The organism is Cupriavidus ulmosensis (assembly GCF_977008105.1).
In genome coordinates, this window is the sequence record NZ_CDRMWP010000002.1 from 1,642,972 (window position 1) to 1,699,246 (window position 56,275).

52 protein-coding genes and 4 pseudogenes (2 of these 56 running past the window's edge) are annotated in these 56,275 nt (G+C 67.2%); 23 read left to right on the forward strand and 33 right to left on the reverse strand.

Annotated features, from left to right (window positions below):
- Positions 1-91, forward strand: partial view of a UDP-N-acetylglucosamine 1-carboxyvinyltransferase gene (locus ACWTPI_RS26970; protein WP_020202536.1) — the final stretch only. 1,211 nt of this gene lie to the left of the window's left edge; only the last 91 of its 1,302 coding nucleotides appear in the window; its start codon lies beyond the left edge, outside the window; it ends in the stop codon at positions 89-91.
- A 15-nt stretch (positions 92-106) separates the two neighbouring features.
- Here ACWTPI_RS26970 and ACWTPI_RS26975 read toward each other — a convergent pair whose 3' ends face one another.
- The 6 genes from ACWTPI_RS26975 to ACWTPI_RS27000 form a co-directional block, all read right to left on the reverse strand.
- The gene (locus ACWTPI_RS26975; protein ID WP_029043501.1) at positions 107-1,744 is read right to left on the reverse strand and encodes a histidine kinase N-terminal 7TM domain-containing protein; all 1,638 of its coding nucleotides are present in this window, start codon (positions 1,742-1,744) and stop codon (positions 107-109) included.
- Between the two features lie 75 nt (positions 1,745-1,819).
- Positions 1,820-3,124, reverse strand: a complete 1,305-nt coding sequence (locus tag ACWTPI_RS26980) for a HipA domain-containing protein (RefSeq protein ID WP_454733250.1) — start codon at positions 3,122-3,124, stop codon at positions 1,820-1,822.
- The gene (locus ACWTPI_RS26985) at positions 3,121-3,393 is read right to left on the reverse strand and encodes a helix-turn-helix domain-containing protein (protein WP_020202539.1); all 273 of its coding nucleotides are present in this window, start codon (positions 3,391-3,393) and stop codon (positions 3,121-3,123) included. The genes ACWTPI_RS26980 and ACWTPI_RS26985 overlap by 4 nt, the downstream gene beginning before the upstream one ends.
- Before the next feature lie 170 nt (positions 3,394-3,563).
- Positions 3,564-4,739: an acyl-CoA dehydrogenase family protein gene (locus ACWTPI_RS26990; protein ID WP_454733251.1), complete on the reverse strand. Its 1,176-nt coding sequence runs from the start codon at positions 4,737-4,739 to the stop codon at positions 3,564-3,566.
- A 100-nt stretch (positions 4,740-4,839) separates the two neighbouring features.
- Positions 4,840-6,177 carry a type II toxin-antitoxin system HipA family toxin gene (locus tag ACWTPI_RS26995; protein WP_454733252.1) on the reverse strand — a complete coding sequence of 446 codons (1,338 nt, stop codon included), beginning with the start codon at positions 6,175-6,177 and terminating at the stop codon, positions 4,840-4,842.
- Positions 6,178-6,179: 2 nt separating this feature from the next.
- Positions 6,180-6,431, reverse strand: coding sequence for a helix-turn-helix domain-containing protein (locus tag ACWTPI_RS27000; protein ID WP_020202542.1), 252 nt, complete (start codon positions 6,429-6,431; stop codon positions 6,180-6,182).
- Positions 6,432-6,667: 236 nt separating this feature from the next.
- Here ACWTPI_RS27000 and ACWTPI_RS27005 point away from each other — a divergent pair, with 236 nt between their 5' ends.
- On the forward strand, positions 6,668-8,257 hold the full coding sequence (locus ACWTPI_RS27005; RefSeq protein WP_454733253.1) for a class I adenylate-forming enzyme family protein: 1,590 nt from the start codon (positions 6,668-6,670) through the stop codon (positions 8,255-8,257).
- A gap of 42 nt (positions 8,258-8,299) precedes the next feature.
- Here ACWTPI_RS27005 and ACWTPI_RS27010 read toward each other — a convergent pair whose 3' ends face one another.
- The 8 genes from ACWTPI_RS27010 to ACWTPI_RS27045 form a co-directional block, all read right to left on the reverse strand.
- Positions 8,300-9,064: a helix-turn-helix domain-containing protein gene (locus ACWTPI_RS27010; protein ID WP_156173792.1), complete on the reverse strand. Its 765-nt coding sequence runs from the start codon at positions 9,062-9,064 to the stop codon at positions 8,300-8,302.
- Between the two features lie 363 nt (positions 9,065-9,427).
- A complete protein-coding gene (locus ACWTPI_RS27015) occupies positions 9,428-10,597 on the reverse strand; it encodes an ABC transporter substrate-binding protein (RefSeq protein ID WP_454733254.1) in 1,170 nt (389 codons plus the stop codon).
- 62 nt (positions 10,598-10,659) lie between these two features.
- On the reverse strand, positions 10,660-12,204 hold the full coding sequence (locus ACWTPI_RS27020) for a 3-hydroxyacyl-CoA dehydrogenase NAD-binding domain-containing protein (protein ID WP_454733255.1): 1,545 nt from the start codon (positions 12,202-12,204) through the stop codon (positions 10,660-10,662).
- 33 nt (positions 12,205-12,237) lie between these two features.
- Positions 12,238-14,091, reverse strand: coding sequence for an AMP-dependent synthetase/ligase (locus tag ACWTPI_RS27025; RefSeq protein WP_020205456.1), 1,854 nt, complete (start codon positions 14,089-14,091; stop codon positions 12,238-12,240).
- Between the two features lie 49 nt (positions 14,092-14,140).
- A complete protein-coding gene (locus ACWTPI_RS27030) occupies positions 14,141-14,959 on the reverse strand; it encodes an ABC transporter ATP-binding protein (protein WP_454733256.1) in 819 nt (272 codons plus the stop codon).
- A complete protein-coding gene (locus tag ACWTPI_RS27035; protein ID WP_454733257.1) occupies positions 14,956-15,765 on the reverse strand; it encodes an ABC transporter ATP-binding protein in 810 nt (269 codons plus the stop codon). Before ACWTPI_RS27035 ends, ACWTPI_RS27030 begins: the two co-directional genes overlap by 4 nt.
- 12 nt (positions 15,766-15,777) lie before the next feature.
- Positions 15,778-16,854, reverse strand: coding sequence for a branched-chain amino acid ABC transporter permease (locus ACWTPI_RS27040; RefSeq protein WP_454733258.1), 1,077 nt, complete (start codon positions 16,852-16,854; stop codon positions 15,778-15,780).
- A gap of 7 nt (positions 16,855-16,861) precedes the next feature.
- Positions 16,862-17,734 carry a branched-chain amino acid ABC transporter permease gene (locus ACWTPI_RS27045; RefSeq protein WP_454733259.1) on the reverse strand — a complete coding sequence of 291 codons (873 nt, stop codon included), beginning with the start codon at positions 17,732-17,734 and terminating at the stop codon, positions 16,862-16,864.
- Between the two features lie 333 nt (positions 17,735-18,067).
- Between ACWTPI_RS27045 and ACWTPI_RS27050 the strand changes: the two genes are divergently transcribed.
- Both ACWTPI_RS27050 and ACWTPI_RS27055 read left to right on the forward strand, forming a co-directional pair.
- Positions 18,068-19,114, forward strand: a complete 1,047-nt coding sequence (locus tag ACWTPI_RS27050) for a GGDEF domain-containing protein (RefSeq protein WP_454734024.1) — start codon at positions 18,068-18,070, stop codon at positions 19,112-19,114.
- Between the two features lie 114 nt (positions 19,115-19,228).
- Positions 19,229-19,639: an NINE protein gene (locus ACWTPI_RS27055; protein ID WP_020205462.1), complete on the forward strand. Its 411-nt coding sequence runs from the start codon at positions 19,229-19,231 to the stop codon at positions 19,637-19,639.
- Positions 19,640-19,680: 41 nt separating this feature from the next.
- Here ACWTPI_RS27055 and gcvA read toward each other — a convergent pair whose 3' ends face one another.
- Positions 19,681-20,616, reverse strand: coding sequence for a transcriptional regulator GcvA (gcvA, locus tag ACWTPI_RS27060; RefSeq protein WP_454733260.1), 936 nt, complete (start codon positions 20,614-20,616; stop codon positions 19,681-19,683).
- A gap of 273 nt (positions 20,617-20,889) precedes the next feature.
- Here gcvA and ACWTPI_RS27065 point away from each other — a divergent pair, with 273 nt between their 5' ends.
- The 3 genes from ACWTPI_RS27065 to ACWTPI_RS27075 all read left to right on the forward strand — a co-directional run bounded on the left by ACWTPI_RS27065 (position 20,890) and on the right by ACWTPI_RS27075 (position 23,282).
- Positions 20,890-21,783, forward strand: coding sequence for an alpha/beta fold hydrolase (locus ACWTPI_RS27065; protein ID WP_454733261.1), 894 nt, complete (start codon positions 20,890-20,892; stop codon positions 21,781-21,783).
- A 163-nt stretch (positions 21,784-21,946) separates the two neighbouring features.
- Complete coding sequence (locus ACWTPI_RS27070; protein ID WP_454733262.1) at positions 21,947-22,720, forward strand: glucose 1-dehydrogenase; 774 nt, start codon at positions 21,947-21,949, stop codon at positions 22,718-22,720.
- An 82-nt stretch (positions 22,721-22,802) separates the two neighbouring features.
- Positions 22,803-23,282, forward strand: a complete 480-nt coding sequence (locus ACWTPI_RS27075; RefSeq protein ID WP_454733263.1) for a VOC family protein — start codon at positions 22,803-22,805, stop codon at positions 23,280-23,282.
- 64 nt (positions 23,283-23,346) lie between these two features.
- Here the strand turns inward: ACWTPI_RS27075 and ACWTPI_RS27080 are convergent, their stop codons facing one another.
- On the reverse strand, positions 23,347-24,408 hold the full coding sequence (locus ACWTPI_RS27080) for a VWA domain-containing protein (protein WP_020205467.1): 1,062 nt from the start codon (positions 24,406-24,408) through the stop codon (positions 23,347-23,349).
- 69 nt (positions 24,409-24,477) lie between these two features.
- Between ACWTPI_RS27080 and ACWTPI_RS27085 the strand changes: the two genes are divergently transcribed.
- The 4 genes from ACWTPI_RS27085 to ACWTPI_RS27100 are packed head-to-tail and all read left to right on the forward strand — an operon-like array spanning position 24,478 to position 28,585.
- Positions 24,478-25,455, forward strand: a complete 978-nt coding sequence (locus tag ACWTPI_RS27085; protein WP_454733264.1) for a S1C family serine protease — start codon at positions 24,478-24,480, stop codon at positions 25,453-25,455.
- Between the two features lie 16 nt (positions 25,456-25,471).
- Complete coding sequence (locus tag ACWTPI_RS27090) at positions 25,472-26,485, forward strand: AAA family ATPase (protein WP_454733265.1); 1,014 nt, start codon at positions 25,472-25,474, stop codon at positions 26,483-26,485.
- Complete coding sequence (locus ACWTPI_RS27095; RefSeq protein WP_454733266.1) at positions 26,463-27,491, forward strand: DUF58 domain-containing protein; 1,029 nt, start codon at positions 26,463-26,465, stop codon at positions 27,489-27,491. The genes ACWTPI_RS27090 and ACWTPI_RS27095 overlap by 23 nt, the downstream gene beginning before the upstream one ends.
- A complete protein-coding gene (locus ACWTPI_RS27100) occupies positions 27,488-28,585 on the forward strand; it encodes a VWA domain-containing protein (protein WP_454733267.1) in 1,098 nt (365 codons plus the stop codon). Before ACWTPI_RS27095 ends, ACWTPI_RS27100 begins: the two co-directional genes overlap by 4 nt.
- Positions 28,586-28,608: 23 nt before the next feature.
- Here the strand turns inward: ACWTPI_RS27100 and ACWTPI_RS27105 are convergent, their stop codons facing one another.
- The 3 genes and pseudogenes from ACWTPI_RS27105 to ACWTPI_RS27115 form a co-directional block, all read right to left on the reverse strand.
- On the reverse strand, positions 28,609-28,914 hold the full coding sequence (locus ACWTPI_RS27105; RefSeq protein ID WP_454733268.1) for a DUF1484 family protein: 306 nt from the start codon (positions 28,912-28,914) through the stop codon (positions 28,609-28,611).
- Between the two features lie 566 nt (positions 28,915-29,480).
- Positions 29,481-30,062: an AlbA family DNA-binding domain-containing protein gene (locus ACWTPI_RS27110; protein ID WP_454733269.1), complete on the reverse strand. Its 582-nt coding sequence runs from the start codon at positions 30,060-30,062 to the stop codon at positions 29,481-29,483.
- A 158-nt stretch (positions 30,063-30,220) separates the two neighbouring features.
- Positions 30,221-30,604, reverse strand: a pseudogene (locus ACWTPI_RS27115) (transposase); the annotation flags it as partial.
- Between the two features lie 153 nt (positions 30,605-30,757).
- Between ACWTPI_RS27115 and ACWTPI_RS27120 the strand changes: the two are divergent.
- Positions 30,758-33,757 (forward strand): Tn3 family transposase, encoded by a 3,000-nt coding sequence (locus ACWTPI_RS27120; RefSeq protein WP_454731549.1) that lies wholly within the window; start codon positions 30,758-30,760, stop codon positions 33,755-33,757.
- Positions 33,750-34,094 carry a Tn3 family transposase post-transcriptional regulator TnpC gene (gene tnpC, locus ACWTPI_RS27125; protein ID WP_454731550.1) on the forward strand — a complete coding sequence of 115 codons (345 nt, stop codon included), beginning with the start codon at positions 33,750-33,752 and terminating at the stop codon, positions 34,092-34,094. The genes ACWTPI_RS27120 and tnpC overlap by 8 nt, the downstream gene beginning before the upstream one ends.
- 104 nt (positions 34,095-34,198) lie before the next feature.
- Here the strand turns inward: tnpC and merR are convergent, their stop codons facing one another.
- Complete coding sequence (merR, locus tag ACWTPI_RS27130; protein WP_454731551.1) at positions 34,199-34,624, reverse strand: Hg(II)-responsive transcriptional regulator; 426 nt, start codon at positions 34,622-34,624, stop codon at positions 34,199-34,201.
- A 72-nt stretch (positions 34,625-34,696) separates the two neighbouring features.
- On the opposite strand from merR, the gene merT reads away from it, so the two are divergent.
- From merT to merA, 4 genes are read left to right on the forward strand one after another with little or no spacing between them, the layout of a single operon-like run.
- Positions 34,697-35,047, forward strand: coding sequence for a mercuric ion transporter MerT (gene merT, locus ACWTPI_RS27135; protein ID WP_454731552.1), 351 nt, complete (start codon positions 34,697-34,699; stop codon positions 35,045-35,047).
- Positions 35,048-35,060: 13 nt separating this feature from the next.
- Positions 35,061-35,336 carry a mercury resistance system periplasmic binding protein MerP gene (gene merP / locus ACWTPI_RS27140; protein ID WP_454731553.1) on the forward strand — a complete coding sequence of 92 codons (276 nt, stop codon included), beginning with the start codon at positions 35,061-35,063 and terminating at the stop codon, positions 35,334-35,336.
- A gap of 25 nt (positions 35,337-35,361) precedes the next feature.
- Positions 35,362-35,781: an organomercurial transporter MerC gene (gene merC / locus ACWTPI_RS27145; protein WP_454731554.1), complete on the forward strand. Its 420-nt coding sequence runs from the start codon at positions 35,362-35,364 to the stop codon at positions 35,779-35,781.
- A gap of 32 nt (positions 35,782-35,813) precedes the next feature.
- Positions 35,814-37,499, forward strand: coding sequence for a mercury(II) reductase (gene merA, locus ACWTPI_RS27150; protein ID WP_454731555.1), 1,686 nt, complete (start codon positions 35,814-35,816; stop codon positions 37,497-37,499).
- A 64-nt stretch (positions 37,500-37,563) separates the two neighbouring features.
- On the opposite strand, the gene ACWTPI_RS27155 is transcribed toward merA, so the two are convergent.
- The 8 genes from ACWTPI_RS27155 to ACWTPI_RS27190 all read right to left on the reverse strand — a co-directional run bounded on the left by ACWTPI_RS27155 (position 37,564) and on the right by ACWTPI_RS27190 (position 45,983).
- Entirely contained in the window at positions 37,564-37,728 is a 165-nt protein-coding gene (locus ACWTPI_RS27155; RefSeq protein WP_454731556.1) for a hypothetical protein, read from the reverse strand.
- A 423-nt stretch (positions 37,729-38,151) separates the two neighbouring features.
- Positions 38,152-38,499, reverse strand: coding sequence for a copper-binding protein (locus tag ACWTPI_RS27160; RefSeq protein WP_454731557.1), 348 nt, complete (start codon positions 38,497-38,499; stop codon positions 38,152-38,154).
- Entirely contained in the window at positions 38,496-41,666 is a 3,171-nt protein-coding gene (locus tag ACWTPI_RS27165) for an efflux RND transporter permease subunit (protein ID WP_454733270.1), read from the reverse strand. The genes ACWTPI_RS27160 and ACWTPI_RS27165 overlap by 4 nt, the downstream gene beginning before the upstream one ends.
- Positions 41,663-43,231 carry an efflux RND transporter periplasmic adaptor subunit gene (locus ACWTPI_RS27170; protein WP_454731559.1) on the reverse strand — a complete coding sequence of 523 codons (1,569 nt, stop codon included), beginning with the start codon at positions 43,229-43,231 and terminating at the stop codon, positions 41,663-41,665. The genes ACWTPI_RS27165 and ACWTPI_RS27170 overlap by 4 nt, the downstream gene beginning before the upstream one ends.
- Complete coding sequence (locus ACWTPI_RS27175; RefSeq protein ID WP_454731560.1) at positions 43,228-44,535, reverse strand: TolC family protein; 1,308 nt, start codon at positions 44,533-44,535, stop codon at positions 43,228-43,230. The genes ACWTPI_RS27170 and ACWTPI_RS27175 overlap by 4 nt, the downstream gene beginning before the upstream one ends.
- Positions 44,536-44,607: 72 nt before the next feature.
- Positions 44,608-45,006 (reverse strand): copper resistance protein, encoded by a 399-nt coding sequence (locus ACWTPI_RS27180; RefSeq protein WP_454731561.1) that lies wholly within the window; start codon positions 45,004-45,006, stop codon positions 44,608-44,610.
- 152 nt (positions 45,007-45,158) lie between these two features.
- Positions 45,159-45,377, reverse strand: coding sequence for a hypothetical protein (locus ACWTPI_RS27185; RefSeq protein ID WP_454731562.1), 219 nt, complete (start codon positions 45,375-45,377; stop codon positions 45,159-45,161).
- A gap of 141 nt (positions 45,378-45,518) precedes the next feature.
- The gene (locus ACWTPI_RS27190; RefSeq protein WP_454731563.1) at positions 45,519-45,983 is read right to left on the reverse strand and encodes a hypothetical protein; all 465 of its coding nucleotides are present in this window, start codon (positions 45,981-45,983) and stop codon (positions 45,519-45,521) included.
- A 140-nt stretch (positions 45,984-46,123) separates the two neighbouring features.
- Between ACWTPI_RS27190 and ACWTPI_RS27195 the strand changes: the two are divergent.
- Positions 46,124-47,366: pseudogene (locus ACWTPI_RS27195) on the forward strand (type II restriction endonuclease).
- A 258-nt stretch (positions 47,367-47,624) separates the two neighbouring features.
- On the opposite strand, the gene ACWTPI_RS27200 reads toward ACWTPI_RS27195, so the two are convergent.
- The 5 genes from ACWTPI_RS27200 to ACWTPI_RS27220 form a co-directional block, all read right to left on the reverse strand.
- The gene (locus tag ACWTPI_RS27200; protein ID WP_454733279.1) at positions 47,625-47,900 is read right to left on the reverse strand and encodes a hypothetical protein; all 276 of its coding nucleotides are present in this window, start codon (positions 47,898-47,900) and stop codon (positions 47,625-47,627) included.
- 97 nt (positions 47,901-47,997) lie between these two features.
- A complete protein-coding gene (locus ACWTPI_RS27205; protein ID WP_454740811.1) occupies positions 47,998-48,321 on the reverse strand; it encodes a CzcE family metal-binding protein in 324 nt (107 codons plus the stop codon).
- Positions 48,322-48,878: 557 nt separating this feature from the next.
- Positions 48,879-49,145 (reverse strand): hypothetical protein, encoded by a 267-nt coding sequence (locus tag ACWTPI_RS27210; RefSeq protein WP_454740812.1) that lies wholly within the window; start codon positions 49,143-49,145, stop codon positions 48,879-48,881.
- 78 nt (positions 49,146-49,223) lie between these two features.
- A complete protein-coding gene (locus tag ACWTPI_RS27215) occupies positions 49,224-49,520 on the reverse strand; it encodes a class I SAM-dependent methyltransferase (RefSeq protein ID WP_454740813.1) in 297 nt (98 codons plus the stop codon).
- Positions 49,521-49,964: 444 nt separating this feature from the next.
- Positions 49,965-50,273, reverse strand: coding sequence for a hypothetical protein (locus ACWTPI_RS27220; RefSeq protein WP_454740814.1), 309 nt, complete (start codon positions 50,271-50,273; stop codon positions 49,965-49,967).
- 1,441 nt (positions 50,274-51,714) lie between these two features.
- Here ACWTPI_RS27220 and ACWTPI_RS27225 point away from each other — a divergent pair.
- From ACWTPI_RS27225 to ACWTPI_RS27245, 5 genes and pseudogenes are all read left to right on the forward strand, one after another.
- Positions 51,715-51,930, forward strand: coding sequence for a hypothetical protein (locus ACWTPI_RS27225; protein ID WP_454740815.1), 216 nt, complete (start codon positions 51,715-51,717; stop codon positions 51,928-51,930).
- Between the two features lie 1,126 nt (positions 51,931-53,056).
- Complete coding sequence (locus ACWTPI_RS27230; protein WP_454740816.1) at positions 53,057-53,299, forward strand: hypothetical protein; 243 nt, start codon at positions 53,057-53,059, stop codon at positions 53,297-53,299.
- Positions 53,300-53,371: 72 nt separating this feature from the next.
- Positions 53,372-54,673 (forward strand): annotated as a pseudogene (locus ACWTPI_RS27235) (TolC family protein).
- Positions 54,674-55,183: 510 nt separating this feature from the next.
- Positions 55,184-56,239, forward strand: a complete 1,056-nt coding sequence (locus tag ACWTPI_RS27240) for an efflux RND transporter periplasmic adaptor subunit (RefSeq protein WP_454740819.1) — start codon at positions 55,184-55,186, stop codon at positions 56,237-56,239.
- Positions 56,236-56,275: pseudogene (locus tag ACWTPI_RS27245) on the forward strand (efflux RND transporter permease subunit); it runs 3,124 nt beyond the window's last position. The gene ACWTPI_RS27240 and the pseudogene ACWTPI_RS27245 overlap by 4 nt, the downstream one beginning before the upstream one ends.

Here is a 56,275-nt window from a genome sequence, read left to right on the forward strand (position 1 = left end):
CAACGCCACGCCGATCCGCCGCGCCCATCCGCGCTTCGTGGAAAACCTGCGCAGCCTGGGCGTGCAGGTGGAGTGGACCAGCGAGGAATAACCGGGTCCGTCCGGCTCAGGGACAGGTGGCCAGCATTGCCTGGTCGCGCATGACGAAGCGGTCGCGGCCGTTGCGCTTGGCCTCGTACATGGCGGCGTCGGCCTGTTCCAGCAGCGCCTCCAGCCGCGGCGAGGCCGGTATCTCGCACACCGCGCCCACGCTGATGGTCACGTAAGGGTGCTCGGGCCAGCCGCCGTGCGGCAGGCGCAGCGCGCGCACCGCCTCCAGCAGGCGCAGGCCGGCGGCGCGCGTGTCCGGCGCCGCCGCCGATGGCAGCACCACCACGAATTCCTCGCCGCCCACGCGCGCGCAGAAGCCGCCGGCGCCACCGGGACTGCCGAGGCCATCGCGCAGCGCGCCGCCGATGGCGCCCGCCACGCGGCGCAGGCATTCGTCGCCATGCACGTGGCCGTGCAGGTCGTTGTACTGCTTGAAGTAATCCACGTCGATCAGCAGGAAGCCCACCGGCAGGCCGCGCTCGCACGCCGCGGCCACCACCGCGGCCGCCTCGCGCTCGAAGAAGCGCCGGTTGTAGGCGCCGGTCAGCGCATCGCGGTACAGGTCCGCCTCGATGCGCGAGAGCTTTTCCTCGGTCTCGCCCAGCCGCTCCGCCAGGCTGGAGTTCTCCACCGTCAGCGCCTGCTCGCGCGAGCGGAAGCGCGTCACGTCGCGCAGGAACACGATGATGCCCACCGCCCGCCCGTTCAGGTTGCGCACGGACTCCACCGTCAGCTCGTAGTCCACCCGCTCCTCGGAAATCAGATGGGACCCGCCGCCATGCGCGCCCGCGCGGCTGGCCTCGACGGCATGCCGCCACGCGCGCGGCACCGGCTGGCCGCGCGTCATGTCGGCCAGCAGGCGCCGCGCCGCCGGGTTGGAGTCCACGATGACATCGTTGGCGTCGGCGATCACGCAGCCTTCGTGCAGCGAATCGAACACCCGCAGCCGGGCGTAGTGCCCCACGTCTTCCAGATGGCCGCGCAGCGCGCAGAACCACACCAGCACCGTCATCACCGAGAACGTGGCCGGCGTCAGGTCGCCGCCCAGCGGCCCCGTGTGCCGCGTCAGGTAGGCCACGTTGGCCAGCAGCGGCAGCACCAGCCCGCCGGCCAGCACGGCACGGCCGCCGCGCGTCAGGCTGCTGCCCGGCACGGGCGCCGTCGCCAGGAAATAGAGGCTGACGAACAGCAGCAGGTAGGTGTACGCCGCCAGCGCGGCATAGGCCGGCCCGTGGGTGAAGACCGCGCCCGGCGGCGCCCCGCCCGGCACCAGCGCGATCGCCGACCAGATCAGCCGGTGCTGCTCGTTGGTGAAGACCAGGCCCAGCGTCACCACGCTGACCACGGCGTGCATCGACAGCAGCCAGCGCGGGACGGCGAGCTTCGGCCGGCTCAGTTGCAGCATGGCGCAGAACCAGCCGATCGGCACCGCCAGGATGCCGACGTACTGCAGCTGGGCCCACAGCACGCGCGCTTCCAGCTCGGCCGAACTCAGCTCCAGCAGGCGGCCCCCGCTCCACAGCGCCGTGCCGCCGGCTAGCACCAGGAAGGCCTTGACGGTGGGATCGTCGCGCCGGGTCCAGGCCAGCAGGGCCATCGTCAGGCTGCCGACGACCGCGAAGGTCAGACAGAGAACTAAGGGGTACGAAGGCATTCGGCCGGTTCCAGGGTACCCGCCCGGCGGCAGCGCCGGCGGGGGACGCCGCCGATTATATAAGGCGGCATGCCGCTATATTCCGCCCGGCATGCGCAGGCGTTCGGACATTTCCTTGACCGGCATGGCCAGGATCGCATTCAGGATCCGGCTTTCCCCGCCATCCGGCATGGCCTCGGCCTCCACCTCCGCCCGGACGGGATTCGCGTGCTCCGTGACGGCGGCGATCACGGCATCGAGTTCGAAGGCGGCGGCGGCCCGGCTCAGGCCCAGTTCCTGGCCGGCCTGGATCACGTCCACGCGCCGGAGGTCGCGGTAGTGCCGGGTCGCGCCGATCTGCATCGACAACTCCGAATCCGGCCAGTACGGCGCGTTGTCGCGGTGGTTCCTGGTGTCGTAGACCACGGTGCTGACGATGTCGTAGAACGGGGCCAGGCTGTAGCCGTCCGGGTCGGCGAAGAACGACAGGTTCTTCATGTGCGCGTCGCCGTTGCCCACCAGCAGGTTGAACACCACCCAGCGGTAGATGCCGAGGCGCGCGGCCGCGCGGGTCCGGGTCAGATCGATCAGCGCGCGCAAGGTCTGCGTGGATGCGTGCGTGTACTTGAGCGTCCGGCTCCTGCCGCGCAACTGCATGCCGTCGATCACATGCCGCCGCCGTACCGCGTCGCCGCTCGCGTCGCGGTCGAAACGCGCGATGGCGAAGACCGGCGCGGGCACGCGCAGGAATTCGGTGGCCGGCACCGGCAGGCCCGCGCGCGCCGCCAGCCGCATGCAGAACAACTCGTTGATGGCGGCATGGGGCCACGCGGTGCCTTTGGCTTCCGGCTTGAGAATGTGGGTGGACGGTTCGGCGCCGACCGGTTCCAGCAACTGGCGGGCGCCTGGCTTGCCCACCAGGATGGCCGCCAGCTTGTGCTGCGCGCCGCCGACCGACATATGCTTGGGCGCCCTGGCGTCGAGCGGCCGGCCCGGCAAGTCCTGGATGCGCTGATGCAAGTCCGCGAAGGACAGCGGCACCCGGCTGCGGGCGGGTTCCTGCTGGCCCGGCGCGAGCAGCGTGATCGCGCCCGCCGACTCGGCGCCGTAGAACGCCAGCATGCCCCACGCGTCTTCGATGTCGAGCCGGGCCGCGCCGGCCAGCAAGGCGCGCTGCCCTTCTTCGGGCAGGAGGTTGTCGAAGAAATACTGCACCGGCCGGTCGGTGCTGCTGTCGACCAATGCCTGCGGGCCGAGCGGCAGGCTCGGGCAGAGCGCGAAACGGCCCGGCTCGCGCAGCCAGCCGGCGTCGTAGGCAAAGCGCCAGACGCCGTTGCTGTCGGTGACTTCGCCGATCTTGATGCCGTTCGCGTAGGCGGCAAGCGTGCGGTCCTCGCTCATTTGCGCACCCGCCGGCGGGCAAGCCCGCCCTGTTCGGCCATCAACGCCTGCACGTCCGGTGCTTCGCCGTACAGCCGCACGCCGAGCTCCTGCAGCAGCAGCAGCACCTTGCCGACCTGCGCGGTTTCCTTGCCCCGCTCCACCGCGGAGATGAAGGCGGGAGACAGGCCGGTGGCGCGCGCGAGCTCGTCGCGCGTGAGCTTTTGCGCCATGCGCGCGGCGCGGGCGAGTTGCCCGAGATTCGCGGGTGCCGAGATGGGATGCTGCATCGGTGACGGGAAGGAAATAACGTATGCGGACGAAGACAGTATAGTGCCTCCCAGTCTTGCAAGGCATATACCGTCTTCAATCGGATACGTTACCGGGCGGCCACCTTGTTTCGCCTCATAAAAGTCACGAACGAATACGCTATTGCCGTTCCTGCCTCAAAACTCCTGCCTCAAAACCCGAGCTGCCGCGCCGCCAGGTCCTTCATGATCTCCTCCGACCCGCCGCCGATCATCATCACCTTGACCTCGCGGTAGACGCGCTCGCTCAGGGTGCCGCGCATGAAGCCCATGCCGCCGAGGATCTGCACGGCCTGGTCGGCGCAGAACTGCATGGCCTGGGTGGCCTGGATCTTGGCCATGCAGGTGCGCGCGACCAGTTGCGCGGGGTCGCCGGCTTCGTGCTGGACGCGGTAGGCCAGGTCATAGACGAGGTTGCGCGCGGCCTCGATGCGCAGCGCCATGTCCACCAGCTTGTGGCGGATCACCTGCCGCGCCACCAGCGGCTGGCCGAAGGTGTGGCGCTGGCGCGCCCAGTCGAGCGCTTCGCGCAGGCAGGCTTCGCCGTAAGCGTAGGCGCTGGCGCTCATGCCGAGCCGCTCCGCGTTGAAGTTGCGCATGATGAGCGGGAAGCCGCGGTTTTCCTCGCCGATCAGGTTGGCGGCGGGGATGCGGCAGTTGTCGAAGCGCAGGTGGGCGGTATCGGAGGCGAGCCAGCCCATCTTGCGCAGCTCGGTGCGCGCCAGGCCGGGCGGGTTGCCCTCCACCAGCAGCAGCGAAATGCCGCCCGCGCCCTTGTTGGCGGGGTCGGTGCGCACGGCGGTGGTGATGAAGTCGGCGCGCATGCCGGAGGTGATGAAGGTCTTCTCGCCGTTGACGACGTAGTGGTCGCCGTCGCGCACGGCGGTGGTGCGCAGGCTGGCCACGTCGGAGCCGCCGCCGGGCTCGGTGATGGCCAGCGCGGCGATCTTCTCGCCGGCGATCACCGGCGGCAGCACGCGCTGCTGCAGCGCCGGGCTGCCGGCCGCGACGATGGGCGGCAGGCCGATGGTGTGCGAGTTGAGCGAGGCGTTGACGCCGCCCGAGCCGCTGCGGGCGAATTCCTCGGCCTGGACGATGTGGTAGAAGAGGTCGCCCGGCGTGCCGCCGAACGCCTCCGGGTAGCCCAGCCCCAGCAGGCCGATCTCGGCGGCGCGGCGGTAGAGCGCGCGCGGGAAGGTGCCGGCCTCGTCCCACGCGCCGGCGAACGGCGTGATCTCGCGCGCGACGAACGCGCGCAGCGTGCCGCGGAACTGTTCGTGCTCGGCGGTGAAGTAGTGCGGCAGTGGCGGCAGGGTCGGGAGGGGCATGCGCAATCCGGTCTGTGGCGGGTGGCTGGGAGTCCCGAACATAGGCCGCGCCGCCGCGGTTCGTCTTGCGCTAAGTGGTCGGCGCCGCCGCCCGCCTCCCCTACCGCGCCGGCATGTCCGCCAGCAGCCGCGCCGACGCCGCCAGCCCGCCCAGGATGCTGTCCGCCACCTTCTGCGGAAAGCCCGCCGGCAGCGCCGCGTTCACCTGCGCGATCACGGCCGGGGTCCGCGCGACCAGCCGGCCGATGATGGCCTCGGCGTCCGGCCCGTGGAAGCACTTCGCCGCCATCGCGTTGAAATGCCGGCGCTGCACGTCCTTGAACAGGTAGTGCCGGTTCTTGCCGGCCACCGCCATCGCCAGCTTGGCCTTGTGCCAGGACCACTGGTTGGCGCCGTTGCCCACCACCGGCCAGATCGACATCACGTCGTACAGCGGCGTCATGCGGAAGCGCCCGCCCGGCAGCAGGCGGATGCTGAAGTTCTTGGCGTGCCCGTCGGGCGCCGCCAGCATCCAGAACAGGACCTGCGTGGCGAGGAAGGTTTCCAGGTCGGCGTCCGCGTCGACGGACTGGCGCAGGATCTGCGCGATGTCGCGCATGCCGGGGCCGCCGTCGGCCTCGTACTTGAGGTGCGGCGGCACGCCCAGCACCTGGCAGAAATCCTCCTGCGGCAGCCGCAGGATCCAGTTGCCCGACGAATGCATCTGGCGGTCGAAGCGCTGCACGGCCAGCACCTTCTGCCCGTCGAACGCGTGGATCTCGCCGCGCGCGGCCGGCAGCCCGTAGGCGGCCAGGATGGCCAGGCACAGCCATTCGTTCTCGACCGAGGTGCCGAGGTCGGCGCGCTTGTTGCCGACCAGCCCGAGCGGCAGCTTGAGGATGTGCGTGGTCGGCGTGGCGCCGTGCGGCTTCAGCCAGCGCCCGCCGTGCCACAGCAGCGCGGTCTTCTCCTGCGCGCCGGCCAGCGAGATGCGGAAATCGTCGTCGTCGCGCGCGCCGGGCGCGGCCGGGCCGACGGTCTGCCGCAGCAAGGCGGCGATGTCCGCATCCGACAGCGGCGTGCCGTCGATGCGGTCGTGGCCGGCCGGCTGCGCGTGCTCCGCCAGCAGTTGCACGGCGCCCACGCAGTCGCGGCCGATGGCTTCGAGCAGGTCGAAGGCGTCCGTGCCGGCGGTCTGGAAGCGCGTGGCCAGCCGCTTGCGGATGGTGTCGCTGTCGGGCAGCAGGTTGTCGAAATAGTTGCGCACCCGCTCGCCCCGCAGCGGCGCGGCGTCCACGCCGAACGGCAGCGACAGGGACAGCGGCCGCCCGGCCGGCGAGGCCATCCACGCCGGGTCGTACAGCAGCTCCATCTCGCCGCGCGCGGGGATGCGCCACGTCCCCACGCGCTCGCCGTTGGCCCATAGCGACAACGCGCGCGCGTGCGACCTGCGGCCCATCGCTACCACTCCACCGCGGGCGCCGCGGCGTCCGCCGCGCCGCGGTCCTGCACCACCAGTTCCAGCCCCAGCACGCTCACCAGCGCCAGCAGCTGGCCGGCGCTGATGGTGCCGGGGTTCAGTTCCATGTGGGAGATGCGGCTCTGGCTGACGGCGAGGCGCGCGGCGAGGTCGGACTGCGACAGCCCGGCGGCCCGCCGTGCGGATAGCAGCACCTGGCCTAGCTGCGTGGCGGTGGAAAGCTGTTGTTTCATGGTCTTGCCTACGACATGGGTAATGTCACTTTACAAACAATATGGGTATTTTGCAAATACCAATGAAGTGGGTATTTATCATTTACGCATGTCATTCGTAAATGGCGGCGCAGCCCCGCACGCCGCCGGAGGCCCGGCCAGCCACTTTCCGCAAGCCTTGCGCCGCCGCGTTGGCTACGCTCCTGTGCTCAAGCTGCCGCACAAGCGCATTTCCCTTCCCCCAACGGAGAATCCGCATGGTCCCGACCCAGCCGCCCGCCACCATCGGCGCCGCCCTGCAGCAAGCCAGCGAGCGCTGGGACAAGCGCACCGCCTACCTGTGCGGCGAGCAGGCGCACAGCTTCGGCGAGGTCGAGGCCGCCTCGGCGCGGCTGGCCTGCGGCCTGCTCGGGCTGGGGCTGCGGCATGGCGACCGCATCGGGCTGATCGGCCTGAACCAGATCGAATGGCTGCAGCTGTTCTTCGCCGCCACCCGCATCGGCGTGGCGGTGGTGGGCCTGAGCGTGCGCTACCGCGACCACGAGATCGAGCACATGGTCAACGACAGCGGCGCCAAGGCCGTCTTCACGGTGCCGCGGGCCGAAGGCTTCGACTTCCTCGGCATGCTGGGGCGCCTGCTGCCGCGCATGCCCGGGCTGCGCCACGTCATTCCCATCGACGCCATGCCGGAGCCGCTGCCCGGCGTGCCCGTCTTCGCGCAACTGCTGGACACGCCGCCGGACCGCGCCGCGCTGCGGGCGGCCGAGGCGCGCGTCGCGCCGGACGACCTCGCGATGGTGATCTACACCTCCGGCACCACCGGCCGCCCCAAGGGCGCCGGCCTGTTGCACCGCAGCCTGCTGGCCTCGGCCTGGGCGCAGGCGCGCCACACGCGCGCCGGCGAGCACGACCACGTGCAGATCGCCCTGCCCTTCAACCACGTGGGCGGCATCACCTGCGGCGTGCTGAGCTACCTGCTCGGCGGCGGCACCTGCGAACTGGTGCCGGTATTCAAGGCCGACACCGTGCTGGCCATGATGCGCCGGCACCCGCCGACCATCTTCTCCGGCGTGCCGACGATGGCCACGCTGCTGCTGATGCATCCGGACGCCGCCGGCATGGACTTTTCCTCGGTGCGGCTGGTGATCGTGGGCGGCGCCACCGTGGACGCCGCCCTGCTCGAGAAGCTCCAGGCGCGCATGCCGCAGGCCGCCGTGATGAACCTGTATGGCCTGTCCGAAGCCTCGGGCGCCATCGTCATGACGCCGTGGGACGCCGCGCACGAAGACCTGATGGCGTCGATCGGCCGCGTCTTCGACACCGCCGAGGTGCGCGTGGTCACGCCGGCCGGCGAGATCGCCGCGCCCGGGGAAATCGGCGAGCTGTGCTTTCGCGGCGCCGGCGTGTGCGGCGGCTACATCGGTGGCGCCGGCGGCGCGGGCAATGCCGACGCCTTCGGCACTGATGGCTGGCTGCGCTCGGGCGACCTGGGCTACGTGGACGCGCGCGGCTACATCCAGCTCAAGGGCCGCAAGAAGGACATGTACATCCAGGGCGGCTTCAACGTCTACCCGGCCGAGATCGAAGGCGTGATCGCGCACCATCCTGCGGTGATGATGGTGGCCGGCATCGGCGTGCCGGACCCGGTGCTGGGCGAGATCGGGCGCTACTACATCGTGCCCAGGCCGGGCAGCGAGATCACGGAACAGGAGATCCGCGCCTATTGCGCGAGCCGCCTGGCCGACTACAAGGTGCCGCGCCAGGTGGTGGTGCGCGGCACGCTGCCGATGACGCCGGCCGGCAAGATCCACAAGGCGGCCTTGCGCGAGGAAAGCGCGGCGGGCTAGCTGGCCTTCGTTGGCCTTCATTGACGTTCACTGGCCAGCCGGCTAACCGACCACGACCCGCCGCTCGCCGATCAGCGCCAGCTTGCGCGAGCCGGCGAAGATGTCGCTGGGCTTGAGCCCGTAGACCTGCCGGATCGAATGGCTGAAATGCGTGGAGTCCGGGTAGCCGGTATCGAGCGCCACGTGCGCGAGGTTGGAATCCTGCGTGACGTAATGCAGCAGGCTGCGCGCGCGCTTCCAGGTGCGGAAGCTGCGGAACGGCGTGCCGACCTCCTCCTTGAACAGGTGCAGGAAGCGCGAGAACGACAGATGCGCCGACGCCGCGCAGGACTCCGCCGTGGCGGTGGCCGACGGCGCGCCGCGGATGCGCTCCACCACCGCCTCGATGCGCGGGTCCAGCCGGCGCCGCGCCAGCGCCTGTCCGAAGAAGATCTGGTCGAAGCTGCCGGCCTGCAGGTCGAGTTCCCTGCCGTGCCGGCTCAGCCAAGCATGGGCCTGGCGCACGTGGCGCGCGAAGGCGGCGTCCTCCACCGGGCCGGCCTGCCCGCGGATCACGGCGGGCAGCCGCTCCAGGTCGATGCTCTCGGCCTCCAGCCCGAGGTCGCAGATCATGCGGTCGTCGCAGGCCACCGAATGCGGCATGTAGGCCGGCACCACCGCGAGCTCGGTGCTGTCCCAGCGCGCGCCGTCCAGGCTGATGCGGATCGGTGCGCGCAACGCCACGTAGATCAGCAGTCCGCCCATCGTCCGCACCGACGGCGAACCGAGCAGGCCCGCATAGAACAGCCGCTCCGGCGTGACCCACATCACCCGGCCGCCTCCGTCCGCGGCACCTGGCGCCGGGGTCGTGGCTGGCGGGCACGCAATGCTGCTTGCCTGCATCTGCATGTCCTTTGTCTCCTGCCGGCGCCATCCGCGCGCCCGTGGGTGCGTCGCCGGGCCGGCTTGTGTGTGGTGGCGGCGCCGCACGGAGCGGCGCGCCAGGGGCAGCATAGCCGGCAGGGCCGCCCGCGTCTTGCGTCAGGTGGCTACCTGACCGCTACCTGACCGCTATCGGATAGCGATCGGGTAGCCGTGCCAGCCGCCTCATCGTAGTGCCCCTGGCGGCGCTGGCGCAACCCGAATTTCCCGATCCCGCGGTCGTTTACGTTCGGAGGCCGGCATCCCGGGCTACAGCTTCGGCGGCGGCAGCAGGTCGCTGGCGGGAATCCACTTGTCGCCGGCCACCTGCATGATGCGGATGCGGTCGTTGCTCAGCCGGTTGGCGGCCGAGACGTTGAAGCCCGGGTTGCCGAGCGCGTCCTGCGGCAGCTTGGTGGCTTCCATCGCCGCGTTGAAGGTCTCCGGCGTCAGGTTGCGCCCCGCCTTGTCGGCGACGATGGCGAAGGTGGTGTAGGCGTAGTAGCTGAACATCGCGTACACGTCCGGCTCCTCGCTGAAGCGCTTCTTGTATGCTGCCGCCCATTGCCGCACCGCCGGGTTTGCGTCATCCGCGTAGGGCAGCATGATGAAGGCCGCCGCGTGCAGCCCCTGCGCCGCCTGGCCGCCCAGCTGCGGCACCTGGCGCGAGTAGTTGGCCGTGGTGCCGGCGAAGACCGGGGCGAAGCCGATCTTGCGCGCCTCCTGCGCCGAGGCCACGTACTCGCGCATGGTGGAGGCGTTGAACACGAGGTCGCAGTTGGCCGCCTTGAGCCGCGCCATCTGCGACGAGAAATCCGTCGCCCCGCGCTTGTACGAGACCTTTTCCACCAGCGTCATGCCGCGGGACTTGAGGTAGGCCACCACGCCCTCCACGGATTCGCGCCCGTAGTCGTCGTCCTGGTACAGCGCGCCCACGCGCTGGTAGGGCTTCTGCGTCATGAAGTAGTCCATGATGGTCGTCGACATCAGGTAGTTCGACGGCCCCAGCGCGATCTTGTACGGGCTGGCCGGCTCGTACATGTCGCGCGCCGCGCTCTGCGGCATGAAATTGAAGACCTTGCTCTGCAGCAGGAACGGCAGCGTGGCCATGTTGGGCGCGGTGCCCAGGTGGCCCACGATGGCGAACACGCCGTCCTGCGTGACCAGCTTCTGCGCGGCCAGCACGGCGCGCCTGGGCTCGTAGCCGTTGTCTTCCACCACCACGCGGATCTTGCGGCCCTGCACGCCGCCGCGCGCGTTGATTTCCTCCACGGCCAGCGTCATGCCGTTGCGCGACTCCTTGCCGTAGTTGACGATCGGCCCCGACATGTCGGTGATCAGGCCGAGCACGATTTCCTTGTCGGTGACGCCGCGCGTGTCGGCGTGCGCGCCGGCGCCGAGCGCCAGCACCACGGCGGCGAGGATGGTTTTCCGGATCATGGTTGTCTCCTTGTATCGTTGTTCGTTGTTCGTCGTCATTCGTCGTTGTTGGCCGTGCTGCTTCAATGCACGCTCTGCGGCGGCTCGAGTCCCGAATGGATCGCGGCCGGCGCGGGCTGGTCGGGTGTATCTGGCGCATGCGGCATATCGCGCGGACGGGGCCGCGGCGACCACGCCGACAGCCGCTGCCCGCCGCGCGCCAGCGCCGCCAGCAGCGGCGACACGTCCCAGTAGTCATAGGGATTGCCGCGCTGCCGGGCATAGCGCTCCAGCCCCGCCACCACGCGCGCCAGCCCGATGCTGTCGGCCAGCCACACCGGCCCGCCCAGGTAGTCCGGGAAGCCGTAGCCCGCCGTCCACACCAGGTCGATGTCGCCGGGCCGGCAGGCCACGCCCTCCTCCAGCAGCTTGGCCGCCTCGTTGATGAGCGGGTAGAGCAGCCGCTCGGCGATTTCCTCGTCGCCGACGTCGCCGCGCCGCGCCATGCCGTGCGCGCGGCCCAGCGCGCCGCACAGGCGCGCCACTTCCGGGTCCGCCACCGGCGCGCCGGCGGGATAGCGGTAGAAGCCCGCGCCGCTCTTGCAGCCGAGCCGGCCCAGCATGAACAAGGTGCGCACCACCGCGCGGTAGGCCGGGTCGGGCGGCAGGCCGCCCGCCTTGCCGTACTCCAGCACGATGCGCGCGGCCACGTCGATGCCGGCCAGGTCCAGCATCCGGCACGGCCCCATCGCCATGCCATAGGCTTCCATCACGGCGTCGAGCCGGGCCGGGCTCACGCCTTCCATCATCAGGAACTCGCTCTCGCGCAGGTAGGCCTCGGCCATGCGGTTGCCGATGAAGCCGAAGCACACGCCGGACACCACCGCCGCCTTGCCCAGCCGCCGCGCCAGTTGCATGGCGGTGGCCAGCACGTCAGGCGCGGTGGCGCCGGCGCGCACCACCTCGATCAGCCGCCCGCCGTTGGACGGGTTGCGGAAATGCAGCCCCACGAAATCCGCGGCCCGCCCGCTGGCCTCGGCCAGCACTTCCACGTCCAGCGTGGAGGTATTGGTGGCGAGGATGGCGCCCGGCCGGCAGATGCGGCCCAGCCGGGCATGGACCTGCTGCTTGAGCGCCATGTCCTCCACCACCGCCTCGATCACCAGCCCGCAGCCGGCCAGCGCGCCGTGGTCCGGCGTGCCGGCGATCAGGCGCAGGCGCCGCGCCACCTGCGCCGGGCGCAGCCGGCCGGCGCGGAGGTCCGCGTCATACTGCGCGCGCACCGAGGCCAGCCCGCGCGCCAGCGCCGCCTCGCCGGTGGCCACCAGCGTCACCGGCAGGCCCGCGCCGGCCAGGCTCATGGCGATGCGGCTGCCCATCGTGCCGGCGCCGACCACGCCCACCGCGTGCAGCGCGCGCGGCGCCGTGCCCGGCGGCAGGCCCGGCACGCGCGCGGCCTGCCGCTCGGCCAGGAACAGGTGGCGCCGCGCCCGCGAGACCGGCGACACCGCGCTGTCCTTGCCGCGCGCGCCGCCGGCGCCGGTGATGCCACCCACGCCGCCCACGCCGCCGGCATTGCCGGTATGGCTGGCGGGGCCGCTGCCGCCCGTCTTGCCGGAATGGCCCATCGCGCCTCCTGTGCAGGCCGCCGCCGGCGGGCGTCAGGCCACCTTGGCCGGATACATCGACTCGATCAGCGCGCTGTACTTGTCGTTGACCAGCTTGCGCTTGAGCTTCATGGTCGGCGTCAGTTCCTCGTCCTCGGCGCCCAGGCGCGTCTCCAGCAGGCGGAACGCCTTGATCTGCTCCACGCGCGCGAACTGCTTGTTGACGCGGTCGATCTCCTGCCCGATCAGCGCCACCACCTCCTTGCTGCGGCACAGCGAGCCGTAGTCGGAGAAATGCACGTCGTGCTCCTGCGCCCACCGCTCCACGTTGTCCTGGTCGATCATCACCAGGCAGCTCAGGAACGGCCGGCGGTCGCCGATCACCACCGCGTCGGTCACGTAGGGGCTGAACTTGAGCTGGTTCTCCCATTCGGACGGCGTGACGTTCTTGCCGCCGGCCGTGATGATCAGGTCCTTCATGCGGTCGGTGATGTAGAAATAGCCGTCCTCGTCCACGCGGCCGATGTCGCCGGTGCGCAGCCAGCCGTCGGTCATGGTTTCCGCCGTCCTGGCCGGCTGGTTCAGGTAGCCCATGAAGACCTGCGGCCCGCGCACCAGCAATTCGCCCTCGTGGGAAATCCTCACCTCGGTATGCGGCAGCGCCACGCCGATGCTGCCCGGGCGCGTGCGGCCCGGCGGGTTGCAGGTGGCCGCGCCGGTGATCTCGGTCATGCCCCACAGCTCGTGCAGCTCGATGCCCAGCGCCATGTACCAGCGGATCAGGTCCGGCGAGATCGGCGCCGCGCCCGTCACCGCCAGCTGCACGCGGTTCAGGCCCATCATGCGGCGCACGTTGCCCAGCACCAGCGCATCGGCCAGCCACAGCCTGATCCGCGCGCCAGGCGACAGCCGCCGCGCCTGCCCCGGCTCCGGCACGCGCGCCTGCCCGGCGCGCAGCGCCCAGGCATAGGCCCGGCGCTGCAGCGGCGTGGCCTCGCGCACGGCGATGGTGATGCTGGAATACAGCTTCTCCCACACGCGCGGCACCGCCAGGAAGGCATCGGGCTGGATCTCGCGGATATTGTCGAAAATGGTGTCGGGGTTCTCCACGAAGTTGGCCACCGCGCCGCACAGGATCGCGTAATACTCCCCGAAGAGGCGCTCGGACACATGGCACAGCGGCAGGAAGGCCATGCGCTCGCCGATGGTGGTGGCCGGCAGGAATTCGCGCTGCGTCAGGCAACTGCGCAGCACGTTGCGGTGCGACAGCATCGCGCCCTTGGGCCGCCCCGTGGTGCCGGACGTGTAGACCAGCACCGCCAGCGCGTCGGCGCTGCCCTCGGCGCGCATGGCCGGCAGCCAGCCCGGCTGCCGCGCGCGCGCCTGCCGGCCCAGCGCCAGCAGCGCGTCGAAGCTCATCACCGCGGCATCGTCGAAGCCCGACAGCCCTTCCATGTCGAACACCACCACGCGGCGCAGGTCCGGCACGCGTTCGCGCACTTCCAGGTATTTGTCGAGCTGCTCCTCGTTCTCCACGAACAGCACCACGGTGCCCGAGTCCTGGCACAGGTATTCCACCTGCGACGGCGAATCGGTCGGGTAGATGCCGCTGACCACCGCGCCCGCCGTGAGCGCGCCCAGGTCGGCCCACACCCATTCGCGGTTGGTGTTGGACAGCACGGAGACCACCTCGCCCGGCCGCAACCCGAGCTCGGCCAGCCCCACCGCCACGTCGGCCACGATCTCGCCCACTTCGCGCCAGGTATAGCTGCGCCAGATGCCGAGGTCCTTCTGCCGCATCATCACGGCGTCGCCACGCACGTCCACGGCGTGCCAGAACATCTGCGGCACGGTCTGGAACGCGGCTTCGGACAAGGGCTGCATGGCGTGCGCGGCGGGTCTGGCCATTGGCGGGTCTCCGGGCTGGATCTGGTGGTCGGGTGGTCGGGGCGGGCGGCTAGCGCCAGGTCTTGCGCTTCTTCCAGCGCCGCTCGCCGCGCACGCCGCTGTCCTTCATGCCGAGGTAGAACTCCTTGACGTCGTCCTTCTCGCGCAGCGCCGCGCAGGTGTCCTCGGCCACGATGCGGCCGTTCTCCAGCACGTAGCCGTAGTCCGCCGCGTTGAGCGCCATGTTGGCGTTCTGCTCCACCAGCAGGATGGTGGTGCCGCGCTCGCGGTTGATGCGCACCACGATCTCGAAGATGTCCTTGGTCAGCTTGGGCGACAGTCCCAGGCTGGGCTCGTCGAGCAGGATCAGCTCGGGCGCGGCCATCAGCGCGCGCGAGATCGCCAGCATCTGCTGCTGCCCGCCGGAGAGCAGGCCGGCGTCCTGCGCCGCGCGCTCGCGCAGCACCGGGAAATAGCCGAACACCGCCTCCATGTCGCGCGCCACGCCGTCGCGGTCGCGCCGGGTGTACGCGCCCATCATCAGGTTGTCGCGCACGGACAGCAGCGGGAACACCTCGCGCCCCTCGGGCACGTGGCTCAGCCCGCGCCGCACGATCCGCGCCGGGTCCAGCCCGGTGATCGGCTCGCCCTGGAAGGCGATGCTGCCGCGCGTGGGATCCAGCACGCCGGAGATGGTCTTCAGGATAGTGGTCTTGCCCGCGCCGTTGGCGCCCAGCACGGTGGCGATGCTGCCCGGCGCCACCGCCAGGCTCACGCCGCGGATCGCCTTGACCGGCCCGTAGGCGCTCTCCACGTTGGCCAGCGCCAGCACGGGCGCCGGTGCCATGCCGCGCTGCGCGGCGGCGGCGTCGATGGCGGCCGGGTTCATGCCGCCCTCCGCAGCGAGGCCACGTCGTCCACCGTGCCCAGGTAGGCCTCGATCACGCCCGCGTGCGCCTGCACCTCGGCCGGCGTGCCCTGCGCCAGCACCTGGCCCTGGTTCATCGCCAGCACCCGGTCGGACACGCGCGAGACCAGGCTCATGTCGTGCTCCACCATCAGCACGGTGATGCCCAGCTCGCTGCGGATGTCGCGGATCCACCATGCCATGTCCTCGGTCTCCTCCACGTTCAGCCCGGACGACGGCTCGTCCAGCAACAGCAGGCGCGGCCCGCTGCACAGCGCGCGCGCCAGCTCCACCACCTTGCGCACGCCGTAGGGCAGCCCGGCCACCAGCGCGTCGCGGTGCGCCTGCAGGTCCAGCAGCTCGATCATTTCCTCCGCCTTGCGCCGCGCGGCCAGCGCCGAGCGGCGCGCGGCCGGCGTGAACAGCAGGTCCGCCCAGAAGCCGGCGGCGCGGTGCGTGTGGTGGCCGATCAGCAGGTTCTGCAGCACCGTGGCCTGCTCGAACAGCTCGATGTTCTGGAACGTGCGCGCAATGCCCTGCGCGGCGATCGCGTGCGGCGGCATGCGCGTGAGCGGCTCGCCCAGCCACAGGATCTCGCCGCCGGTGGGCGGGTAGATGCGGCTGATGAGGTTGAAGACCGTGGTCTTGCCGGCCCCGTTGGGGCCGATCAGCGTGAAGACCTCGCCGCGGCGCACGTCGAAGCTCACGCCGTCGAGCGCCAGCACGCCGCCGAAGCGCACGGTCAGCTCGCGCACGCTCAGCAAGGTATCGGATTGGCTGTGGGTCATGGCGCCCTCTCCTTATTTCAGGCGCTCGGAGCGCTGGAACGCCTTCTGGCGCCGGAACATGCCCTGCCGGTAGAACGGAAACAGCTCCAGGTAGGTGCGCACCTTGCACCAGCGCCCGTACAGGCCCATCGGCTCGAACAGCACGAACGCCATCAGCACCAGCCCGTAGACCAGCGCCTGGAGGCCGCTGGCCTGCGCCACCGCCGGCGGCAGCCAGTCCTTGGCCAGCACGATCAGCTGCGGCATCACGATCAGGAAGGCCGCACCCAGGAACGCGCCGTGCACCGAGCCCAGCCCGCCCACCACCACCAGCAGCAACAGGTCCACCGACTGCCCGATGCCGAACTGCTCCGGCGAGATGTAGCGCAGCTTGTGCGCGTACAGCGCCCCGGCCAGCCCCACCAGCGCGGCGGACAGCGCGAACGACAGCGTCTTGTAGCGCGCGAGGTGGATGCCCATGCTCTGCGCCGAGATCTCCGAATCCCGGATCGCGATGAACGCGCGCCCGGTGGCGCCGCGCAGCAGGTTCAGCACCCCCAGCGTGGCCAGCACGCACACCGCCAGCCCCAGGTAATAGAACGCCACCGGGCTGTCCAGCGTGTAGCCCGCCACCTGCGGCGCGCCCACCGCCAGCCCGGCGTTGCCGCCGGTCACGCTCTCCCAGCGCGCCAGCACCTCCTCCACGATGAAGCCGAAAGCCAGCGTGGCGATCGCCAGGTAGATGCCCTTGACCCGCAGCGCCGGCAGCCCGACCACCACCCCGGCCAGCGCCGACAACGCCGCCGACAGCAGCAGCGCCGGCACGAACGGCACGCCGCGGCTGGTCAGCCACGCCTGCGCATACGCCCCCACGCCGAGGAATGCCGCGTGCCCGATCGACAGCAGCCCGGTGTAGCCGGACAACACCATCAGCCCCAGCCCCGCGATGGCGTACACCAGCACGAAGCCGAGCTGCGCGATCCAGTAGCCGCCGGCCCAGCCCGGCGCCACCAGCAGGCAGGCCAGCAACAGCGCGTACCACAGCCGCTGGCCGGGCTGGCGGGCCAGGCGCAGGTCCTGGCGGTAATCGGTCTTGAAGAGGAATCGCATCGCGCCGCTACACCTTTTTCCGCAGGTTCTCGCCAAACAGGCCGTTGGGCCTGACCGCCAGCATCACCAGCACCACCACGTAGGCCGCCACGTCCTTGAAGCCCTCCGGCAGGTAGAAGCCCGCCAGCGACTCCACCACCCCGATCACCAGCCCGCCCACGATGGCGCCCGGCAGGCTGCCGAAGCCGCCCACCACCGCCGCCGGAAACGCCTTCAGCCCCAGCAGGCCCATGCTCGCGTGCACGAACGTGATCGGCGCCAGCAGCAGCCCGGCCAGCGCCGCCACCGCCGCCGACAGGCCCCACACCAGCCCGTTCAGGCGCCGCACCGGAATGCCCATGTAACAGGCCGCAAGCTGGTTCTGCGAGCTCGCCTGCATCGCCACCCCGATCCGGCTGTAGCGGAACACCCCGTACAGCAGCACGCACAGCCCCGCCGTGGCCACGATCACCGCCACCTGCTCCACGCTCAGCACCAGCCCGCCCGCGCGCCACACCATGCCCTGGTACGGCACCGGCAGCGTGTGCGTGCCCGCGCCGATGCCCGGCACCATCGTGATCGCCCCGCGCATCACGTAGCCCATGCCGATGGTCAGCATCACCACCGTGAACTGCGGCTGCCCGAGGATCGGCCGGATCGCCAGCCGCTCCACCAGCATGCCGAACCCCGCCATGCCCGCCACCGTCAGCGGCACCGCCAGCCACAGCGGCAGCCCCATCAGGGTCAGCACCACCCCGGCGAACGCGCCCAGCATCATGAACTCGCCCTGGGCGAAGTTCACCGTCTCGGTGGCCTTGTAGATCAGCACGAAACCCAGCGCGATCAGCGCATAGATGCAGCCCAGCGCGATGCCCGAGATGGTGAGTTGCAGGATCTCCAAGCTTGTCTCCTGTGCTGGTGCCGCGGATGGGATTGGCGACGCGCGATGCGATGTGCCCGGCCGGCGCCGGCCCGTTCGCCAGTCGTGCCACCGTAGCAAAACTATCGGGGTGGCTCTTGTGCGGACTGGCTACGGAGGGGTTGGGGATTACCCACGGGAGGGCGCGGCGCGAGGCCGGCGCGGGCGGCGCGGGTTGAACGTTCTCCGGCGTGGATGGCGCCGGACATCGATCCTCCCGGCGGACGGCCGGACAAGGACGGCCGCCCCGCAGGCATCCCGCAACCCGCCGTTGATACAATGAGCACCCCTTCAGCCCCCGACCTCACGGCCAGCATGCCCAGCCCCGACCAGCCCGACAGCCCGCTGCAAGCCGCCTTCCTGCCGCACCAGGAAACCCTCGCCCCGCCCGGCCGCGTGTTCGGCGACGACGACAGCGCCGTGTACCGGACGCTGCTGGAGTCCACCAAGGCGATTCCGTGGAAGATCGACTGGGCGAGCATGGCGTTCACCTACATCGGCCCGCAGATCGAGGCGCTGCTGGGCTGGGCGCCGTCGAGCTGGAAGACCGTCAACGACTGGGCCGAGCGCATGCACCCGGACGACCGCGCCGCGGTGCTGGAATTCTGCGTCGCGCAGTCGAAGGCCGGCACCGACCACGAGGCCGACTACCGCGCGCTCACGCGCGACGGCGGCTACGTCTGGCTGCGCGACGTGGTGCACGTGGTGCGCAACGCGCAGGGCGAGGTCGATTCGCTGGTCGGCTTCATGTTCGACATCAGCGAGCGCAAGCGCACCGAGGAAAAGCTCGCGCGATTGCAGAAGGAGCTCGAGCACCTGTCGTTCCGCGACGGCCTGACCGGCGCCGGCAACCGCCGCATGTTCGACGACGTGATGGCCCGCGAATGGACGGCGGCGAAGGCAACCGGCAAGCCGCTGTCGCTGCTTATGATCGACATCGACTTCTTCAAGTCGTACAACGACTACTACGGCCACCTGCAGGGCGACGCCTGCCTGAAGCGGGTCGCCGCCATCCTGGACCGGGTGGCCGGCGCGGACAACTTCCTCTGCCGCTTCGGCGGCGAGGAGTTCATGCTGGTGCTGGCCGACACCGACGCGGAAGCCGCCATGAAGACCGCCGAACGCTGCCGCGCGCTGATCGCCGAGGAAGCCATCGCGCACGTGCGCTCGCCGTACAACCAGTGCGTGACGGCGAGCTTTGGCGTGGGCACCATCGTGCCGACCGAGCGGATGGACCAGACCGCATTCATCAACCTGATCGACGCGCAGCTCTATCACGCCAAGGACAACGGCCGCAACCGCATCGCCGCGGTCGACCGCGCCGGCATGCAGGGCGAATCGTTCAAGCTGCAATCGCGCTGAACGGGCGGGCGCCGCGTGGGGCCACGGATGTGGCCACGGACGCGGCGCCCGCCGGATAGCTTCGGCGCCACAAGCTATGGCATCATCGCGCCAAACCACCGCGCGAGGCCAACGATGTATCCACCGAGCAATCCCCAGGGAGACACGCACAGCAAGGTCATCGGCTACCTGCTGTGGATCTTCGGCTTTACCGGCTCCCACCGCTTCTACTACGGCAAGCCGATCACCGGCACGATCTGGTTCTTCACGCTGGGCCTGCTCGGCATCGGCTGGCTGATCGACGTGTTCCTGATCCCCGGCATGGACCGCCGGGCGGACTACCGGTTCACGGCCGGCCGCACCGACTACAACGTGGCGTGGCTGCTGCTGACCTTCCTCGGCGTCTTCGGCGTGCACCGCATGTATATCGGCAAATGGATCACCGGCCTGATCTACCTGCTGACCGGCGGGCTGTTCCTGGTCGGCGTGCTGTATGACTTCTGGACGCTGAACGAGCAGGTCTCGGAGCGGAACCGGATGCCGTGAAGGGCGCGGCGGCGGCATGACAAACGCCGCTCAGGCGGCGTTCAGACGGCATTCAGCGAACCCGCGTCGCGCGGGCCCGGTCCGTCTTGCGGACGCATCCCTTCGTGCTCGAGCCACGCGCGGAACAGCACGACGAGCGCATCCCCGGACTTCCCGTCCGGGACGTAGGTGCAATAGCTGCGCGACGGCAGGCGCGGCCCGGTGAACGGCATCACGAGCCGGCCGGCGGCCAGATCGTCCGCCACCAGCGCGGTCGGCCCCATCGCGATGCCGATGCCGTCGATGGCGGCCTGCAGCGTCAGATAGAAGTGGTCGAACGTCAGCGCCGCGGCGGGCCGGAGCGCGGCAATCCCCGCCTGCGCCAGCCAGTCCGGCCAGAGCCGCGGCAGGCTCGACGTGTGCAGCAGCGTGTGCTGCCGCATGTCCTCCGGCTTGCGCAGCGGCACGCGCCGCAACAGCGCGGGACTGCAGACCGGCACTCTCTCCTCGCACAGGAATGGCCGCATCGCGTAGCCATAGAAGGTATCCGGGCCGCCCCGGATGATGAGGTCATGGCTGTCCGTCAGGCTCTCCACCGGCTCGTTCGACGTCTCCACCCTGACGTCCACGTCGGCATGCCCGGCGCGGAATTTCGCCAGCCTCGGCACCAGCCAGCGCAAGGTGAACGTCGCCGGCGCATTGACGGACAGCGTCCGCGAGGCCGCCTCGGGCAGGCCATAACCGGCGGTGGCCTGCGCGATCTGCTCGAACAGCGGACCGATTCGTGCCAGATAGGCCCGCGCCGCCGGCGTCAGCGCCACGCGCCGGTTGTGGCGCGCGAACAATGCGGCGCCCAGCCATTCCTCCAGCAAGCGCACCTGCTGGCTCACCGCGCCGTGGGTCACGTGCAGCTCGGCGGCGGCTTCCTTGAAGCTGCCGAGCCGGCCGGCGGCCTCGAAGGCGCGCAAGGCATTGAGCGGCGGCAATATCCGTTTCATTCACAAGAGTTTATCTAACGCGAATCCCCAATTTATCTGGTTTGCCGGGCAGCCACAAGATAGATATTCTTCCCGCTGCACGGCCGGTCCTGCTTTCGGCGGCCACAGGCCGGCCGCGCGCGCTCCATGCCGAAATCGACGGCATCGGCGTGCGCTTGGCCCGCGGACAGGCGATCATCCATACCGCGTAGTGGAAACGCTGGCTGGCGTGCGCGGCCGTCGCGGGTGAGACGGTCTGCCTGGGGCCTTGGCATTGCCTGAAAGGATGGATTCATGCTCAAGAGAATTGCGACCGACCTGCTTGATATTGCCTATGACGAACAGGGCGATGCCGACGGCTGGCCGGCCGTCCTGCTGCACGGCTTCCCCTACGACATCCATGCGTACGAAGACATCGCGCCACGCCTGGCATCCCGGGGAGCCCGCGTCATCACGCCCTTTCTCCGGGGATACGGGCCGACGCGCTTCCTGTCAGCGGCAACACCGCGCTCGGGCCAGCAGGCGGCGCTGGCGGCAGACCTGCTGGCGCTGCTCGATGCGCTTCGGATCGAGCGGGCCGTGCTGGGCGGCTATGACTGGGGCGGCCGGGCCGCATGCATCGTGGCCGCGCTGTACCCGTCGAGGGCGCGTGGACTGGTTTCGGTCAACGGCTACAACATCCAGGACATCGCCACCGCCATGCGGCCGGCCAGCCCCGAAAAAGAGCATCGCATGTGGTACCAGTATTATCTTCACGGCGAACGCGGCCGGGCCGGACTGACGGAAAACCGGCGCGCGTTCTGCCGGCTCCTGTGGTCATTGTGGTCGCCGAGTTGGCGCTTCGGCGACGACACCTACGCGCGCTCGGCAGCCGCGTTCGACAATCCGGATTTCGTCGACGTCGTGGTTCATTCGTATCGGCACCGTTTCGGGCTGGTCGATGGCGATCCCCGCTTCGACGACATGGAACGCCGCCTGTCCGCCATGCCGCCGATCACCGTGCCCACGATCACCCTCGAAGGAGACGCGGACGGCGTCACGCCGCCGGGCGGCAGACAAGCGGACCGGAAGCACTTCACCGGACGCCATGAAAACCGCGTGGTGCCCAATGCCGGCCACAATCTTCCGCAGGAGGCGCCGGAAGCGTTCGCCGCCGCGGTTCTGGATATCGACGCCTGGGCCGATTGATGCGCCTTGGCCCAAGGCCGGCCCCGGCCGCTGCGCGCGGCGAAAACACTGCCCCTCGACGCACGAAACATCCCCTTCCTGAAGGCACGCCCTGGCCGCGCGCAGTCCGTGAGCCCGCGAGTGCCCTCTTCGCCCGTTCTGAATCTCCGTGAGGAATACCGAAATGCCAAAGACTCCCGACCACGCCCCCCAGGCGCCGCTGATGCTGATAACGGGCGGCAGCCGCGGCGTGGGCGCGGCGACTGCGCGGCTTGCCGCCGAGCAAGGCTACGACGTGGCGATCAGCTTCGTCTCCAACGAATCCGCCGCCCTCGCGGTGGCGGCCGACGTGGAAGCTGCCGGGCGCCGGGCCCTGCCCGTGCGCGCGGACAGCGCGGACCCGGAGCAGGTCGCCCGGCTGTTCGCCGCGATCGACCGGGAGTTCGGCCGCATCGACGTGCTGGTGAACAACGCCGCGATCCTCGCGCGGCAGTCCCGGCTCGAGGATCTCGAATTCGAGCGCATGCAGCGCGTCTTCGCGGTCAACGCGATCGGCCCCATCCTCTGCGCGCAGCAGGCGGTGAGGCGGATGTCCCATCGCTACAACGGGCGCGGCGGCGTCGTGATCAACATCTCGTCGGCCGCGGCCCGGCTCGGCAGTCCGAACGAATATGTCGACTACGCCGCGTCGAAAGGCGCCGTCGAGACCTTCACCACCGGCTTCGCCAAGGAAGTCGCGCGCGACGGGATTCGCGTCAACTGCATTCGCCCCGGGCACATCTACACTGAGATGCATGCCAGCGGCGGAGAACCGGGACGGGTCGATCGCGTCAAGGACTCGATCCCGATGGGCAGAGGCGGCCAGCCCGAAGAGGTGGCGCGGGCGATCCTGTGGCTGGCCAGCGCCGAGGCTTCCTTCATCACCGGCACGTTCCTCGACGTCACCGGCGGCAAGTGAGCAAGCGGGCGCGGCATGGGCCGCGTCGTCTCCGCCAGGCCGCCGAACCTGTGCCAATGCCCGATTTCCCAGGAGACACGACATGACCAGCAAGAACACGATCTGCCTGTGGTACGACGGCGGCGCCCTCGACGCCGCGAACTTCTATGCCGAAACCTTTCCCGACAGCGCCATCACGGCCGTGCATCGCGCACCGGGCGATTATCCCGACGGCAAGCAGGGCGACATCCTGACGGTCGAATTCACCGTCGCCGGCATTCCCTGCCTCGGGCTGAACGGCGGCCCGCATTTCAGGCACAGCGAGGCGTTCTCGTTCCAGATCGCCACGGACGACCAGGCCGAGACCGACCGCCTGTGGAGCGCCATCGTCGGCAACGGCGGCCAGGAAAGCGCATGCGGCTGGTGCAAGGACCGCTGGGGATTGTCATGGCAGATCACCCCGCGCGCGCTCACCGCGGCGGTGTGCGACCCCGACCGCGCGGCGGCCAAGCGCGCTTTCGAGGCCATGATGACCATGAAAAAGATCGACATCGCCGCGATAGAGGCGGCACGGCGCGGCTAGCGCCCGCGTGATGCCGGCGAGACTCCCGGCACCGCCATCACCGCTGTCACCGCTGTCACCGCTGTCAGCGCCGGAACCACAGCATCGACAGCACGCAAGCCGCCACCAGCAGCAGCACGGAGATGCCCGCCAGCAGCGCGCCCACTTCGGTTTCCTTGCGCTCCAGCGCGAAGCGCGCGCTCAGCTGGCGATACACCCGGCTCAGGTCGGCGGCGGAGCCAGCCTGGAAATACTCGCCGCCGGTCAGCGCCGCCACCGCGCGCAGCGCGGTTTCGTCGAGCTGCATGTAGAAGGACAGGTTCGATTCGTCCGCCCCGCCCTGCGGCGAGCCAAAACCCACGGTATAGACGCGCACGCCGCGCTGGGCGGCCATGCGCGCGGCGTCCGCGGGGTCCGGGCCGGTGGTGCGGCGGCCGTCGCTGAGCAGGATCACCGCGCCGTGCTGGTACGAGCCGGGCTGCGCCGCCGGCCGCTCCTGCGCGCGCTTGCGCGCGGCCTCGGCCGCCGCGGCTTCGTCCAGCGACGGCGCCTGGCGCTCGGCGCGGCCGGACGCGCCGTTGAACAGGATCGCCTCCAGGTCGATGCCGTCGTCGGGAAACAGCACCGCCAGCGCCTGGTACAGGCCGCTGCCGGTCGCCGTGCCGCGCTGGAGCTGGAAGCGGTCGAGCGCCTCCAGCATGTCATGGCGGTTGTCGGTCGGCGGCAGCACCACGGTGGCGGTGGAAGCGAAGGACACGATGCCCAGCCGCACGTTGGCCGGCAGCCCGACGATGAGATCGCGCGCGGCCTGCTGCGCGGCGCTGATGCGCGTGGGCGCGACGTCGGTCGCTTCCATGCTGCGCGAAGTGTCCATCGCCAGGACCAGCGTGACGGCGTCGGACGGCAGCGTGACGGTGGCGCTGGGACGCGCGCACGCCAGCAGCGCCGCGGTCAGCGCGAGCAGGAACAGCAAGGGGGGAATGTGACGCCGCAGCCGTTGGCCGGGCCCCAGCGCTGCGCGCGGCAATGCCAGGCTGGCATAAAGCAGGGCGGCTTTCTTGCGCCGCGAGATCAAATATAGATAGGCGGCTGCCAGCAGTGGGACCGTCAGCAACAGCCAGAGCATCTGCGGCCAGAGAAACTGCATGCCCTGCTCCTTGGCGCGTGGGTAAGAGGATGGTACTGTATTTTGCAGTGCGGGACCTCGGGGGCTGCGATGAGACGGGTGTCGATCTACTGGTGGGTCTCGGCCGCGGCCGCGCTGGTCTTCGCAGCGGGCGTGGGCGCCGCCTGGCTCCTGCAGCCCAAGTGGCGCGCGCTCACCCAGGCGGACATCGACTCCGCCGTGCTGCATACGCTGCAGACCAAGAATTTGCCGTCGCGCACGGCCCGCGCGGCCGAGGCGGTGCGCGAATCGGTGGTGGAAATCCGCGGCTTCGTGCCCCCGGAAAAAACCGCGGAAGCCGCGCCCCCTCGCCCGCCCAGGCGGGACCCGACCGCCAGGCGCCCCAAGTCCTCTGCGCCCGCGCCCTCCGCACCGTCGTCCCCGGCTTCCCCGCGTGACGAGCTCGCCACGGGCGGACCGCCGCGCGGCAAGGATCCTGCCGCCGGCAAGAACCCGCCCGAAGCCAGGGCCACGCCCCCGGCCAGGCCCGAGGGCCGCCAGATCGGCTCGGGCGTGGTCGTGACCGAAAGCGGCATGATCCTCACCAACTACCACGTCATCGCCGGCGCCAGGCGGCTGGAAGTCACGTTCTTCGACGGTTCCACGTCCGAGGCCTCGGTGGTGCAGTCCATTCCCGAGAAAGACCTCGCCATCATCAAAGCCAAGACCATCCCCGACGACCTGCCGGCAGCCACGCTCGGCTCCAGCCGGGATCTCGCGCCCGGCAGCGAGGTGGTCGCGGTCGGCTTTCCGTTCGGCATCGGGCCCTCGGTGTCCGCCGGCGTGGTCTCCGGCCTCGACCGCGAATTCATCTCGCCGGACAACAAGCAGAACCTGGACAAGCTCATCCAGTTCGACGCCGCGGCCAACCCGGGCAACTCGGGCGGGCCGCTGGTGAACATGAACGGGGAGGTGGTGGGCATCGTCACCGCCATTTTCAGTCCCCACGAGAGCGGCACCTTCGTCGGCATCGGCTTTGCCATCACGATCGAAAGCGCCGGCAGTTCCATCGGATCTTCTCCTTTCTAGACAGACGCGGAGGCCTATGAACGACCAAGCCCGGGACGCTGTGGACAGCGCCAACCTGATGGAACGCCTGCTGTACGAGGTGAAGCGCGTGGTGGTGGGACAGGACCACTTTCTCGAACGGGTGCTGGTGGCCATCCTCGCCGGCGGCCACCTGCTGGTGGAGGGCGTGCCGGGGCTGGCCAAGACGCTCACCGTCAACACGCTGGCCAAGACCATGAGCGGCTCCTTCAAGCGCATCCAGTTCACGCCCGACCTGCTGCCGGCCGACCTGGTCGGCACCCGCATGTACAACCAGGGCACCGGCGAGTTCTCCACCGTGCGCGGGCCGGTCTTCGCCAACCTGCTGCTGGCCGACGAAATCAACCGCGCGCCGGCCAAGGTGCAGAGCGCGCTGCTGGAAGTCATGCAGGAGCGGCAAGTCACCATCGCCGGCGAAACCCATCGCGTGCCCACGCCCTTCCTCGTCATGGCCACGCAGAACCCGATCGAGACCGAAGGCACCTACCCGCTGCCCGAGGCGCAGGTCGACCGCTTCATGATGAAAGTGCTGGTGGGCTATCCCACCGAGGAAGAAGAAGTCGTCATCGTCAACCGCGTCACCGGCCCGCGCATCAGCGTCAGCCCCGTCGCCACGCCCGAGCACCTGACCGGCCTGCAGGAACAATGCCGCAAGGTCTACGTCGACCCCGGCCTGATCCAGTACGCGGTGCGCGTGGTGGCGGCCACCCGCAAGCCGGGCGGCTACGGCCTGGCCGAGCTGGACCGCTACGTCTCCTTCGGCGCCAGCCCGCGCGCCACCATCGGCCTGATCGAAGGCGCGCGCGCGCTGGCCTTCCTGCGCGGGCGCCACTACGCGCTGCCCGACGACGTGATCGACCTCGTGCCCGACGTGCTGCGCCACCGCGTGACGCTCTCCTACGAAGCCATGTCCGACGGCATGACGGCCGACCAGCTCATCACGCGCATCCTGCAAGCGCTGCCCGTGCCCGAGCGGCCGCTGGAATCCCATGTTCGGGCGGCTGCGCGCTAGGCGCCGGGGCGGCCCGGACGCCGCGCCCGCACAGCCCCCCGCCGGCACCGCGCCTGCCGACGGACCGCCCGCCCGCGTCGGCGCCAGCCAGACCGAGGCCCTGCTGCGCCGCCTCGAGTGGACCGTGGTGCGCCGCCTCGACGGCCTGCTGCAAGGCGACTACCGCACCCTGTTCCGCGGCTTCGGGCTCGACCTCGCCGACCTGCGCGAATACCACCCCGGCGACGACGTGCGGCACATCGACTGGAACGTCACCGCGCGCCTGCAAACGCCCCACGTGCGCGAATTCCAGGAAGACCGCGAGGTCTGCGCGTGGTTCCTGCTCGACCTGAGCGGCTCGATCGACTTCGGCTCCGGCGAGGTGCGCAAGCGCGACCTGCTCAGCGACTTCACCGCCGTCATGGCCAGCCTGCTCACGCGCTATGGCAACCGCGTCGGCGCCGTGCTCTACGGCGGGGCGGCGGACACCGCCGCCGCCGTGGTGCCCGCGCGCTCCGGGCGCCGCCACCTGCTGCATCTGCTCGACCGCATCCGCGCCACGCCCGCCGCCTCCCCCGGCGACACCCGCCTGCGCGACCTGCTCGAGCGCGCGCGCGCCGTCGCCAAGCGGCGCTCGGTGCTGTTCGTGGTCTCCGACTTCATCAGCGCCCCCGGCTGGCAGGCCTCGCTCAGCCTGCTGGCGCGGCGCCACGAAGTCATCGCCGTGCGGCTGGTCGACCCCCTGGAAATGGCCCTGCCCGACCTTGGCCTGGTCGTGCTGCAGGACGCCGAAACCGGAGAGCAGATGTTCGTCGACACCCACGACCCCGCCTTCCGCAAACGCTTCGCCGCCGCCGCCGAAGCGCGCGAGACCGAGCTGCGCCTCGGCTTCGAGCGCGCCGGCGTGGAATGCCTGACGCTGTCCACCTACGCGCGCCTCGACCTCGCCCTGCTCCACTTCGCCCGCCAGCGCCACCACCTGCAAAGCGCCCAAGGTGTCCAGAGCAACGCCAAGGGGGCCGCATGACCGACGCCCTGACCGGCCTGCCCGCCTTCAGCTTCCAGTGGCCCAGCATGCTGTGGCTGCTCGCGCTGGTTTTCCTGCTGACCGGCGCCTACGTCTGGCTCGATGCCCGCCGCCGCCGCGCATCGGTGCCCTACCCCACGCTCAAGACCGTCGGCCTCGCCATCCAGGGTGGCGCGCGCTGGCGCCGCCACGTGGCGCCCGCGCTCATGCTGCTGGCCCTGACCGCGCTCATCGTCGCCATCGCCCGGCCCCAGGCCGTGATGATGCTGCCCTCCCGCATCGAAACCGTGGTCCTGGTCATCGACCTGTCCGGCAGCATGCGCGCGCAGGACGTGCAGCCCAGCCGCATCCGCGCCGCCCAGCGCGCCGCCAAGACCCTGCTCGACGCCCAGCCCGCCGGCGTCAGCGTCGGCGTGGTCGCGATGGCCGGCACCGCCGCCCTGGCGCAAGCCCCCATCCGCCGCAAGGAAGACGTGGCCACGGTCATCGACAACCTGAAGCCCCAGGGCGGCACCGCCATCGGCAACGGCCTGCTCATCGCCCTCACCACGCTGCTGCCGCAACTGGGCAGCGACGCCGCGCAATTGCTGGACGACGACGACTCGCCCGCCAAAGCCGCCGCATCGCGCAAGGCAGCCAAGGGGCAGCAAGCCTCGCCCGGCAGCACCGGCGGCGCCGACGCCGCCAAGCCCGGCTCCTACGCCGCCGGCGCGATCGTCCTGTTCTCCGACGGTGAAAGCAACGCCGGCCCCGCCGCCATGCAGGCCGCGCAACTCGCCGCCGCGAATGGCGTGCGCGTGTACACCGTGGGCGTGGGCACCACCGACGGTGTGGTGCTCACGGTCGACGGCTGGTCCGCCCGCGTCAAGCTGGACGAGCAGGTGCTCAAGCAAGTCGCCGACGCGACCGGGGGCGAGTACTTCCGCCTGGAAGATGCCAACAGGCTCAAGCAGGTGTACCGCGCGCTCAATGCCCGGCTGGCCTTCGACAAGCGGGATCAGGTCGAGATCACTGCGTTCTTTGCTGCGCTGGGGGCGTTGCTGGCGGCTTGCGCGGGGATGCTGTCGCTTTGGTGGTTTGGGCGGGTGGTCTAGGCGGCAGTTCTTTAGTGCGGGCCTCAATACAAGGCTTGAACACGGTCCACCGCCTGATCCAGTTGCTGTTTCAGCGGAGTCAGCAAGGCGTGCAGGCCATTGTTGGCTGCCTGCTCTTCGGCCTGTAGCTCCAGCAGGTTTAGGAAAGACTCCAGCCCGGCGCTGACGCGCAGCAGGTCATGGCAGGTTTGCTGGATGGTCTCGTGGTTACGGTGGGCGCCCAGGGTGGATTCGTGGGCGGGGAGCAACGGGGCGGCGATTGGCTTGGCTTCTTTTGCGGATTGTTTGGCTTCGGCGGCCGTGCGGGGGTGGCGTTGGCGGGCGGTCATGGGTGGTTCCTTTGGGACGTAGATGGTGTATTGATATGTTCGTTCCACGAGGATTGGAGCGCCACGGACGGAATTACCCATCGGGGGGATTTGTTTTTGCTGGAGTTGGAGAGAGGCGGTTTTCTTCGCTCTTTCGGTTGAGCAACGTTGCGCAGCCGATGGTGGATTCCGGAGTCGCCGGCCGGTGTTACCCCCCGTGGCCATCTCACTGCTTCGAAGCAGAGTGTCTGTTTGGCCACAGAGCTAACGCTATGTTGAGCGGAGTTGGACGGTTATTGCTGATCCGTTATCACCGTTCGGACCGCCACGACAGTAACGGCCGTCTTCGAATTTCTAACAGTCCTTGTTACCGGATCGCCTGCCCTTGTTGACTAAAGTGGCGACTCCCTTATCAACATTAGCATAACTGCTGTAATCTGCAGGACGAAGGCCACCGCCGTGCTTTTCCCACCGGTGAATGGTACCCCACTGATGTTAAGAGACTCAGTCAAAAAAAACAGGGAGAATCGGCTCTCTGTTTTCAGACTGTTACTCTGTTACTCTATCTCTTCGAAGTTTTGATGACGCTAGAAGCGTTGCGCGAGCCCCGCTATTTGCTTGGCGGTCGTTGCAATCTCCGTCGAATCGCCGTTGCGCCAGTACACGTCGTCCCCATAGTACGAAAGCTCTTCCTGCGGTGGCACCGTGAATACGATCACTCCCAGCCCATAGAACGAATTGTAGTCGATGTGAGAAAGAATGGAATCACGAAGAACGGGAGATAATGGCGAATTTTTGATTGCCTCCTTCCACTTGGTATAGTAGTCCTCGACCGAGAGACCAAGCACTTTTGCCTCTCGAACTACACCGACAATATAGCGTTTCCCAACCTTCTTTGGTTCGATGCCGTCCAGCTGTTTGACCCTAGTCGCGTCAGCATTTTTGTCGGTTACTCCGATCAATACCTTTCCAGCACGCTGTGGGCCATTATTTGCGATTGCAGATAAAGTCTTTAGCACTTTGTCGATCAGAGCATCATCTATTTTTCTGTCGTTACCGAGCATCAACATTCCCTGTTTCAACTCATAATCAGAAAGCTCGATTTCCGATCGACGAATGGCAGACTCGATATCCACGGTCGCGTGGTTTCCGTAAATCAATTTAGTCACTTCGGCTCTGATGAAGCCACTAAGGAAATGCTGATCAATGAGCTTTGCGCGTGATGTTGCTCAGGCTATTGACTTCGGTTTTCGCAATGCGGGAGAGAAAGACCAATTCAGCACGGTTTTTCCCGGGTTTTGCGCCTCTCCTGGCGCGCTTGGCGCGCTCAGCACGGACTGCTCCCCCGTGAGGCCAACAACGGTTTCCTGGCAAGCACCAGATTCGCCAGACCAAACAGGCTGAGCAACTGCGCCGTGTTCTTGACCAGGCCCTTGTAGCGAACCTTACGATGACCAAAGAGATTCTTGATGACGTGGAACGGATGCTCGACCCGCGCCCGAATCTGGGCCTTGGCCCGCTCGACGGCGATCAGCAAGTCCTTGACGGTGCCGTCATGCATCGTCTTAATCTTGCCGCGCTTGACGGCCACCTGCCACTTCACGGACTTGCCTTGCATCTCGTCGCGCTTCTCCACGCCCGTGTAGCCCGCATCGCCAAACGCATGCTCCTCGTGACCATGCAGCAAGGCATGCGCCTGCGACACATCCGAGGGATCATGCCAAGATGCGGCCAATCGGCGATCATAAGCCCTGGGGTTATATAGATAAGCAAAAACATTTCGGTTAGTTATAACTCTGGTCTGGAACTTTGCCATCGTCCTCGGCTAGACTGGCTGGCCCTTCAGAGATTGCCGAGATCCTGTATGGCCACCGTCGAGCGTACCGCCTACCCGAGTTTCCCGAAGGTTTTCTCCACCAAGGAGTTACAGGCGTGTTACACGCCGGATGCCGAGGAACTGGAGTGGGCCACCCGCTCAACCCGTGGACAAGGTCCGCGACTTGGCTTGCTGGTGCTGCTGAAGGTCTTCCAGCAACTGCATTACTTCCCCAACCTGGACAGCATTCCCGTCGTCGTGATCGACCATGTGCGCGCCAGCGCTGGTCTGGCGCTAGATGCCGCATTTGGCTATGACCGCAAGCTGTCCCCCACGCTGTACCGGCATTACACGGCGGTACGCGAATTTCTCGGCGTCCAGCCCTATATTGGCACGGATGCCAACGAGGTCACGATCCGCGCCGCGCGCGAAGCCGCGGAAACGATGGACCAGCAAGTGGACATCATCAATGCCACCATCGATGCGCTGATCCTGCGCCAGGTCGAGCTGCCAGCGTTCTCCACCCTAGACAACATCGCCGAGCAGATTCACACCCGCACGCAGACCGCGCTGTTTCGACGCGTCGCAAGGCGCTTGTCGGATGAGGAACGGCAGCGGCTGGACCGGCTTCTCACCCGGGAATTCACCAACCGCCTGACCGCCTACAACAACATCAAGCGCCACGCGCGCCGTCCATCACGCAAGCATCTCAGCCTACTCATAGAACACCTGACCTTACTCGACGGTCTTGGCGATTTCTCTCGCGCAATCGCAGGCGTGCCCGCCTCGAAGCTGCGCTCGCTGGCCAGCCAGGCCATGAGCCTGGACGCGGCCAATCTACGGGAGATCCTGCCTGAGAAGCGCTACACGCTGATCGTCGCCTTGCTTAACCATATGCGCGTGCGCACCCGCGACGATCTCGCGGAGATGTTCATCCGTCGCATGGGCACCATCCACAAGCGGGCGCGCGATGAGATGGAGCGCATCCAGTCCCGTCAGCGCGCGCAGATGGAGAAGCTGGTCACCTTGCTCGACGGCGTGGTCGATATCGTCGCCGATGGCCAGGACGACGCGCTGATCGGCCGGCAGGTGCGCCGCTTCCTCGCGCCGTCCGGCGATCTGGAGCCGCTGCGCGAGAGCTGCGCCGAGGTGCGGGCCTTCAGCGGCAACAACTACCTGCCGCTGCTATGGCGGCATTTCCGCGCGCACCGCTCCGTGATGCTGCGCCTGGCGCAGGTGCTTGAATGGGAGTCGACCAGCCAGTCGCGCACGCTGCTGGCGGCACTTGCGGTGGTGCTGGACAACGAATCCCTGCATCGCGAATGGATTGCCGCCGACGTCGATGTGAGCTTCGCCTCGGAACGCTGGCGAAAGCTGGTGCGCCGCCCCCACGACCAGGGCGCCCCCACCAATCGGCGCTACCTGGAACTCTGCGTGCTCTCGCATATGGTCAACGAGCTACGCTCCGGCGACCTGTGCGTGGTGGGGTCGGATGCCTTTGCCGATTACCGTGCGCACCTACTGCCCTGGCGGGAATGCGAACGGCGCCTGCCCGAATACTGCGCCAAGCTGGACATGCCGGCCAACGCGCAGGACTTCGTGGCGCATCTACGCCAGTGGCTGACCGACACGGCGCGTACGCTGGATGCCAGTTTTCCCGACAAGCGCCAGCACGTCACCATCGGCCAGGACGGCGAACCCGTGCTCAAGCGGACGATCGCCAGGGAGATCCCGGCCAGCGCGGTGGCCCTGCAACAGGCGCTGATCCGGCGCATGCCCACGCGCAATCTGCTGGACGTGCTGGCCAACATCGAGCACTGGACCCACTTCACGCGGCACTTCGGCCCGCTCTCCGGCAGCGACCCCAAGATCCGCAATGCCGCCGAGCGCTACCTGCTGACTATCTTCGCCATGGGCTGCAACCTGGGGCCCACCCAGGCCGCCCGCCATATGGGGGATCGGGTCACGCCGCACATGATGTCGTTCGTCAACCGCCGGCATCTGAGCCTGGAGCGTCTCGAAACCGCGCAGCGGGAATTGATCGAACTGTATCTGCGGCTCGACCTGCCCAAGCACTGGGGGGATGGCAAGACCGTCGCGGCTGACGGCACTCAGTACGACTTCTACGACAACAACCTGCTGGCCGGCTACCACTTCCGCTACCGCAAGATGGGCGCGGTGGCCTACCGGCACGTGGCCGACAACTACATCGCGGTGTTCCGGCATTTCATTCCGCCCGGCGTGTGGGAAGCCATCTACGTGATCGAGGGTCTGCTCAAGGCCGGCTTGAGTGTCGAGGCCGATACCGTGCACGCCGACACCCAGGGCCAGTCGGCCGCGGTGTTCGCCTTCACGCATCTGCTGGGCATCAACCTGATGCCGCGCATCCGCAACTGGCAGGATCTGAAGCTTTACCGAGCCGATGCCAACACCAAATACAAGCACATCGACCGGCTGTTCTCGGACATCGTGGACTGGGAGCTGATCGCCTTCCACTGGCAGGACCTGATGCAGGTAGCGCTATCGATTCAGGCCGGAACAATCTCCTCGCCGCTCCTGCTGCGCCGGTTCGGCTCGGAAAGCCGCCGCAACCGCCTGTTTCTGGCGGCGCAGGAACTCGGCAAGGTCGTGCGCACAGCGTTCCTGCTCGAATGGATCGGCAGCCGCGAGTTGCGCCAGGAGATCACCGCGACCACCAACAAGATCGAGTCCTACAATGGCTTTGCCAAATGGTTCTCATTCGGCGGTGACGTGCTGGCCGAAAACGACCCCGACGAACAGCAGAAGCGCCTGCGCTACAACGACCTGATCGCCTCGGCCGTGATTCTTCAGAACACGGCGGACATGATGCAGGCCCTGCGCGCGATGGTGAAGGAAGGGATCAAGGTCGACGTGGCCGACATCGGCTTCCTGAGTCCCTACCTCACCAGCAACATCAAGCGCTTCGGCGACTATAAACTCAATTTGGAGCGGTTGCCGGAAGCCTGGATTCGCGACAGCCTCTTTGCCGGCCCCGCCCATTCCGTCCGCAAACCGCGTCATGCCTGACACCGATACCCCTTACGGCAGGGTCGACGCCGAGGCGTTGCAAGCGCTTCGGGACACGTTCGACACGACCACCATCCTGCGCGTGGTGGACCAACTCGATGCGATCCGCGCGCGTTGCTGTGAGCCAGCCGGGCTGCGCGACGATCTGCTGTGCTTGCACGGCATGGCACATACTCTGATCAACGGCGCCGCATTGTCGTATCCAACCACTGGTCCGACCCTCGTGGACCAAGCCGAGGCCATCATAGAAGAACTGGACGACTGGATCGTGCTGCTCAAGCGCGCCGTGCATGCGCTGCGCCCACTAGAGCCGCTGCGCCCCCGCGACGATGTCTGACTCGGCCAGGTCGCTTGCCCGTCGAGACGGCACATGTGAGGCCGGCTGCGACGAAGCGGCAGAAGCAGAAGCCGGAACGAGCTGGAGCAGCGTAGCCGCATCCACTACGCCCTTTGGCGAACTTTTCCCGCTAGCAGCGATGCGATCAGCGGGCAGGATACGTTGCCCTGGCGGGCATGGCAGGCGCACACCAGCTCAGACAGCACGGCCTCCATGCGTCTCAGGTCGGCAAGCTTTGCGCGCACGTCGTTGAGCTTGCGCTCGGCCAGGCTGCTGGCTTCCGCGCAATGAGTGCCGTCCTCCAGGCGAAGCAGTTCGCCGATTTCTTCCAGACTGAATCCCAGCCGCTGGGCCGATTTCATGAAGCGCACCCGGACCACAGCCGTTTCGCCATAGCGACGAATCCCGCCGGCGGGCTTGTCTGGCTCTGGCAGCAGCCCCTTGCGCTGGTAGAACCGGATGGTCTCCACGTTGACACCAGCCGCCTTGGCGAAGGCGCCGATGGTCAGGTTCTCCAATTCGCTCCACATATCGCTTTGCTCCGTACATTAGTACGGAAGTAAGGTTACGCTATCCCTTTCCTACTTCGAAAGGACAAACGCATGCCGCAACCGCAAGCCGGGCGCCGTGCGCTCTTCGCCGGCGGGCTCGCCGCCATCCTCGCCTCCACCTGCTGCCTGGGGCCGCTGGTCCTGATCGCGCTTGGTTTCAGCGGGGCCTGGATCGGTAACTTAACGGCGCTGGAGCCATACCGGCCGCTGTTCCTCGGCACCGCAGTGCTGGCGCTGTTCGTCGCCTGGCGGCGCATTTTCCGTCCGCCGCAAGTCTGCAACCCGGGGGAGGCCTGCGCCATCCCGCAGGTACACGCCACCTACAAGCTCATGTACTGGCTCGTCGCCCTGCTGGTTCTGGTCGCGCTCGGATTTCCCTACGTCACGCCATGGTTCTACTGATCAGGAGTTCGCCATGAGAAAGCTGTTTGCCGCCCTCGCTCTCGCCGCCGCCGTCGCTCCCGCATGGGCCGCGATGCAAACCGTCACATTGTCCGTGCCGGGCATGACCTGCGAGACCTGCCCGATCACGGTCAAGAAAGCGCTCTCCAAGGTCGACGGCGTAAGTAAGACCAGCGTGAGTTTCGAGAAGCGCGAGGCCGTCGTCACCTTCGATGATGCCAAGACCAGCGTGCAGAAACTGACCAAGGCGACCGAGAACGCGGGCTATCTGTCCAGCGTCAAGCAGTAAGCCACGGGAGCGAGGGAGCGACGCCATGGGACTGATCATGCGCATGGTCAACAAGGCCGGTGCCCTCGGCAGCGTCGTCTCGGCGATGGGTTGTGCGAGTTGTTTTCCCGCTATCGCCAGCTTGGGCGCGGCCATTAGCCTGGGCTTCTTGCGTCAGTACGAGGGACTGTTCATTCGTATCCTGCTGCCGGCGTTCGCTGGCATCGCGCTGCTCGCCAATGGGATCGGATGGCTTAACCATCGGCAGTGGCAACGGACCGCGCTCGGCGTGATCGGCCCGCTCCTTGTGCTGGCCGCGGTGTATTTGATGGTTGGCTGGTGCAGCGAAGCGCTGCTCTATGTCGGCCTGGCCTTCATGGTCGGGGTATCGATCTGGGACTTCGTCTCGCCGGCGAAGCGCTGCGGCGCACCGGACGCCTGTGAACTGCTGGCCAAACGCGGCTGACGCGCGTTGGCCATGATAGAAGGAACTGTGGCATGACCCACCTGAAGATCACTGGCATGACCTGCGACGCGTGCGCCGTCTACGTCAAGGATGCCTTGGAGAAGGTGCCGGGCGTGCGGTCGGCGGTCGTGTCCTACCCGAAGGGGACGGCGCGGATCGCTGCCGAGCCCGACACGTGGCCGGATGCGCTGACCGCGGCCGTGGCCGGACTCGGCTACCGGGCCATGCTCGCCGAGGCCCCGCCGGCGGAAAATCGCGGCAGCCCGCTCGACAAGGCCCTAGGCTGGCTGGGCGGCGGCGACAAGGGCGGGGACCAAGCCAGCGCCCTGCGCATTGCCGTCATTGGTAGCGGCAGCGCCGCGATGGCGGCGGCGCTCAAGGCCGTCGAGCGAGGCGCGCGGGTGACGCTGATCGAGCGCGGCACCATCGGCGGCACCTGCGTCAATGTCGGCTGCGTGCCGTCCAAGATCATGATCCGCGCGGCCCACATCGCTCATCTGCGTCGCGAAAGCCCGTTCGACGGGGGCATCCAGGCCACGCCACCGGCGATCCTGCGCGAGCGCCTGCTCGGCCAGCAGCGGGGGCGTGTCGATGAGCTGCGCCACGCCAAGTATGAGGGCATCCTGGCAGGCACGCCTGCCATCACGGTGCTGCGCGGCGAGGCCCGCTTCCAGAACGGGCACACCCTGAGCGTGCGCGTGGTCGAAGGCGGGGAGCGCGAGGTGGCGTTTGACCGCTGCCTGATCGCCACTGGCGCCAGTCCGGCGGTGCCGCCGATCCCCGGTCTGAAGGACACCCCGTACTGGACCTCGAACGAGGCGCTGGCCAGCGACACCCTGCCGAAGCGGCTGGCCGTGATCGGCTCGTCGGTGGTGGCTGTGGAGTTGGCGCAGGCCTTCGCTCGGCTCGGCAGCCAGGTCACGATCCTGGCGCGCAGCACGCTGTTCTTCCGCGAGGACCCGGCGATCGGTGAGGCCGTCACGGCCGCCTTCCGCGCCGAGGGCATCACAGTGCGGGAACACACGCAGGCCAGCCAGGTGGCCTACGCCGACAGCGAATTCGTGCTCACTACCGGACACGGCGAGATCCGCGCCGACCAGTTGCTGGTCGCCACGGGCCGCGCGCCCAACACGCGTGAGCTGGCACTGGAGGCGGCGGGTGTGAGGGTCACCGCGCAGGGCGCCATCGTCATCGACAATGGCATGCGCACCACGGCGCCGCATATCTACGCCGCCGGCGACTGCACCAACCAGCCGCAGTTCGTCTACGTGGCGGCGTCGGCCGGCACCCGCGCGGCGATCAATATGACCGGAGGCGATGCCGCGTTCGATTTGAGCGCATTGCCGGCGGTCGTGTTCACCGACCCGCAGGTCGCCACCGTGGGCTACAGCGAGGCGGAAGCCCACCACGACGGCATGGAGACCGATAGCCGGCTGCTGACGCTCGACAACGTGCCGCGCGCGCTCGCCAATTTCGACACGCGCGGCTTCATCAAGCTGGTCGCCGAGGCAGGATCGGACCGCTTGATCGGCGTGCAGGCGGTGGCGCCGGAAGCAGGCGAACTGATCCAGACGGCAGCATTGGCGATCCGGGCGCGGATGACCGTGCAGGAGCTGGCAGACCAGTTGTTTCCGTACCTGACAATGGTCGAGGGCCTGAAGCTCGCGGCGCAGACGTTCAGTAAAGACGTGAGCCAGCTATCCTGTTGTGCCGGATGACGAGAAAGGGAAACACTTTGCCGGCATCAGCTGGCATTATGAGAGACAAAGCGTGAACAAATCGTCAATTTGGAAAGTCATCTTGATTGTGTGCGCTGCCATCGGCGTGCTTGCCATCCTTGGTGTGGTAGGCATGCTTTTGATGCATCAGCGCATGATGGGTGGCCTGAGCTGTTGCTAGCCCGGATGCAAGCAAAGTAGCGGCGGCCTGGGCACCGACGTCGCCCATACCATGATGATTCAATGGAAGCCAAGCCCCCACCCGTGCGCGCCGTAGCGGCAAGCAGGTAACCCGTGGACGCCCCCTTTCCGACCGCTATTTACGCCGTCTCGTCGACCTCCTGGTGCGCTTGCGCGAGACCGTGCCATGCTGGTTGGGGGTTCGCCGGCGAGAGCCGTGCTGTCGTCGCAGATACCAAGCAAACAGTCCGAGCATACCAAGGATGATTGCCAGTGAGCTCAGGACGACGACGAGGACATCGTGGGGCAGATCAAAAGGGTTGTGGCGCACGGTCTGATTTCGATTCGGATTTGGCTAGCCAGGATCGTTGCGCAAAGGCGCCAATGCCTACCGGCTTGACGTTGCTAGGCCCTGCCGGCGGGTCAGAACGCGCACGGCCGTTGGCAGCAAGCCGTACGCGCATGGCGCGGATTATTTGCGCTGCATGTCAACGACCGTCGGCGCGCCATCCACCTTGTCGAAGGTCACCGACACGGCATCGCCTTCCTTGAACTTGCTAAGCGAGGCGCGATCCTTGACCGGAAACGCCATGGTCATGCCGGGCATACCCAAGTTCTCAATCGGGCCGTGCTTGAGCGTAACCTTGCCGGTCTGCGCATCGATCTTCTTGATTTCTGCGGACACCGGCCGAGCCGCTTGTTGTGAGGCAGCGGGTGCAGCGGGTGCCTTCATGTCCATGCCGTCCATCGAACCCACGGCGAACACAGCCGGTGCGGCAATGATGGCCAGGGCGGCGGCGAGGGTCTTGAGGTGTTTCATTGCGATTCCTCCTGAGGTGTGAGGTTGGGGGAAAGGGAAGTTTGCTTGATCTGACGGCGGCGTAGCAGCAGATACACCGCCGGGACCACAAACATGGACAGCAGCGGCGCCGTCACCATGCCGCCGACCATTGGCGCAGCGATGCGCTGCATCACTTCTGAGCCGGTGCCGTGCGACCACATGATCGGCAGCAGGCCGGCCAGAATCACAGCGACGGTCATCGCCTTTGGGCGCACACGCAGCACGGCGCCTTCCTCGATGGCATCGAGCAGGGCCGCGAGATTGCTTTGCCCATCCTCGAGCCGTGCTTGCCAAGCGTGTTTCAGGTAGAGCAGCATGATGACGCCGAATTCCGCAGCGACCCCGGCGAGTGCGATGAAGCCGACAATCCCCGCGACCGATAGGTTGTACCCCAGCAGATAGAGTAACCAGAAGCCGCCGATCAAGGCCAGCGGCAGGGTGCCCATGATGAGCAGTGCCTCATCCAGACGGCCGAATACCAGATAGAGCAGGACGAAGATGATCAGCAGCGTGAACGGGACCACCACCTTCAGCTTCGCGGTGGCGCGCTCGAGATACTCGAACTGCCCCGACCAACTCAGGGAGTATCCGGCTGGCATCGGGACGGCTTTGGCGACCGCCGCCTGCATGTCCTGCACGGCAGAGCGCAGGTCCCTGCCGCGAATGTCGACGTAGATCCACCCGGAGAGTCGCGCGTTTTCACTGCGCAGCATGGGCGGCCCTTGCACGACCTGGATGCGCGCAACGTCGGCCAGCGTGATTTGCAGCCCCTTGTCGGTCACGATGGGCAGGCTGCGCAGTTGCTCGATGGAGTCCCGATAGTCACGCGGATACCGGACATTGATGGGAAAGCGCGCGAGCCCGTCGACCACTTCGCCGACGTTTTCGCCACCGATGGCCGATGAGACGATCGCCTGAACGTCTTCAATGTTCAGGCCGTACCGACCCGCAGCGCCCCGATCGATATCGACGTCAATGTACCGGCCGCCCGTGAGCCGTTCGGCCAGCGCGGAAGTGACCCCCGGAACCGTCTTGACGGCCTCCTCGATGCGCGTGGCCAGGCGATCGATTTCCTTCAGGTCGGTACCGGCGACCTTGATCCCCACCGGGCTTTTGATGCCGGTGGCGAGCATGTCGATGCGGTTGCGGATCGGCGGCACCCAGATGTTGGACAGCCCTGGCACCCTGACGACCCGATCCAGTTCCTCGACCAGCTTGTCGGTGGTCATGCCGGCACGCCATTGGTCCTTGGGCTTGAACTGGATGGTGGTCTCGAACATCTCGATCGGCGCCGGATCGGTGGCGGTATCGGCGCGGCCCGCCTTGCCGTACACGGTCGCCACCTCCGGCACGGTCTTGATGAGCCGATCGGTCTGCTGCAGGAGCTGGGAGGCCTTGCCTGCGGAGAGGCCTGGCAACGCCGAGGGCATGTAGAGCAGATCGCCCTCATCCAGGGGCGGCATGAATTCGCCGCCAATGCGCATAATGGGCCACGCGGTGGCGATGAGCAGCACGGCGGCGATCGCCAGGGTGGTCTTCGGATATGCAAGGACCTTGCCGAGCAGCGGCTGGTAGCCGCGAATCAGCCAGCGATTGAGCGGATTGGCCTGCTCCGACGGGATCTTGCCGCGGATCATGTAACCCATCAGCACCGGTACCAGGGTGACGGACAATCCCGCTGCGGCCGCCATGGAATAGGTCTTGGTAAAGGCGAGCGGCGAGAAGAGCCGGCCCTCCTGCGCCTCCAGTGTGAACACCGGAATAAACGACAGCGTGATGATCAGCAGCGAGAAGAATAGGGCAGGCCCAACCTCGGCGGCAGATTTGCCGATGACGCGCCAGTGTTCATGGGCGCGGAGTTCGCGCTGCGGATTGTCGGCATGCCAGTGCTCGAGATGCTTGTGCGCGTTCTCGATCATGACCACCGCGGCATCGACCATCGCGCCGATGGCGATGGCAATGCCACCCAGCGACATGATGTTGGCATTCACCCCCTGGTAGCGCATCACCAGGAAGGCGGCCAGCACGCCCAGCGGCAGCGAGACGATGGCCACCAGCGCCGAGCGCAGGTGAAACAGAAACACCAGGCAGACCAGCGCCACGACCGCAAATTCCTCGATCAGCTTGGTGGTGAGATTGGCCACCGCCCGCTTGATCAGTGCCGAGCGGTCGTACGTCGTAACGATCTCGACGCCCTTGGGCAGGCTCTTCTGTAAGGTGGCGAGCTTGGCCTTGACCGCTTCAATGGTCTCCAGGGCATTCTTGCCTGAGCGCAGCACGATGACGCCGCCGGCCACTTCGCCCTGGCCATTCAGTTCGGCAATGCCACGCCGCATCTCGGGGCCGAGTTGCACGGTGGCAACGTCGCCCAGCCATACCGGGATGCCAGCGTCGCTCGTCACCAGCGGAATCTGGCGAAAGTCGTCCAGCGTTTTCAGATAGCCGGTCGCCCGGACCATGTACTCGGCTTCACCCAACTCCAGCACCGAGCCGCCGGTTTCCTGGTTGGCGCCCTTGAGCGCTGCCAGCACCTTGGCTTGCGACAGGTTATAGGCGCGCAGCCGATCCGGCATCAGCACGATCTGGTATTGCTTGACCATGCCGCCGAGCGAGGCCACTTCGGCGACGTTGGGCAGCGATTTGAGCTCGAAGCGCAGGAACCAGTCCTGTAGCGCCCGTAACTGGCTGAGGTCATGCTGGCCGGTCTTGTCGACCAAGGCATACTCATAGATCCAGCCGACGCCGGTCGCATCGGGTCCGAGCGCGGGCTTGGCTGCCGCGGGCAGCCGCGATTGCACCTGGTTCAGGTACTCGAGCACGCGTGAGCGCGCCCAGTACAGGTCGGTGCCGTCTTCGAACAGCACATAGACATAGGAGTCACCGAAGAACGAGTAGCCGCGCACGGTCTTGGCCCCGGGCACCGACAGCATGGTCGTGGTGAGCGGATAGGTGACCTGGTTTTCCACGATCTGCGGCGCCTGCCCAGGGAAGGGCGTGCGGATGATCACTTGCACGTCGGACAGGTCTGGCAAGGCGTCGAGCGGCGTACTCTGTACCGCCCAAAGTCCCCACGCGGTCACCATGACGGTGGCGAGCAGCACCAGGAAGCGATTGCGGATGGAGGCGAGGATGAGTCGGGCAATCATGGCTTCGCTCCCGCAACGGCGGCAGCCGACTCGACCGCGGACAGGGTCGCCACGCCGTCCTTGTCCAGTCGGAAGCGGAACCGGACCTGATCCCCCGGCTTGAATCCCTTGGGCATGCCGGCTGGCGGCGCGCCAAACTCCATCGTCATGGCGCCCCACTGCGCTGACGGAATGGGCCCGTGGGAGATCGTCATGCTCTGCTCGGTGACGGCCTCGATCCGGCCGACGCCTTGATGTTCTGGCCCGGGCGCTGCTGCGGCACCAGGGGCCGACGCGCCGGCTGCCGACGCGGCCGTGGGCGCGGTCATGCGCTGTGCAGTGCCGCGCAGACTCGCCTCCGAGTCGATCAGGAACTGTCCGGAAACGACCACCTTCTGGCCCGCTTTGAGACCCTCAATGATTTCGGTTTGGCCGCCCGCAGCCGCGCCGGTCTTGACCTCCACGGGGCTGAATCCGCCTTGGCCGGATGCCACCATGGCGACCGTGCGCGTGCCGGTACGGATCAGCGCCTCGGTTGGTACCAGCAGGCGATCCGGTCCGGGGGCGGCGTCAAAGCGCACCGAGACAAACATGCCGGGCAACAGCTGGCGTGCCTTGTTCGGCAATTCGATGCGCACCTTGACCGTGCGGGTACCGGCGCTGATATCCGGCAGGATGGCATCGACCTTGCCCGACAGCGTCTCGTCGGGCAAGGCTGCGGCGGTGGCCGACACCGTCTGTCCGGGCCGCAACGGGGCGGCCTGGCTCTCAGGCACCTCGGCGATGACCCATATGGTCGCAAGGCTCGCGATGCGAAAGAGGGTCGTTCCCGGTGAGACCGTCATGCCGTCGCGCGCACCGATTTCGGTGACGATGCCGTCCACCGAACTGGTGATCGTCAGCCGCGGCTGCAGTTTGCCGGTGGACTGTACCAGCCGGATATGGCTCTCGGTCATGCCAGCCTGACGCATGCGCGCAATGGCGGCCTCGCGCAGCTCGCGCTGTAGGCTGCCATCCATCCGGTTGACCGCCAGGTATTCTTCCTGCGCCGCGACCCATTCCGGCGCATAGATTTGCGCCAGCGCTTGACCTTTTCGGACCGGATCGAGGGTGGTCCGGGCATACGCGTGTTCTACGAATCCGCTGGTGCGGGCCTGCAGCACTTCGATGCCGCGTTCATTGATCGCGACATTGCCCGGTACTTGCAAGGCGGCCTCCAGCCGGCCGGTCTTCACCTCGGCCGTGCGGATGCCAAGGTTCTGTGTCATGCGGCTGTCGATGGTGACGGCCGCGCCGCCGCTGGCTTCTTCGTACACCGGCGACAACGGCATGTCCATGTACGGCGACTTGCCCGGCTTGTCAAAGCGCTGTCCTGGCACCATCGGGTCGTGCCAGTAGAGGAGGCGCTTGCCAGTTTTCGGGTCAATGTCGCCCGCCTTGAGGGCGGCACCGCTGGCGCCGCCGCCCGCGGTTGCCGACGCGGGCGACTGCTGGCGCCCTTGTTGTTGACCGAGGTAATAGGCAGCCCCAACGCTTGCCACCACCATCAGGCCTGCCACCGTCCGTGCAATCGTGGTCTTGTTCATGGTTGAGCTCCTTGCAGTGACGTGGGCTGGACTGCGGTGGGTAACGGCATCAGGAAGGTCAGGTCCGCCCAGAGTCGGGCGGTGGCAGCCTCAAGCTTCAGGCGCTCAAGCGAAATATTGAGCGCCTTGCGGCTGGCATCGGCCACAGCGGTCAGGGTGCCGGCGCCCGCTCGATAGGCGGTCAGGGCTGCCTCGGTCTGTGCCTTGGCCAGCGGCACGGTGGTGCTCCGATAGCGCTCGAGCCGCGCCTGGCTGAGCGCCAGCTCCGCCTGCTTGCCGCGCAACTGCCCGAGCAAGCCGCGGCGTACGACCTCGGCTTGCGCGCGCGCAGCGTCGGCCTGCGCAAGCCTTGCGGCCAGTTCCCGATCCTGGCGATGCTTCTGGTCCCAGGGCAGCGGCAGTGAGACGTTGAGCGAAACCATGTTGGAGTAGGCGGGGCCGCGCTGGCTGTACATCAGTTCCACGCTCACATCCGGGATCTTGTTCTCCCGAGCGACCCGGCTTTCCGCCTCGGCGACGCCCACCTGTGCCTCGGCCGCCGCCACGTCCGGCAGTTGCGCCACGCCGTCGGCGTCCAGGGTGTTGAGCCAGGCCGGCGCCTCGAGGCCAGGGCGTTCGGCCAGGGGACGCTCTGCGGCCTCGCCCACCCAGCGGCGCAGCATCGCTCGGGCTGACCCCAGTGCGGCGCGGGCCTCGTCTTCGCGATCCTGCAGTTGCCGGAGTTCCAGTTCGGCGGCCAGGATGTCCGCACGGGAGCCGCGGTTGCCGCGATAGGCAGCCTGCGCCGCCTCCACCATCAGCTTGATGGACTGCGCCTGCTCGGTGAGCACGCTGTAGGCACGTTCGGCGTACCAGCGGTCCAGCCAGGCCGTGGCGGCGCCACGCTGCACCGTCGCCAGCGCCGCCGTACGCTGGGCCTCTGCCGACGAGGCCTCAGCCTCGAAACGCTGAGCGCGGGCCTCGCGCTTGGCCGATCGGGTGAATTCCTGCATCAGGCTGATCGAGCGCATCGTCATCGAGTCTGTGCCGAGGGAAAACCCGTCGCGGCCATCAGCCGGCACGTTATTGACGCCGACCTTCAGGACCGGGTCTGGCAACTGTCGGCCAGCCACCGCCATCTCGATGGCGGACTGGACCGCTGAGCGCGATGTTTCGGCATCCGTCGAGCGGGAAGACGCGAGCGCCACGGCTTCCTGCACGGAGAGTGCGGCCGCGGGCTGCGCCCATCCGGGATGGGCAGCGGCGAACAGCGTAAGGGCGAGCGTCAGCCGGCACCCATACGCAAAGGGAAAACGCAAATGCATAAAGCCTCCGCAAAGCAACGACCACCCTGAAGACTATGGTTCAGGGCACGATAGTAGGCGTTGCTGCGGAGGCTAGTTTCGGAAACAGCAGTGGAGGATGGGCAGGGGGCGAGGGGGCCCGCGTGGCACCGCGTCGGCGTAGGCCGCTCGCTGGCTGACGACTACCGGTACCAACGCCGGCTCAACCAGATTGACGAGCACGGGCTGGAACGCAGGAATCTGCGCGCTGGGGTGGTCGGCCGACTTGGAGCCAAGCTGGCAGTGCTCCAGGCACAAGCCATTATGGGCAGCCGGCGCTTCGGCCTTCTGCGTCATGTCCGGACAGGACTCCGTCATGCCGGCCATGTCCGCCATCCCTTCCATCGAATACCGGCTGCCCGCGCAGGCGTAGGCGGCCGCTGCCAGCTGAACTGTCAGGAATGTACTCAACAGGAAGGCGGCAAGCCAAAGCCGGCGAAAACGGGTACGCACGTGGAAGACTCGGTTTGAGGCGAATGGTAGCAGCGTTTGGGCTCTTCCGGCACATCGTGCGGTTTGCCCCAGATCTAATGCAGACGGGGTAGCCCATCCGGGGGAGCGCTCCGGCGAGCCACGCGAACGCAGGCACCGGAGCGCGGGCTCGGTTACTTGGGTTGACCCATCATTTCGCGACACTTTTGCATCATGGCGGCATGGTCGCGCATCATCGCCGCGTGGTCCTCCGTCTGCTGTTTCTGTTGTTGCGCCTCAGCTCGCTTGGCGGCACGAGCCTTTTCGATCACATACCAATCAGGTCCGGCGACGGCCGATAGCGAGAGCGCCAGGGCGACGGCGCCCACAAGAGCGTGAAGCAGGGATTTCATGATTATTCCTCGTTCCGTATAGGCAGGGACCGCCTAAACCCCAAGAGCGGGCGGCAGGCAACACTGCAAATGGCTAAGTCAGACAGGAGCACGCGTGGCGCGGAGGCGCCAGCTGCGGCAACGCTGTGTGGCGGGATTGCGCTACAGACGGACGCGTTTCGGCGGGCGCTCGAGGCGAGCCGGAACGACGGAGAGATACGCGAATTCCGGATGGGCGACCAAAACGCTGGTCCATGCATCCGTGGTGGACCCGGTTGCTAACGGCGTGCCAGCGAAGACCGCACAAGCGGAGGACGTGCAGGGAATACGAGACGGGCCGCTGGCATGCCGGTCGCCGGCACAGCTGTGACTGACGCAGTCATGCGGGCTGGCGGTCTCGACACTGGCCTGCGCCCCTTGCACAGGCATATGAGCAGGCATGTCAGCCAGGCCGGCGACACAGCAACTGTCCAACGGCCCGGCTTGCGCCCGCAGGGGCAAAGCCAGCGCCAGGGTCAGCAGCATGACGACACGCCAAAACTGTTTCATATGCTTACGCATTGGGCGCTCCGAGCCGACGCGCGGTAGCGCCGTCGCGGATCTGTCTTCAGTATAGGTCTTCATCATGCTCGAGCCACCGGCGGTTCCGGCGTCGCCCGGCCCGCAGAACCGGGCGACGCGAACGACAGGTAGACCTCGTCGAGCAAGCGATTGTCCCCGCCGGCCAATCGCTCCAGGGCGGCTAGCAGGTGCTCGGCCACACCGTACTGCTGCTGGTCGCATGCCCGCCGGAATACCGCGAACACACCTATCAAACTTGGTTTCTCTGGCCCGAGCGTCTCAAGAATTTCCGTTCCATCCGGCGCGGCATCGGGGCCGTCGTCGACGAGATCCAGGGAGGAACATTCGGCAATGCGTACCGTGGGTCGTCCCTGGAGACCGTAGTGTCCTCGATCGCTGAACAGCGTCAGATTTTCAAAGGCGCGGATCACGCCTTTCTGTGGAGTAGCGAAACCCGCGCATCCCGGACATCTATGAGAACGCCGAGAACCAGCGCGCCGTGGCCCACACCTGCAATTGCTGTGACACCGAGCTGGAAGTCCTTAACGCGATTCGCCAACTCAGCAGCCTCGGCATTAAAGGGCTGGGGCCGGCCGCTGCCAACCTGCTCTATTTTATTCATCCCCTGACGCTGGTCGTGCCGTTCAATACGGCGATCGTCAACGGATATAACGCGCTGACGGGATCGTCGGTCAAGCTTGGCAAATGGGACCACTATCTGGCAATGCGCGAAGGGGTACTGGCACTGAATCAGCGCTATCGGGACCTGCTGTCCAACGATCTTGGCGCCATCGCGGGCCTGCTTTTTGACCTCGGCATGCAACGCTATCCGCTGCCACCGCGGCAAGCGCAGGCAGGCGATGTGGCCGCATGGCAGCAGGAACTGGCCGAGGTGCGCGAGCAGGCCGCCGCGCTTGCCAGGCAGATTCAACTGGGGGCGAAACCGAAGACGCCACCCATACCGAGGTGCAGGGATGGCTGCGCGATCTCGGCAAGTCGCTCGGCTTCGCAGTCTGGATTGCCACGAACGACAGAAGCCGCTTGTACAACGGGGAACCCCTGAGAAGGGTCGAAACTTTGCCGCCGGCGCTGCTTGTGGCGGGTGGCGATACCGTTCCTCTCATCGACACCGTCTGGCTGAACGCCACGAACACTGAGGTCGAGGCAGCTTTTGAAGTCGAACATACCACCTCGATCTATTCCGGGATCGTGCGCTTACTGGACCTGGCGCTGGGTTCCGACCAGTCCGCCCACAAGCACCTCTTTCTGGTCGCGCCGGATGATCGGGAAGGCGATGTGCGCGCGCAGTTAAGCCGGCCGGCCTTCAGCCGCGTGTCGGCGCTCAATATCCGATACGTCCCCGACTCCAGCCTGCGCGAGCATCGCGAAAGCATCGCGCGCTTTGGCAGCGGCCTGAAGCCGATCGAAGCCATCGCGAGACAGCTCTGAAATTGGCACTTTCTAGGAAAAAGCGCCGGGCGACACGACGCCGTTACAGATGGCAACGGCGTGTGGGCCGGCGATGGAAAACATCATCGCGCCTAAGGCGCGATGATGAGCCGCTGGGCCTTGGTCAGAGCCAGACCCTGGGGCATGCGCGTGAGCACCTAGGCGGGTATCGGGCTAATCCCCCGATACCCGCACCGCGGCAAGGTACCCGCCAGCCGGGCGACCCATCCGTCCCGGCGAGACGGTGCGGTGCCGAGGTCAGGCGCCGTCGCTGAAGGTGTCCCGCGGGCCTACGGCGTGGCTGCCATCCGTGAACGGATCACGGGTGCCCATGGCGTGGCTACCGTCGGTGAACGGATCACGCGTGCCCATGGCGTGGCTGCCATCGGTGAAAGGATCGCGCGTGCCCATCGCGTGCCCCCCAGCGGTAAAGGGATCACGCGGCGAATTCACGCCGGCTTGCGCGATGCCCGCGACGCTGCCAAGGGTTGCCAGGGTCAGTGCCACAAGGGCAGTCTTCTTCAACGTACGCATTATGTTTCTCCTTGCTTCCATAGTGGCTCGGTGAGCCTGCACTTACAGTGTGTAACTGTGTAGCCCACCAGGGCCTGACGACGAAATGACAAATCTGTCATGTCGGCACTCCTGACAGTCTGGGATCTTCAGCCGCCGGTATAGAGCTTGCTGCGCTCGATATAGACGCGTACGCCCCGGGCGTTGGGCAGCGCCTGGTACAGATGCCAAGATCCACGGATGAGCCGTGAACGAATTCGGCGAATGTCCAGGTGGCTTCCTGCGCGCCACTGCGGAAGGTGACCGTGTCGCCCGAGGCCACATTGACAGACTTCAGGCCTGGGCCGAGCGTCACCGCACGCGAGGTCGTGTTCGCCGGCGCCAGGCTACCGAAGAGCGCCGCCTGCGGCCCCAACGGTGTGGCAGCCCCCGCTTCGGCCATCGCGCTGGGAGCCGCGCCGGGCAACTGCGCGCGGCGCAGGCGCCGCCGGCTTGTTCAGCGGCTTGCCGCTGCACGTGCTGCGCCCAGTTGTCCCCTGCATTGGTTCTGGTCTGGCTGCGCTCCACGCTGGCGAACCCAACAGCACGGAAAGGGCCGACAACGCCAGTGCGGTAAAGGCGGTCTTCTTGGTATTCATGATGCTCTCCATTGACGTTTCGAGGCAGAACCTCTTAACTGCCATGGTAGGTAGCCACCGCTCACCGAGACGTTACCCGGCAATTACATCCATGTAAGCTCCCTCGCCTCGGTCCCACGCCTGGCGCAGAAATGGGTACGCCAACGTCAGCTTGGCGACCTAACCGGGCTTCAGAGACGCGAGACTCCCAGCCCGCCGCGCCGCGACGCGTTGCCGTTGCAGCGCTCGGCATACCGGAACAACGCCTCGCAATGCCGCGTCGGTTGCTGCAGACGTACTGATTTCAACGGCCGATGGCAGCCGGTGCGGTGCAGGTGCTTGTCCTCACGTGACGTACCGGTCAACGAGTGGCTGCCGTTCCTCATGATGTCCAACCCTTCTTCCTGGCCACCACCAGCAGCGAGCCGCCCGCTGCAAAGCGCAGGCCGGCTCGAAGGCTGTGCTCAATGGTGCAAACACCGCCTAGCACGCCGTTCAAGGCCGCCCCGATGCGAAAGCCGTCATCCATGGCGTCGCGAGGCGGCTTGGCGCGCTGCCGCAGCCGGGAGATGGCCATGGCAGGCAAAAGCAGCGTCATGAACGAGGTGACGTCGACAATCTCGAACCCGCCTGACTCGACCTTTGTCACCAGGTCCCGGCGCGATAGCGCCGCTTGTGCTTGGCCACTTCGTCCATGTGGCTCCACAGCGAGGGATGTTCGGCACCGTCAAGATAATCCCCCATCTGCCCTGCACGCACGGTACATCTCTGCCAAGACCAGGGCGTCGTCCTCGACGTGTTCGATGACGTCAAACGCCCCCATGACGTCGAACGCGTCGGTGAAGGGAATCGCGCGGGCATCCATCTGCAAGAACTGGGCTTTGCATTTGCGCTGCCCCGTCATCAGTGCGTGCATCGATGCCTCGCCGCCCACCAGGCGTGCACGCGGAAAGCGCGCCTGGATCGCCCGCAGGTTCTCGGCGGTCCCGCACCCGACATCCATGAATGACCGCAGGTCAGGCAAAAGTAGCGCTGCAGCGCAGCCAGGATCAGTTGGCGACGATAGACAAACCAGAAGTGCTTCGCTTCGAGTCCCTCGTACTCAACAAAGAGCGGTTCGTGAAAACCATCATGGTCGACGATCATGGCTGGCGCCAGGCAAACCACGCCCGCGTGGACACGGGGTTGCCAACCGCAGGCGGTGCAGGCCCACACGTCTATCTTGAGCGGGGCCTTACATTGATTACAGATACGCATCGCTGTCTCCAATATTGTGCGAGCGCGACCGCAGGGCGAAATCAAACGCTGCACCATAATTGCCTGCCTTGCCATCGCGAGCGCGCGAGTGCAGGCAGGGTTCGCCCTCGGTCAACCGAAGGACGACATCTATGAACGGGGTGGAGATGGCCGGCGAACGGAACGGCGTCGGCGGCCTCAGAGATGCCGGGAAGGCGGGCGTAGCAACGTCTCAGGCGTCGTGCTGGAAAATGCCGTGTTCGGAGAGGTAAGCGGTATGCCGGTTGTTAGGCAACGCTTGTGCCGACCAGAAGGCCATGGTTAGCGGCGAAGCCGCCGTGCAGGAGGAACAGGCATGACAACCGCGCGCCTTGCCGCGTTCCTTGCTGGCCAGGCAGTGATGCGATGTGGTGTCGCCAAGTGCGTCGGTATTGTCGGCGCTCGCCTCCTCAGCGGCGTCGAGCACGGCGCCGGCGACCCGCCCCTGCTGCAGCTCGGCGCAGGAGAGCGTTGCCGCCGCGCCAACGTTCTGGATTGGCAATGCAAGCACAACTAACCAAAGCGATAGGTGGCGCAAAAGCCTTCATCCGGCGACAGCAGGCATCGATTGAATGCGGAGTTTATAGAAGCGGCCTGACGGCAAAATGACAGGGGCATGACAGACGCAGCGCCCATCGCACCACGGCGGCTCTGCCGCGGATCAGCCTGGGGCATGGTGGGCCGCCGTTACCGAAGGGCATGACGGCGTCCCGGCGGGCATGCGAGCGAATTTCTGCAGCGGCGGAGTGCCTCGGATGAAAGGGGTCGCACCGTGCTGCCTGAGGCACCATCGCGCGCCGGCCTCCCATTGGGCTCGGCACGCCGATCCGCGGGAGAACGGCTGGCGCCGTCCACAAGTGACCGCGCGGACCGTAAGCGTATGGGTTGTGATGGCGCCGCTCATGCTCCCGTCGCCCATGATCCATGCCGTGGCGCGATTCACGATGGGGCTCGCGCACCGCGGCGCCATGGCCATACGAAGCGTGGGAGTCGTGCACCAGCGCCACGGCGGGCACGGCATGCACCTCGGTATGCGCAGCGCGTGGCGGGATGATCCCTCCTTGACCATGCCCATCATGCGGGTAGGCATGCGTCTGCGCATTGGCGTAACTGAATCCGATGAGTAGGACGGTGCCGACCAGGACCGGAAGCTTATTCATGTTTAACGCCTTGCGGGTAAGGAACAGCATACGACTTCGGCATTGAAGGGAGTGTTCGTGCTATACAAATGTGAACGCTTGTAACGCTGCTATCCCGCCGGCAAGCAAAAGCCATCGAGAATTACCCCCGCGTAATGGTCGCGTAATAAGAGCCGGCGCCGTGCCGCAATTCCGGCGCAAGGGAAATTCTTGGCGCGATCGCAACGAGAACCTAAATTCACGGTAACGACATCGCCGTTGGCGCACCCGCTTCGCTGGTTTGCCGGTCGGATCCTTGCCAGACGCCCGGTGCAGCCGATGAAAGCGTCCCGACGCCATGAGTGACGAAGGAGAATTTCATGCGTGTCTTATTGCTGATTACGATCATGCTGGGTGGGCGTGCGCGACGGTCGCCGAACGTACCGCGCAAGCCGAGCGTGACATGGAGGCATCGCTACAGATTCAGGGACCCGCTTGGAAAAGCTCGGCTATCAAAAAGATTCGGATCCGTGGCGTGACTGCGTTTTACGCCTCAGCGCCGCAGCGGGCCCTGTATGCATCGACGGCTCTGAATCCGATAGCACCGCGTACGGCGGCGCTCCACCGCTGGCTCGACTCCGCCGCCTGGCCCGATCCCCGCGAAAGTAACGGGGTTGCGTACCGCAACTCGGGCTCATTCGCCGCATGCGCCCTCGAGCAAAAGTACTGCTGGACCTTACCCCCATGGGAAGGTCCATAGTGTAATTGAGGACGGCATGGCGGCGACAGCGCCATGGCCACACAGTGCATTAAGCGGGGCAAGCCATGAACACTGCGACGCAATTGCTATTTGATGACGTGTTCGCGGTATTCCGGCGGGCATGCGACCAGCAGCAGTACGGTGTGGCCGAGCACCTGCTAGCCGCCCTGGAGCGATTGGCCGGCGGGGACAATCGCTTGCTCGACGAGGTCTACCTGTCGTTCGCGTCGCCCGGTTCTGCGGGCCGGGCGACCGCTGGAACGGCGGTGGCTCGAGCATGATGAAGACCTATACGAAGACAGATCCGCGACGGCGCTACCGCGCGTCGGCTCGGAGCGCCAATGCGTAAGCATATGAAACAGTTTTGGCGTGTCGTCATGCTGCTGACCCTGGCGCTGGCTTTGCCCCTGCGGGCGCAAGCCGGGCCGTTGGACAGTTGCTGTGTCGCCGGCCTGGCTGACATGCCTGCTCATATGCCTGTGCAAGGGGCGCAGGCCAGTGTCGAGACCGCCAGCCCGCATGACTGCGTCAGTCACAGCTGTGCCGGCGACCGGCATGCCAGCGGCCCGTCTCGTATTCCCTGCACGTCCTCCGCTTGTGCGGTCTTCGCTGCACGCCGTTAGCAACCGGGTCCACCACGGATGCATGGACCAGCGTTTTGGTCGCCCATCCGGAATTCGCGTATCTCCCGTCGTTCCGGCTCGCCTCGAGCGCCCGCCGAAACGCGTCCGTCTGTAGCGCAATCCCGCCACACAGCGTTGCCGCAGCTGGCCGGCCTCCGCGCCACGCGTGCTCCTGTCTGACTTAGCCATTTGCAGTGTTGCCTGCCGCCCGCTCTTGGGGTTTAGGCGGTCCCTGCCTATACGGAACGAGGAATAATCATGAAATCCCTGCTTCACGCTTGTGGGCGCCGTCGCCCTGGCGCTCTCGCTATCGGCCGTCGCCGGACCTGATTGGTATGTGATCGAAAAGGCTCGTGCCGCCAAGCGAGCTGAGGCGCAACAACAGAAACAGCAGACGGAGGACCACGCGGCGATGATGCGCGACCATGCCGCCATGATGCAAAAGTGTCGCGAAATGATGGGTCAACCCAAGTAACCGAGCCCGCGCTCCGGTGCCTGCGTTCGCGTGGCTCGCCGGAGCGCTCCCCCGGATGGGCTACCCCGTCTGCATTAGATCTGGGGCAAACCGCACGATGTGCCGGAAGAAACCAGACGCTGCTACCATTCGCCTCAAACCGAGTCTTCCACGTGCGTACCCGTTTTCGCCGGCTTTGGCTTGCCGCCTTCCTGTTGAGTACATTCCTGACAATTCAGCTGGGCAGCCGCTGCCTACGCCTGCGCGGGCAGCCGGTATTCGATGGAAGGGATGGCGGACATGGCCGGCATGACGGAGTCCTGTCCGGACATGACGCAGAAGGCCGAAGCGCCGGCTGCCCATAATGGCTTGTGCCTGGAGCACTGCCAGCTTGGCTCCAAGTCGGCCGACCACCCCAGCGCGCAGATTCCTGCGTTCCAGCCCGTGCTCGTCAATCTGGTTGAGCCGGCGTTGGTACCGGTAGTCGTCAGCCAGCGAGCGGCCTACGCCGACGCGGTGCCACGCGGGCCCCCTCGCCCCCTGCCCATCCTCCACTGCTGTTTCCGAAAATAGCCTCCGCAGCAACGCCTACTATCGTGCCCTGAACCATAGTCTTCAGGGTGGTCGTTGCTTTGCGGAGGCTTTATGCATTTGCGTTTTCCCTTTGCGTATGGGTGCCGGCTGACGCTCGCCCTTACGCTGTTCGCCGCTGCCCATCCCGGATGGGCGCAGCCCGCGGCCGCACTCTCCGTGCAGGAAGCCGTGGCGCTGGCGTCTTCCCGCTCGACGGATGCCGAAACATCGCGCTCAGCGGTCCAGTCCGCCATCGAGATGGCGGTGGCTGGCCGACAGTTGCCAGACCCGGTCCTGAAGGTCGGCGTCAATAACGTGCCGGCGATGGCCGCGACGGGTTTTCCCTCGGCACAGACTCGATGACGATGCGCTCGATCAGCCTGATGCAGGAATTCACCCGATCGGCCAAGCGCGAGGCCCGCGCTCAGCGTTTCGAGGCTGAGGCCTCGTCGGCAGAGGCCCAGCGTACGGCGGCGCTGGCGACGGTGCAGCGTGGCGCCGCCACGGCCTGGCTGGACCGCTGGTACGCCGAACGTGCCTACAGCGTGCTCACCGAGCAGGCGCAGTCCATCAAGCTGATGGTGGAGGCGGCGCAGGCTGCCTATCGCGGCAACCGCGGCTCCCGTGCGGACATCCTGGCCGCCGAACTGGAACTCCGGCAACTGCAGGATCGCGAAGACGAGGCCCGCGCCGCACTGGGGTCAGCCCGAGCGATGCTGCGCCGCTGGGGGGCGAGGCCGCAGAAAGTCCCTGGCCGAACGCCCTGGCCTCGAGGCGCCGGCCTGGCTCAACACCCTGGACGCCGACGGCGTGGCGCAACTGCCGGACGTGGCGGCGGCCGAGGCACAGGTGGGCGTCGCCGAGGCGGAAAGCCGGGTCGCTCGGGAGAACAAGATCCCGGATGTGAGCGTGGAACTGATGTACAGCCAGCGCGGCCCCGCCTACTCCAACATGGTTTCGCTGAACGTCTCACTGCCGCTGCCCTGGGACCAGAAGCATCGCCAGGATCGGGAACTGGCCGCAAGGCTTGCGCAGGCCGACGCTGCGCGCGCGCAAGCCGAGGTCGTACGCCGCGGCTTGCTCGGGCAGTTGCGCGGCAAGCAGGCGGAGCTGGCGCTGAGCCAGGCGCGGCTCGAGCGCTATCGGAGCACCACCGTGCCGCTGGCCAAGGCACAGACCGAGGCAGCCCTGACCGCCTATCGAGCGGGCGCCGGCACCCTGACCGCTGTGGCCGATGCCAGCCGCAAGGCGCTCAATATTTCGCTTGAGCGCCTGAAGCTTGAGGCTGCCACCGCCCGACTCTGGGCGGACCTGACCTTCCTGATGCCGTTACCCGCAGTCCAGCCCACGTCACTGCAAGGAGCTCAACCATGAACAAGACCACGATTGCACGGACGGTGGCAGGCCTGATGGTGGTGGAAGCGTTGGGGCTGCCTATTACCTCGGTCAACAACAAGGGCGCCAGCAGTCGCCCGCGTCGGCAACCGCGGGCGGCGGCGCCAGCGGTGCCGCCCTCAAGGCGGCGCGCAACATTGACCCAAAAACTGGCAAGCGCCTCCTCTACTGGCACGACCCGATGGTGCCAGGACAGCGCTTTCACAAGGCGGGCAAGTCGCCGTACATGGACATGCCGTTGTCGCCGGTGTACGAAGAAGCCAGCGGCGGCGCGGCCGTCACCATCGACAGCCGCATGACACAGAACCTTGGCATCCGCACGGCCGAGGTGAAGACCGGCCGGCTGGAGGCCGCCTTGCAAGTACCGGGCAATGTCGCGATCAATGAACGCGGCATCGAAGTGCTGCAGGCCCGCACCAGCGGATTCGTAGAACACGCGTATGCCCGGACCACCCTGATCCGGTCCGAAAAGGTCAAGCGCTGGCGCAAATCTATGCGCCGGAATGGGTCGCGGCGCAGGAAGAATACCTGGCGGTCAACCGGATGGATGGCAGCCTACAGCGCGAGCTGCGCGAGGCCGCCATTGCGCGCATGCGTCAGGCTGGCATGACCGAGAGCCATATCCGGCTGGTACAGTCCACCGGCAAACTGCAGCCGCGGCTGACGATCACCAGTTCGGTGGACGGCATCGTCACCGAAATCGGTGCGCGCGACGGCATGACGGTCTCACCGGGAACGACCCTCTTTCGCATCGCGAGCCTTGCGACCATATGGGTCATCGCCGAGGTGCCTGAGAGCCAGGCCGCCCCGTTGCGGCCCGGACAGACGGTGTCGGCCACCGCCGCAGCCTTGCCCGACGAGACGCTGTCGGGCAAGGTCGATGCCATCCTGCCGGATATCAGCGCCGGTACCCGCACGGTCAAGGTGCGCATCGAATTGCCGAACAAGGCACGCCAGCTGTTGCCCGGCATGTTTGTCTCGGTGCGCTTTGACGCCGCCCCCGGACCGGATCGCCTGCTGGTACCAACCGAGGCGCTGATCCGTACCGGCACGCGCACGGTCGCCATGGTGGCATCCGGCCAAGGCGGATTCAGCCCCGTGGAGGTCAAGACCGGCGCGGCTGCGGGCGGCCAAACCGAAATCATTGAGGGTCTCAAAGCGGGCCAGAAGGTGGTCGTTTCCGGACAGTTCCTGATCGACTCGGAGGCGAGTCTGCGCGGCACTGCACAGCGCATGACCGCGCCCACGGCCGCGTCGGCAGCCGGCGCGTCGGCCCCTGGTGCCGCAGCAGCGCCCGGGCCAGAACATCAAGGCGTCGGCCGGATCGAGGCCGTCACCGAGCAGAGCATGACGATCTCCCACGGGCCCATTCCGTCAGCGCAGTGGGGCGCCATGACGATGGAGTTTGGCGCGCCGCCAGCCGGCATGCCCAAGGGATTCAAGCCGGGGGATCAGGTCCGGTTCCGCTTCCGACTGGACAAGGACGGCGTGGCGACCCTGTCCGCGGTCGAGTCGGCTGCCGCCGTTGCGGGAGCGAAGCCATGATTGCCCGACTCATCCTCGCCTCCATCCGCAATCGCT

Coding starts and splice junctions, on each gene's coding strand:
- ACWTPI_RS27225 (WP_454740815.1), top strand. CDS start 51,715: ATGAACACTGCGACGCAATTGCTATTTGATGACGTGTTCGCGGTATTC.
- ACWTPI_RS27020 (WP_454733255.1), bottom strand. CDS start 12,204: ATGGGCCATTCCGGCAAGACGGGCGGCAGCGGCCCCGCCAGCCATACC.
- ACWTPI_RS27160 (WP_454731557.1), bottom strand. CDS start 38,499: ATGAAACACCTCAAGACCCTCGCCGCCGCCCTGGCCATCATTGCCGCA.
- ACWTPI_RS27230 (WP_454740816.1), top strand. CDS start 53,057: ATGACGCAGAAGGCCGAAGCGCCGGCTGCCCATAATGGCTTGTGCCTG.
- merT (WP_454731552.1), top strand. CDS start 34,697: ATGCCGCAACCGCAAGCCGGGCGCCGTGCGCTCTTCGCCGGCGGGCTC.
- ACWTPI_RS27080 (WP_020205467.1), bottom strand. CDS start 24,408: ATGCAGTTTCTCTGGCCGCAGATGCTCTGGCTGTTGCTGACGGTCCCA.
- ACWTPI_RS27100 (WP_454733267.1), top strand. CDS start 27,488: ATGACCGACGCCCTGACCGGCCTGCCCGCCTTCAGCTTCCAGTGGCCC.
- ACWTPI_RS27025 (WP_020205456.1), bottom strand. CDS start 14,091: ATGGCCAGACCCGCCGCGCACGCCATGCAGCCCTTGTCCGAAGCCGCG.
- ACWTPI_RS27065 (WP_454733261.1), top strand. CDS start 20,890: ATGCTCAAGAGAATTGCGACCGACCTGCTTGATATTGCCTATGACGAA.
- ACWTPI_RS26975 (WP_029043501.1), bottom strand. CDS start 1,744: ATGCCTTCGTACCCCTTAGTTCTCTGTCTGACCTTCGCGGTCGTCGGC.
- ACWTPI_RS27070 (WP_454733262.1), top strand. CDS start 21,947: ATGCCAAAGACTCCCGACCACGCCCCCCAGGCGCCGCTGATGCTGATA.
- ACWTPI_RS27090 (WP_454733265.1), top strand. CDS start 25,472: ATGAACGACCAAGCCCGGGACGCTGTGGACAGCGCCAACCTGATGGAA.
- ACWTPI_RS27175 (WP_454731560.1), bottom strand. CDS start 44,535: ATGCATTTGCGTTTTCCCTTTGCGTATGGGTGCCGGCTGACGCTCGCC.
- ACWTPI_RS26980 (WP_454733250.1), bottom strand. CDS start 3,124: ATGAGCGAGGACCGCACGCTTGCCGCCTACGCGAACGGCATCAAGATC.
- gcvA (WP_454733260.1), bottom strand. CDS start 20,616: ATGAAACGGATATTGCCGCCGCTCAATGCCTTGCGCGCCTTCGAGGCC.
- ACWTPI_RS27105 (WP_454733268.1), bottom strand. CDS start 28,914: ATGACCGCCCGCCAACGCCACCCCCGCACGGCCGCCGAAGCCAAACAA.
- ACWTPI_RS27005 (WP_454733253.1), top strand. CDS start 6,668: ATGGTCCCGACCCAGCCGCCCGCCACCATCGGCGCCGCCCTGCAGCAA.
- ACWTPI_RS27085 (WP_454733264.1), top strand. CDS start 24,478: ATGAGACGGGTGTCGATCTACTGGTGGGTCTCGGCCGCGGCCGCGCTG.
- merC (WP_454731554.1), top strand. CDS start 35,362: ATGGGACTGATCATGCGCATGGTCAACAAGGCCGGTGCCCTCGGCAGC.
- ACWTPI_RS27155 (WP_454731556.1), bottom strand. CDS start 37,728: ATGGGCGACGTCGGTGCCCAGGCCGCCGCTACTTTGCTTGCATCCGGG.
- ACWTPI_RS27165 (WP_454733270.1), bottom strand. CDS start 41,666: ATGATTGCCCGACTCATCCTCGCCTCCATCCGCAATCGCTTCCTGGTG.
- ACWTPI_RS27055 (WP_020205462.1), top strand. CDS start 19,229: ATGTATCCACCGAGCAATCCCCAGGGAGACACGCACAGCAAGGTCATC.
- ACWTPI_RS27170 (WP_454731559.1), bottom strand. CDS start 43,231: ATGAACAAGACCACGATTGCACGGACGGTGGCAGGCCTGATGGTGGTG.
- ACWTPI_RS27200 (WP_454733279.1), bottom strand. CDS start 47,900: ATGCGTACGTTGAAGAAGACTGCCCTTGTGGCACTGACCCTGGCAACC.
- tnpC (WP_454731550.1), top strand. CDS start 33,750: ATGCCTGACACCGATACCCCTTACGGCAGGGTCGACGCCGAGGCGTTG.
- ACWTPI_RS27205 (WP_454740811.1), bottom strand. CDS start 48,321: ATGGCCGAAGCGGGGGCTGCCACACCGTTGGGGCCGCAGGCGGCGCTC.
- ACWTPI_RS27075 (WP_454733263.1), top strand. CDS start 22,803: ATGACCAGCAAGAACACGATCTGCCTGTGGTACGACGGCGGCGCCCTC.
- ACWTPI_RS27030 (WP_454733256.1), bottom strand. CDS start 14,959: ATGAACCCGGCCGCCATCGACGCCGCCGCCGCGCAGCGCGGCATGGCA.
- ACWTPI_RS26985 (WP_020202539.1), bottom strand. CDS start 3,393: ATGCAGCATCCCATCTCGGCACCCGCGAATCTCGGGCAACTCGCCCGC.
- ACWTPI_RS27120 (WP_454731549.1), top strand. CDS start 30,758: ATGGCCACCGTCGAGCGTACCGCCTACCCGAGTTTCCCGAAGGTTTTC.
- merA (WP_454731555.1), top strand. CDS start 35,814: ATGACCCACCTGAAGATCACTGGCATGACCTGCGACGCGTGCGCCGTC.
- ACWTPI_RS26995 (WP_454733252.1), bottom strand. CDS start 6,177: ATGGGCCGCAGGTCGCACGCGCGCGCGTTGTCGCTATGGGCCAACGGC.
- ACWTPI_RS26990 (WP_454733251.1), bottom strand. CDS start 4,739: ATGCCCCTCCCGACCCTGCCGCCACTGCCGCACTACTTCACCGCCGAG.
- ACWTPI_RS27000 (WP_020202542.1), bottom strand. CDS start 6,431: ATGAAACAACAGCTTTCCACCGCCACGCAGCTAGGCCAGGTGCTGCTA.
- ACWTPI_RS27190 (WP_454731563.1), bottom strand. CDS start 45,983: ATGATGAAGACCTATACTGAAGACAGATCCGCGACGGCGCTACCGCGC.
- ACWTPI_RS27050 (WP_454734024.1), top strand. CDS start 18,068: ATGCCCAGCCCCGACCAGCCCGACAGCCCGCTGCAAGCCGCCTTCCTG.
- ACWTPI_RS27095 (WP_454733266.1), top strand. CDS start 26,463: ATGTTCGGGCGGCTGCGCGCTAGGCGCCGGGGCGGCCCGGACGCCGCG.
- ACWTPI_RS27035 (WP_454733257.1), bottom strand. CDS start 15,765: ATGACCCACAGCCAATCCGATACCTTGCTGAGCGTGCGCGAGCTGACC.
- merP (WP_454731553.1), top strand. CDS start 35,061: ATGAGAAAGCTGTTTGCCGCCCTCGCTCTCGCCGCCGCCGTCGCTCCC.
- ACWTPI_RS27040 (WP_454733258.1), bottom strand. CDS start 16,854: ATGCGATTCCTCTTCAAGACCGATTACCGCCAGGACCTGCGCCTGGCC.
- merR (WP_454731551.1), bottom strand. CDS start 34,624: ATGTGGAGCGAATTGGAGAACCTGACCATCGGCGCCTTCGCCAAGGCG.
- ACWTPI_RS27185 (WP_454731562.1), bottom strand. CDS start 45,377: ATGAAATCCCTGCTTCACGCTCTTGTGGGCGCCGTCGCCCTGGCGCTC.
- ACWTPI_RS27015 (WP_454733254.1), bottom strand. CDS start 10,597: ATGATCCGGAAAACCATCCTCGCCGCCGTGGTGCTGGCGCTCGGCGCC.
- ACWTPI_RS27010 (WP_156173792.1), bottom strand. CDS start 9,064: ATGTGGGTCACGCCGGAGCGGCTGTTCTATGCGGGCCTGCTCGGTTCG.